The organism is Chryseobacterium sp. WLY505 (assembly GCF_030846215.1).
Classification (GTDB): Bacteria; Bacteroidota; Bacteroidia; order Flavobacteriales; family Weeksellaceae; genus Chryseobacterium.
This window is the reverse complement of the sequence record NZ_JAVCWI010000004.1, coordinates 57,672-115,153: the sequence shown is the minus strand read 5'-3', so window position 1 is coordinate 115,153 and position 57,482 is coordinate 57,672. Positions and strand designations below refer to the sequence as shown.

Annotated in this window: 58 protein-coding genes and 3 tRNA genes (1 of these 61 only partly in view); 29 read left to right on the top strand and 32 right to left on the bottom strand. The window is 36.7% G+C overall.

Annotated elements, in window-relative coordinates; translation table 11 throughout:
• Both RAH34_RS10845 and RAH34_RS10840 read right to left on the bottom strand, forming a co-directional pair.
• On the bottom strand, positions 1-299 hold the 5' end (the start) of the coding sequence (locus RAH34_RS10845) for an AraC family transcriptional regulator (protein ID WP_306596147.1). Its footprint begins 571 nt before the window's first position; only the first 299 of its 870 coding nucleotides appear in the window; the start codon lies at positions 297-299; the stop codon falls past the left edge of the window.
• Between the two features lie 229 nt (positions 300-528).
• Positions 529-601 (bottom strand) — tRNA-Lys (locus RAH34_RS10840).
• A gap of 327 nt (positions 602-928) precedes the next feature.
• Here RAH34_RS10840 and RAH34_RS10835 point away from each other — a divergent pair.
• On the top strand, positions 929-1,090 hold the full coding sequence (locus tag RAH34_RS10835; protein ID WP_156106559.1) for a hypothetical protein: 162 nt from the start codon (positions 929-931) through the stop codon (positions 1,088-1,090).
• Between the two features lie 164 nt (positions 1,091-1,254).
• Here the strand turns inward: RAH34_RS10835 and RAH34_RS10830 are convergent.
• From RAH34_RS10830 to RAH34_RS10805, 6 genes are all read right to left on the bottom strand, one after another.
• Positions 1,255-1,327: transfer RNA gene (locus RAH34_RS10830), tRNA-Lys, on the bottom strand.
• 259 nt (positions 1,328-1,586) lie between these two features.
• Positions 1,587-2,213: a DJ-1/PfpI family protein gene (locus RAH34_RS10825; protein WP_306596146.1), complete on the bottom strand. Its 627-nt coding sequence runs from the start codon at positions 2,211-2,213 to the stop codon at positions 1,587-1,589.
• Positions 2,214-2,318: 105 nt separating this feature from the next.
• The gene (locus RAH34_RS10820; protein ID WP_306596145.1) at positions 2,319-3,293 is read right to left on the bottom strand and encodes a GlxA family transcriptional regulator; all 975 of its coding nucleotides are present in this window, start codon (positions 3,291-3,293) and stop codon (positions 2,319-2,321) included.
• Positions 3,294-3,515: 222 nt separating this feature from the next.
• Positions 3,516-5,108 carry a beta-carotene 15,15'-monooxygenase gene (locus tag RAH34_RS10815; RefSeq protein ID WP_306596144.1) on the bottom strand — a complete coding sequence of 531 codons (1,593 nt, stop codon included), beginning with the start codon at positions 5,106-5,108 and terminating at the stop codon, positions 3,516-3,518.
• Entirely contained in the window at positions 5,101-6,165 is a 1,065-nt protein-coding gene (locus tag RAH34_RS10810; RefSeq protein WP_306596143.1) for an HlyD family secretion protein, read from the bottom strand. The genes RAH34_RS10815 and RAH34_RS10810 overlap by 8 nt, the downstream gene beginning before the upstream one ends.
• A 4-nt stretch (positions 6,166-6,169) precedes the next feature.
• Positions 6,170-7,492 carry a TolC family protein gene (locus RAH34_RS10805; RefSeq protein ID WP_306596142.1) on the bottom strand — a complete coding sequence of 441 codons (1,323 nt, stop codon included), beginning with the start codon at positions 7,490-7,492 and terminating at the stop codon, positions 6,170-6,172.
• 132 nt (positions 7,493-7,624) lie between these two features.
• Between RAH34_RS10805 and RAH34_RS10800 the strand changes: the two genes are divergently transcribed.
• The 6 genes from RAH34_RS10800 (at position 7,625) to RAH34_RS10775 (ending at position 12,945) form a co-directional block, all read left to right on the top strand.
• Positions 7,625-8,437, top strand: coding sequence for an AraC family transcriptional regulator (locus RAH34_RS10800; protein WP_306596141.1), 813 nt, complete (start codon positions 7,625-7,627; stop codon positions 8,435-8,437).
• Positions 8,438-8,539: 102 nt separating this feature from the next.
• The gene (locus tag RAH34_RS10795; RefSeq protein ID WP_306596140.1) at positions 8,540-8,971 is read left to right on the top strand and encodes an Rrf2 family transcriptional regulator; all 432 of its coding nucleotides are present in this window, start codon (positions 8,540-8,542) and stop codon (positions 8,969-8,971) included.
• A gap of 55 nt (positions 8,972-9,026) precedes the next feature.
• Entirely contained in the window at positions 9,027-9,476 is a 450-nt protein-coding gene (locus tag RAH34_RS10790) for a hypothetical protein (RefSeq protein ID WP_306596139.1), read from the top strand.
• 14 nt (positions 9,477-9,490) lie between these two features.
• The gene (locus RAH34_RS10785; protein WP_306596138.1) at positions 9,491-9,919 is read left to right on the top strand and encodes a c-type cytochrome; all 429 of its coding nucleotides are present in this window, start codon (positions 9,491-9,493) and stop codon (positions 9,917-9,919) included.
• A gap of 43 nt (positions 9,920-9,962) precedes the next feature.
• Entirely contained in the window at positions 9,963-10,688 is a 726-nt protein-coding gene (ric, locus tag RAH34_RS10780) for an iron-sulfur cluster repair di-iron protein (RefSeq protein ID WP_306596137.1), read from the top strand.
• Positions 10,689-10,701: 13 nt separating this feature from the next.
• The gene (locus RAH34_RS10775; protein ID WP_306596136.1) at positions 10,702-12,945 is read left to right on the top strand and encodes a nitric-oxide reductase large subunit; all 2,244 of its coding nucleotides are present in this window, start codon (positions 10,702-10,704) and stop codon (positions 12,943-12,945) included.
• Positions 12,946-13,270: 325 nt separating this feature from the next.
• On the opposite strand, the gene RAH34_RS10770 is transcribed toward RAH34_RS10775, so the two are convergent.
• From RAH34_RS10770 to RAH34_RS10750, 5 genes are all read right to left on the bottom strand, one after another.
• On the bottom strand, positions 13,271-16,756 hold the full coding sequence (locus RAH34_RS10770; RefSeq protein WP_306596135.1) for a DUF2723 domain-containing protein: 3,486 nt from the start codon (positions 16,754-16,756) through the stop codon (positions 13,271-13,273).
• A gap of 276 nt (positions 16,757-17,032) precedes the next feature.
• Positions 17,033-17,821, bottom strand: coding sequence for an SDR family oxidoreductase (locus RAH34_RS10765; protein ID WP_306596134.1), 789 nt, complete (start codon positions 17,819-17,821; stop codon positions 17,033-17,035).
• A gap of 95 nt (positions 17,822-17,916) precedes the next feature.
• Positions 17,917-18,306: a RidA family protein gene (locus RAH34_RS10760; protein ID WP_306596133.1), complete on the bottom strand. Its 390-nt coding sequence runs from the start codon at positions 18,304-18,306 to the stop codon at positions 17,917-17,919.
• A gap of 96 nt (positions 18,307-18,402) precedes the next feature.
• On the bottom strand, positions 18,403-18,966 hold the full coding sequence (locus RAH34_RS10755; protein ID WP_306596132.1) for a Crp/Fnr family transcriptional regulator: 564 nt from the start codon (positions 18,964-18,966) through the stop codon (positions 18,403-18,405).
• 38 nt (positions 18,967-19,004) lie between these two features.
• The gene (locus RAH34_RS10750) at positions 19,005-19,607 is read right to left on the bottom strand and encodes a TlpA disulfide reductase family protein (protein WP_306596131.1); all 603 of its coding nucleotides are present in this window, start codon (positions 19,605-19,607) and stop codon (positions 19,005-19,007) included.
• A gap of 406 nt (positions 19,608-20,013) precedes the next feature.
• On the opposite strand from RAH34_RS10750, the gene RAH34_RS10745 reads away from it, so the two are divergent.
• Both RAH34_RS10745 and RAH34_RS10740 read left to right on the top strand, forming a co-directional pair.
• Entirely contained in the window at positions 20,014-22,344 is a 2,331-nt protein-coding gene (locus RAH34_RS10745; RefSeq protein WP_306596130.1) for a TonB-dependent receptor, read from the top strand.
• Between the two features lie 3 nt (positions 22,345-22,347).
• Entirely contained in the window at positions 22,348-23,166 is an 819-nt protein-coding gene (locus tag RAH34_RS10740) for a DUF4249 domain-containing protein (protein WP_306596129.1), read from the top strand.
• Between the two features lie 51 nt (positions 23,167-23,217).
• Here RAH34_RS10740 and RAH34_RS10735 read toward each other — a convergent pair whose 3' ends face one another.
• The gene (locus tag RAH34_RS10735) at positions 23,218-23,943 is read right to left on the bottom strand and encodes a YoaK family protein (RefSeq protein ID WP_306596128.1); all 726 of its coding nucleotides are present in this window, start codon (positions 23,941-23,943) and stop codon (positions 23,218-23,220) included.
• A gap of 397 nt (positions 23,944-24,340) precedes the next feature.
• Here RAH34_RS10735 and RAH34_RS10730 point away from each other — a divergent pair, with 397 nt between their 5' ends.
• Both RAH34_RS10730 and RAH34_RS10725 read left to right on the top strand, forming a co-directional pair.
• Complete coding sequence (locus RAH34_RS10730; RefSeq protein WP_306596127.1) at positions 24,341-25,027, top strand: Crp/Fnr family transcriptional regulator; 687 nt, start codon at positions 24,341-24,343, stop codon at positions 25,025-25,027.
• Between the two features lie 102 nt (positions 25,028-25,129).
• Positions 25,130-25,525 (top strand): VOC family protein, encoded by a 396-nt coding sequence (locus tag RAH34_RS10725; RefSeq protein WP_114821571.1) that lies wholly within the window; start codon positions 25,130-25,132, stop codon positions 25,523-25,525.
• A gap of 209 nt (positions 25,526-25,734) precedes the next feature.
• Here the strand turns inward: RAH34_RS10725 and RAH34_RS10720 are convergent, their stop codons facing one another.
• The 4 genes from RAH34_RS10720 to RAH34_RS10705 form a co-directional block, all read right to left on the bottom strand.
• The gene (locus RAH34_RS10720) at positions 25,735-26,682 is read right to left on the bottom strand and encodes an alpha/beta fold hydrolase (RefSeq protein ID WP_306596126.1); all 948 of its coding nucleotides are present in this window, start codon (positions 26,680-26,682) and stop codon (positions 25,735-25,737) included.
• Positions 26,683-26,820: 138 nt separating this feature from the next.
• Positions 26,821-27,228, bottom strand: a complete 408-nt coding sequence (locus RAH34_RS10715) for an ACT domain-containing protein (RefSeq protein ID WP_306596125.1) — start codon at positions 27,226-27,228, stop codon at positions 26,821-26,823.
• A 524-nt stretch (positions 27,229-27,752) separates the two neighbouring features.
• On the bottom strand, positions 27,753-28,406 hold the full coding sequence (locus RAH34_RS10710; protein WP_185144358.1) for a response regulator transcription factor: 654 nt from the start codon (positions 28,404-28,406) through the stop codon (positions 27,753-27,755).
• The gene (locus RAH34_RS10705) at positions 28,384-30,117 is read right to left on the bottom strand and encodes a HAMP domain-containing sensor histidine kinase (RefSeq protein WP_306596124.1); all 1,734 of its coding nucleotides are present in this window, start codon (positions 30,115-30,117) and stop codon (positions 28,384-28,386) included. Before RAH34_RS10705 ends, RAH34_RS10710 begins: the two co-directional genes overlap by 23 nt.
• Positions 30,118-30,490: 373 nt before the next feature.
• On the opposite strand from RAH34_RS10705, the gene RAH34_RS10700 reads away from it, so the two are divergent.
• From RAH34_RS10700 to RAH34_RS10690, 3 genes are all read left to right on the top strand, one after another.
• The gene (locus RAH34_RS10700) at positions 30,491-30,631 is read left to right on the top strand and encodes a hypothetical protein (protein WP_306596123.1); all 141 of its coding nucleotides are present in this window, start codon (positions 30,491-30,493) and stop codon (positions 30,629-30,631) included.
• A 206-nt stretch (positions 30,632-30,837) separates the two neighbouring features.
• Positions 30,838-31,977 (top strand): VWA domain-containing protein, encoded by a 1,140-nt coding sequence (locus RAH34_RS10695; RefSeq protein ID WP_114821575.1) that lies wholly within the window; start codon positions 30,838-30,840, stop codon positions 31,975-31,977.
• 60 nt (positions 31,978-32,037) lie between these two features.
• Complete coding sequence (locus tag RAH34_RS10690; RefSeq protein ID WP_306596122.1) at positions 32,038-33,492, top strand: sigma 54-interacting transcriptional regulator; 1,455 nt, start codon at positions 32,038-32,040, stop codon at positions 33,490-33,492.
• A 128-nt stretch (positions 33,493-33,620) separates the two neighbouring features.
• Here RAH34_RS10690 and RAH34_RS10685 read toward each other — a convergent pair whose 3' ends face one another.
• The gene (locus tag RAH34_RS10685; protein ID WP_306596121.1) at positions 33,621-34,028 is read right to left on the bottom strand and encodes a nuclear transport factor 2 family protein; all 408 of its coding nucleotides are present in this window, start codon (positions 34,026-34,028) and stop codon (positions 33,621-33,623) included.
• Complete coding sequence (locus tag RAH34_RS10680; RefSeq protein WP_110009680.1) at positions 34,028-34,276, bottom strand: FUSC family protein; 249 nt, start codon at positions 34,274-34,276, stop codon at positions 34,028-34,030. Before RAH34_RS10680 ends, RAH34_RS10685 begins: the two co-directional genes overlap by 1 nt.
• Positions 34,277-34,438: 162 nt before the next feature.
• Between RAH34_RS10680 and RAH34_RS10675 the strand changes: the two genes are divergently transcribed.
• The 7 genes from RAH34_RS10675 (at position 34,439) to arsB (ending at position 40,246) form a co-directional block, all read left to right on the top strand.
• Positions 34,439-35,263, top strand: coding sequence for a GyrI-like domain-containing protein (locus RAH34_RS10675; RefSeq protein WP_306596120.1), 825 nt, complete (start codon positions 34,439-34,441; stop codon positions 35,261-35,263).
• Between the two features lie 69 nt (positions 35,264-35,332).
• The gene (locus RAH34_RS10670; RefSeq protein WP_306596119.1) at positions 35,333-36,454 is read left to right on the top strand and encodes an agmatine/peptidylarginine deiminase; all 1,122 of its coding nucleotides are present in this window, start codon (positions 35,333-35,335) and stop codon (positions 36,452-36,454) included.
• Positions 36,455-36,580: 126 nt separating this feature from the next.
• Positions 36,581-37,522, top strand: a complete 942-nt coding sequence (locus RAH34_RS10665; protein ID WP_306596118.1) for a 3',5'-cyclic-nucleotide phosphodiesterase — start codon at positions 36,581-36,583, stop codon at positions 37,520-37,522.
• A gap of 180 nt (positions 37,523-37,702) precedes the next feature.
• On the top strand, positions 37,703-38,032 hold the full coding sequence (locus RAH34_RS10660) for a helix-turn-helix transcriptional regulator (protein WP_062670547.1): 330 nt from the start codon (positions 37,703-37,705) through the stop codon (positions 38,030-38,032).
• Positions 38,033-38,107: 75 nt separating this feature from the next.
• A complete protein-coding gene (locus tag RAH34_RS10655) occupies positions 38,108-38,581 on the top strand; it encodes a DUF6428 family protein (RefSeq protein WP_306596117.1) in 474 nt (157 codons plus the stop codon).
• A gap of 19 nt (positions 38,582-38,600) precedes the next feature.
• Complete coding sequence (locus RAH34_RS10650) at positions 38,601-39,212, top strand: low molecular weight phosphatase family protein (RefSeq protein ID WP_306596116.1); 612 nt, start codon at positions 38,601-38,603, stop codon at positions 39,210-39,212.
• Between the two features lie 2 nt (positions 39,213-39,214).
• A complete protein-coding gene (gene arsB / locus RAH34_RS10645) occupies positions 39,215-40,246 on the top strand; it encodes an ACR3 family arsenite efflux transporter (protein WP_306596115.1) in 1,032 nt (343 codons plus the stop codon).
• A gap of 52 nt (positions 40,247-40,298) precedes the next feature.
• Here arsB and RAH34_RS10640 read toward each other — a convergent pair whose 3' ends face one another.
• Positions 40,299-41,591: a hypothetical protein gene (locus tag RAH34_RS10640; protein ID WP_306596114.1), complete on the bottom strand. Its 1,293-nt coding sequence runs from the start codon at positions 41,589-41,591 to the stop codon at positions 40,299-40,301.
• A gap of 222 nt (positions 41,592-41,813) precedes the next feature.
• Between RAH34_RS10640 and RAH34_RS10635 the strand changes: the two genes are divergently transcribed.
• The 3 genes from RAH34_RS10635 to RAH34_RS10625 all read left to right on the top strand — a co-directional run bounded on the left by RAH34_RS10635 (position 41,814) and on the right by RAH34_RS10625 (position 44,345).
• Entirely contained in the window at positions 41,814-42,635 is an 822-nt protein-coding gene (locus RAH34_RS10635) for an AraC family transcriptional regulator (protein WP_306596113.1), read from the top strand.
• A gap of 81 nt (positions 42,636-42,716) precedes the next feature.
• A complete protein-coding gene (locus RAH34_RS10630; protein WP_306596112.1) occupies positions 42,717-43,283 on the top strand; it encodes a sugar O-acetyltransferase in 567 nt (188 codons plus the stop codon).
• A gap of 12 nt (positions 43,284-43,295) precedes the next feature.
• A complete protein-coding gene (locus RAH34_RS10625) occupies positions 43,296-44,345 on the top strand; it encodes an alpha/beta hydrolase (protein ID WP_306596111.1) in 1,050 nt (349 codons plus the stop codon).
• Between the two features lie 98 nt (positions 44,346-44,443).
• On the opposite strand, the gene RAH34_RS10620 is transcribed toward RAH34_RS10625, so the two are convergent.
• The 5 genes from RAH34_RS10620 to RAH34_RS10600 form a co-directional block, all read right to left on the bottom strand.
• Positions 44,444-45,349, bottom strand: coding sequence for an AraC family transcriptional regulator (locus tag RAH34_RS10620; RefSeq protein WP_306596110.1), 906 nt, complete (start codon positions 45,347-45,349; stop codon positions 44,444-44,446).
• Between the two features lie 20 nt (positions 45,350-45,369).
• A complete protein-coding gene (locus RAH34_RS10615) occupies positions 45,370-45,870 on the bottom strand; it encodes a hypothetical protein (RefSeq protein ID WP_306596109.1) in 501 nt (166 codons plus the stop codon).
• Between the two features lie 14 nt (positions 45,871-45,884).
• The gene (locus RAH34_RS10610; protein WP_306596108.1) at positions 45,885-46,319 is read right to left on the bottom strand and encodes a DUF2147 domain-containing protein; all 435 of its coding nucleotides are present in this window, start codon (positions 46,317-46,319) and stop codon (positions 45,885-45,887) included.
• Positions 46,320-46,349: 30 nt separating this feature from the next.
• Entirely contained in the window at positions 46,350-47,165 is an 816-nt protein-coding gene (locus RAH34_RS10605; protein ID WP_306596107.1) for an oxidoreductase, read from the bottom strand.
• Between the two features lie 314 nt (positions 47,166-47,479).
• Positions 47,480-49,075, bottom strand: coding sequence for a tail fiber domain-containing protein (locus tag RAH34_RS10600; protein ID WP_306596106.1), 1,596 nt, complete (start codon positions 49,073-49,075; stop codon positions 47,480-47,482).
• A 369-nt stretch (positions 49,076-49,444) separates the two neighbouring features.
• Here RAH34_RS10600 and RAH34_RS10595 point away from each other — a divergent pair, with 369 nt between their 5' ends.
• Positions 49,445-50,233 (top strand): PhzF family phenazine biosynthesis protein, encoded by a 789-nt coding sequence (locus tag RAH34_RS10595; protein ID WP_306596105.1) that lies wholly within the window; start codon positions 49,445-49,447, stop codon positions 50,231-50,233.
• A 142-nt stretch (positions 50,234-50,375) separates the two neighbouring features.
• Here RAH34_RS10595 and RAH34_RS10590 read toward each other — a convergent pair whose 3' ends face one another.
• Positions 50,376-50,828, bottom strand: coding sequence for an Hsp20/alpha crystallin family protein (locus tag RAH34_RS10590; protein WP_306596104.1), 453 nt, complete (start codon positions 50,826-50,828; stop codon positions 50,376-50,378).
• 491 nt (positions 50,829-51,319) lie between these two features.
• On the opposite strand from RAH34_RS10590, the gene RAH34_RS10585 reads away from it, so the two are divergent.
• Both RAH34_RS10585 and RAH34_RS10580 read left to right on the top strand, forming a co-directional pair.
• Complete coding sequence (locus RAH34_RS10585) at positions 51,320-51,967, top strand: lysoplasmalogenase (protein ID WP_306596103.1); 648 nt, start codon at positions 51,320-51,322, stop codon at positions 51,965-51,967.
• Positions 51,968-51,981: 14 nt separating this feature from the next.
• A complete protein-coding gene (locus tag RAH34_RS10580) occupies positions 51,982-52,962 on the top strand; it encodes a sterol desaturase family protein (protein WP_306596102.1) in 981 nt (326 codons plus the stop codon).
• A 306-nt stretch (positions 52,963-53,268) separates the two neighbouring features.
• Here the strand turns inward: RAH34_RS10580 and RAH34_RS10575 are convergent, their stop codons facing one another.
• The 4 genes from RAH34_RS10575 to RAH34_RS10560 form a co-directional block, all read right to left on the bottom strand.
• Positions 53,269-54,129, bottom strand: a complete 861-nt coding sequence (locus RAH34_RS10575; protein ID WP_306596101.1) for a GLPGLI family protein — start codon at positions 54,127-54,129, stop codon at positions 53,269-53,271.
• Entirely contained in the window at positions 54,123-54,302 is a 180-nt protein-coding gene (locus RAH34_RS10570) for a hypothetical protein (protein WP_114821595.1), read from the bottom strand. The genes RAH34_RS10575 and RAH34_RS10570 overlap by 7 nt, the downstream gene beginning before the upstream one ends.
• Positions 54,303-54,618: 316 nt before the next feature.
• Positions 54,619-54,703: transfer RNA gene (locus RAH34_RS10565), tRNA-Ser, on the bottom strand.
• Positions 54,704-54,823: 120 nt separating this feature from the next.
• The gene (locus RAH34_RS10560; protein WP_306596100.1) at positions 54,824-55,507 is read right to left on the bottom strand and encodes a hypothetical protein; all 684 of its coding nucleotides are present in this window, start codon (positions 55,505-55,507) and stop codon (positions 54,824-54,826) included.
• Between the two features lie 140 nt (positions 55,508-55,647).
• On the opposite strand from RAH34_RS10560, the gene RAH34_RS10555 reads away from it, so the two are divergent.
• A complete protein-coding gene (locus RAH34_RS10555; RefSeq protein WP_306596099.1) occupies positions 55,648-56,019 on the top strand; it encodes a helix-turn-helix domain-containing protein in 372 nt (123 codons plus the stop codon).
• Between the two features lie 69 nt (positions 56,020-56,088).
• Here the strand turns inward: RAH34_RS10555 and RAH34_RS10550 are convergent, their stop codons facing one another.
• Positions 56,089-56,301, bottom strand: a complete 213-nt coding sequence (locus RAH34_RS10550; RefSeq protein ID WP_306596098.1) for a glyceraldehyde-3-phosphate dehydrogenase — start codon at positions 56,299-56,301, stop codon at positions 56,089-56,091.
• 183 nt (positions 56,302-56,484) lie between these two features.
• Between RAH34_RS10550 and RAH34_RS10545 the strand changes: the two genes are divergently transcribed.
• Entirely contained in the window at positions 56,485-57,336 is an 852-nt protein-coding gene (locus tag RAH34_RS10545; protein ID WP_306596097.1) for a hypothetical protein, read from the top strand.
• The last annotated feature ends 146 nt before the right edge of the window (positions 57,337-57,482 follow it).

Sequence of the window (57,482 nt, the reverse complement as noted above, 5' to 3'; positions counted from 1 at the left end):
GCACTTACCAGAATATTATAGCCGGACTTAGGAATATTAATATCCCACTCCAGATTGTTCTGCGGGCAATCAACATACATAAAGGATTTTGCCTGGTCTTCCAGAAAATCGGTTTTCTTAAAGTTCTTTTCCAAAGGTGGTTTTATAGCCAGCAAATAGAAATCTATGGTAACGGAATCGGATTTCAACCTTATATTTTGTTCATTTTCAAAATTGATGATAAGCAAGTCATCATTTTTAGGTTGAGCAACGTTCAGATAGGATGCAAATTCTTTTATATTAAATATTTTATTAGCCATTGCTTCAGAAATAATGTGTATACAAAAGTAGTTTCTTTGTCAGCTAACATAAGGATACATTTTAAGGTAAAAAAGAAATATTTTACTGATTTTCAAAAACGGGTGCTTTTATCATCTTCATCTCATGTATTGATGGTATAACATAAAATTATCAGAATGACGAAAAATAAAAATATTACATGGAACAGAATACAAAAAAAGCTTCAACGTCTGTTGAAGCTTTTTCAAGTGACCCGGCTGGGATTCGAACCCAGGACCCATACATTAAAAGTGTATTGCTCTACCAGCTGAGCTACCGAGTCGGCCACTTACTTTTTTAAGTAAACCCCTTTGTTTAAGGGACTGCAAAGATAGAAACTTTTTCTTTATTCACAATACTTTCCGGACATTTTATGCCTGTGATTCCGCTAACTTTTACAATATCAGACATAAAAATTTCACACACCTTAGGAGGTTCTTAATGTAAATTTCAAAAATGAGCCCAAAAGGCTTCCGTTAAAAATTGAAAACAGCAGTGAATCCCTTTGCTACTCGCAGACGATCAGTAGATCAATTTTATTTTCTTAAAATATGAAACGACCTTACTATCAATAATTTGTTTTTGTCAAATAAATTTACTATATTGATACATGAAAAAAAATGAACGTCAGGACAATATAACACACGCTGGCAAAATTAACGAACGAACAAAAGCATTGGAAGTCCTTGAAAAAGCGAAAAAAGTACAAGGAAAAATTACATTTCTCCGCCAGGGAGTCGGAAGAAACTTTAAACCCAAAAATGAGGAATAAAGGTATAGCTGAATTTCAATTGAAAAAGTACGAGTACAATCAACTGGTCCGTTAATTTAAATAATCGGCCATTTTGAAACATTATAGCAAACACTATAAATAAAAAACCTGCAAAAATAATTTGCAGGTTTTTTATGCTTTTGAAAATTTATATTTTCACATTGTGACCCGGCTGGGATTCGAACCCAGGACCCATACATTAAAAGTGTATTGCTCTACCAGCTGAGCTACCGAGTCGGCCACTTACTTTTTCAAGTAAATTCCTTTGTTTAAGGGACTGCAAAGATAGGAAAACACTGTTTAAATCCAAATTTTTCTATGCTTTTTTGTGATAAATTTCACCACTTAAAATTTAAACATCTGTTTATAAATTAATTACGTTTACTATTTTTTTTCAATAAAATTACAGAATGAGTAATCGTTTAATTAAAAATAAAATTTCCGCCAATTTTTACGGTTGACGAAAATTTTAAAACCATCTATTTTTCTGTTACACTCAAATTTCAGATTTTCCGTTCTGATATTCGAAAATATCGATAATGTTATCCATTGTCTCCTTACCGAGATGTTTTCCAATCAGATAAAGAGCAGCGTCTATTCCAGCCGTAATTCCAGCCGTAGTTATCAACTGTTCCTGATCCACGTAACGAACATTTCTAATCACATTAGCTTCCGGATTATACTGTTCTAAAGTATCTAACAACATACTATGGGTAGTAATATCATGGTTTTCAAGGATACCTGTTCCGGACAACAGCATACTTCCTGTACATACTGTAAACACAACGGTTCCGGCATCATAATGAGTTTTAATCCATTGTAAAACGGTTTCCTGAAAATTCTTATCCTGAAGGTATTTCATAATGTGTTCAGGATTTGCTCCGGGAACCACAATCATATCCGGCTCAGGACAGGAATGGATATCATAGGTAGGAATAATAGCCATCGTATTGGCTTCCATATACACCGACTCTTTTGTTTTTCCAACTGTAAAGCAATGATAAGCGTTAGGATGTACAACATTCGCCTTAACGAAAACATCCAAAGGACCATTTAAGTCAAGAGCTTCTACCTGATCATAAATTAAAAATGCGACCTTCATTGTTTTAGGGTCTTGTTTCATAATTCTTTTATTTTTAAGATGATTATTTTTTGAATAAAGGCATAGTTCTCCCCTGCCGACCTTTGAGGATGATCAGTTTTATTTTAAATCAGTAAGAGAAAAAAATTATTCTGCAGTCTTAAACGCTTTCCGGTATTGCGCCGGAGAAATGGAGATATTTTTAAGAAATACCCGACGAATCGAAACGGCGTTGCTAAATCCACATTTAACCGCAATCATATCCACACTCATCTCAGTATATTCCAGCATATTTTTCGCCTGATCCAGTCTCATTTTTTCAAGAAACCTGCCGGGAGTCATTCCTGATTCTTTTAGAAATACTCTGGAAAAATTACGGGGACTCATATTCAGTGACTCAGCAATATACTCTACTGTTATAGCTTCATTCAGCTTATCTTTCAACAGATCACGGACCTCTTTTGTAAAAGGAGACATTATTTCATATTCCGGTAGTGCATCTCCAAACTGCGACTGCATTCCGGCTCTTTTTAAAGGCAGAACAAGATGACGGGCAACTTCTATGGCCAATGGTTTTCCAAAATCTTCTTCCAAAAGAGCCAACGCAAGATCCATCCCGGAAGAAACACCTCCCGATGTATAGATAGGTTGATCACGAATAAAAAAAGGATTGACATTCACCTCTAGTTTGGGATAAGACTTCTGCAATGTATCTGCAAATTTCCAGTGGGTAGTGACCTGCTTACCATCCAACAGCCCTGCTTTGGCCAGAACAAATGCCCCAACGCAGACAGATCCCAGCCGTCTTACGTCTGACTTTATATTCTGAAGATAATGATAGAGATCGTGGCTGATTTCCTCCAGTACACTCAACGCTGTCCCAGCTACCAGTAAAGTATCTAAAGGAAAATCAATATCATAAATCGTATGACTGCATGATAATGGCATTCCTGAACCGGAATAGATAACCTTCTCTGAAGTTCCGGAAACGAGATACACATGATAGCCAGTATCTTCTTTATCAGTGTTCAGAAAACGGTTGGCCGCTGTAAAAACATCCCATGGTCCGGCAATATCAAGCAGCTGTACCTGTGGTAATGCCAGAAGTACTATATTTTTCATTCCTGTATGTTGTCCTTCTTTCTTCATATCCCGTTCTGTATGAGTACAAATGTAGAGAGAAAGGATTTTGTCTGCAATGACAAAAAACATACAATTCCGGCCAGAAGCGTTTATCTATTTTCTGTCATAACAAAAGAGACTGCCTTATCAGACAGTCTCAGCACTCTACTATAAAATTAGCTAATAAGCTATACTTTTGATTGATAAAAAATAAAATTGCACTTATGCAGGTGACAGTCTGCGGGATTTCAGATAAAGAGCAGTACGGTTGAGATAGGGAAAAAGAAAAATCAATAAGAGTGAGGCAGCAAGAAGCCACACCATCATTTCATAATAATCCATCGCAAAGCGGACATGATCCTGAACATTCATTCTTCCTACCAATAACTTATGGGCAGCTTTTACAGCCTTTTCTTCAGGCATTCCTCTTGAAATAAGCTTAGCCGTCTGCTGATGAAGAAAATGTTTAACTTCAGGATCGACAGCAGTTAAATGATCCTGAAAAGCATTATAATGGCGGCTTTTTTCAAAGAGTTCAAAAAAATTGATCAGGGCAATACTGATACAAAATCCGAGATATCGTATTGCTAAGGCTGTTGCAGCAGCTGAAGGTCCAATAACAGCAGGAACAGAAGAAATAATATAAATAATGGTCGGAACCATTATCAACCCTACCCCTAATCCCTGAAGAAATAACGGAACGTAATAATTAAACTCATCAGCCTGAACATCAAAAGAATAATACATCAATCCATGAAAGATCAATAGCATTAAAAAACCTGGCCCCCAGATATATCGTATATTTTTCTTTTGCAAAACCATACAGCAGGCAATGATCACTCCTGCAACCAATCCCATAAGATTGAAAATATTAATATAGGATATATGAAACGGGTCCAGATGCAGTTCTGCAGCAAAATACGTATTGACAATCCCTGAAGCAAACCGGCATATATACATGACAAAAAGAATCAGTAAACCTACTTTAAAGTTCCTGTATCTGAAAACCTGCAGATCAATATAAGGTCTTTTAATGGCCTGCTGACGGAATATGGAGATTCCTGCTAAAGCAATAATTCCGATGACACTTCCCAGAATACGGCTATCTTCCAGCCAATAATATTCCTGACCAAAAATGGTAATATATCCTACCAAAACCAATATCGTACTGAAAAGTCCAAAACTCTGCCAGTCCAGTTTATACAAGTGAAATCTTGCATGGGTTCTGTAATTACTCATAGCCAGAGTCAGGAAAATAAGTCCCGGAAGATAAGAGAAGATGGCAGTTTTATAAACGATATTAAAATTATAGGAATCGATGAGATCTGCAGTTATCAGATTATTAAAAGGCAAAGCACAAATTAAGATTCCAAAAAATACTGAAAAACTGATCTCCCGTCCTCTTTCACTGCTCAATCTTGTAAAAATAAGAGTCAGTGAAAGGTTGACATTTCCGGCAAATAACATTCCCTGCATAAAACGAACCGGAAACAAAATATAGACTTCGCGGGTGAAATAGCATATCAGACAAGCCAGAATCTGTAATGTGGTGAACAGAACAAAATATTCTTTTGCGGCCAGAAAACTGAAAAATCGTCTTTCCAGGCTATAAAAACCTACATACCCTGCATAAAACAAGGCTACTGAAAACTGAATATCCGCTGGTTCACATCCATAATATCCGGCTGCAGCATTCACATTAGACAATGGCAGAAAAAAGATAATGATTCCCGGAAGTGTCATTGAAAAAAGAATAATCTTCACCAGCCATTCCGGAGCCCATTTTTTGAAATAGGGCATTTGTCTTTTAGCCATTGGAATGCTTTTTATTGGCGTAAACATTCACATTCATTCCCACTTTCAGAACATCAATCTGACTTCTTTGTCCATCCACTCTGATTCTTACGGGAATACGCTGTACAATTTTCACGTAATTTCCGGTAGAGTTATCCGGTGGAAGCAGTGAAAAACTTGAACCTGTTGCAGGAGAAAGGGAAATAATTGTTCCCTGGAATTCTTTGTCCGGATAAGAATCTGCAACAATTTTCACATGATCTCCAATGTGCATATCCTTGATCTGAGTTTCTTTATAATTGGCTACCACCCATTTGTCAGTTTCATTATTGACAATAAAGGCCAGCGTTTCTCCGGCATCAATCATCTGCCCCACCTCAACCGTTCTGCGTCCCATTCTTCCATCATATGCTGCAGTCACAGCGGTATAACTTACATCCAGTTTATGACGGTCCAGCAATGCTTCCAGTCTTGCAATTTCTGCTAAAACAACTGTTTTTTCTGCCCTTATATCATTAATTTTAGATACTGAAGCAGCATAATTATCCTGTGAAGACTGATAATCGCTTTCATTCACCTCCAGGGTTGCTTTCACGTCCTCAAGACGTTGTTTGGTAGCAGATTCTTCATCATAAAGCTTTTTATATCGGTTATAATCTAGCTGTTGTTTCCAGACTTTCGCTTTGCTGGCATCTACCTGAGCCAATGCTGCTGCGGCTTCCTTTTCTGTAGTTCCTGTCGTACTTTCCAATACTCTCAGTTGGGCACGCGCTTTCTGAATGGCAGCCTGAGTCTGTTTTTCCTGAAGAATATATTCGCGGTTATCAATGATTAAAAGAGTATCTCCTTTTTTAACTTCCTGGTTTTCCTCAAACTTTACTTCAACAATGAATCCTCCGGCTCTTGAAATAATAGGGTTGACATATTCCTGAACCTGTGCATCATTGGTCTGCTCGTAGGCATAATAATTTTTTAAGGTAAAACCGCCCCAGACAGCAAGTGCGGCAACGATTACAACTGAAATCCATCCTGTGATCTTCGTGATCATTCTATCGGTGGGAGTATATTTTTTTTTCATTGTATTATAAAACGCCTGTAATGTTTTGTAGTAAATAATAATTGTTCTGGGCCATAATTTTGGCAGCTTCCAGTTCAAATTTTGTCTGAAGCAACTGTATATCTGCATCCAAAAGTTCAGTGATAAGAGAAGTCTGGCTGAAGTAAGTATTTTTGATAATACGTGCATTTTCCTTTGCCTGAGCGACATTAGCTTCTGCCACTTTTATCTGTTCCAAAGCTTCCTGGTAACGCAGATAAGCTTCTTTCACCTGTTGTCTCACTTTATCTTCCGTATCTTTGTGTACTTCTTCTTCTTTCTCAAACTCCAGCTGGGCAGCCTTTACTTTATGGGTGTTATGGTAAAGGGAAGAGATGGAAAATGAAGCTTTAATTCCAACGATTCCCAGTGAGTACCAATAAGGATTATAGGGATAAAGGAAAATCTGCGGATTGGCATAATAAAATTCACCATACATCCCTATTTTAGGTCTTACATTGGCTTTTACCTGTTTCAGTTTGATTATACTAAGCGCTGTCTGCTGTTCAGAAACATGGTAATCAAAAGAATGATCCAGTGCCAGCTTGAGATACTCATTATAAGTTGTATTTTCATTCCACTGATTAAGCGGTGCTTCAGGGATGACAATCTGCTCATCCGGAATCCCAAGAATAATATTCAGTTTCTGCATGGCGATGAGGATATCATTTTCTATGGTCACCAGAGCCATTTTTCTTTTGGAAAGTTCCAGTTCGATCCTTAAAACATCACTTTTTAAAACCACTCCATTTTTATAAAGAGTCTGTATTTCTTTAAGCTGTGTCTTCTGATCAGTGATGTCCTGTTTGATAAGATCTCTGAAGATTAATGTTTTCTGTAATTCAAGATAAAGCGCTGCAGTTTTGTAATGAATATCAGAAACGGACTGTTCTTTCTGAATATCCTTAATTTTCTGAAGAGTCTGATTTTCCTTAATCTTAAGATTCAGCTTATTTCCGTTATAAATGTTCAGGTAAAAATCTGCTCCGGCTCTGTAAAGCGTATGAATCACTTCATGCTGTGTTGGTTTGGAAAAAATTCCGTTTTCATAGATGGGAATGTTGGACGCTTTTTCTGCAGAGCCTTTGACTTCAATTTCCGGGAGACGCTCTCTTTTGGCATCTTTTACTTCGGCTTCGGCAATGTCTACATTAATGGTATTGATTCTGATATGACGGCTGTTTTCTTCCGCTTTTTGCCATGCGTCTTTTAGGGAGAGTCGTATGGTATCCTTTGTTGGACTGCCGGTCTGAGCTGATATAGTGGAGGAAATTCCAAGCATCAGCAATCCGGCGACATAAATTTTCATTTGAATTTTTGAATTATTGCACTGCAAATTTATTGGCAATCCAGAAATTTTATTTACCTAAAATAGTCAACTTTTACATGATTCCGGCCAAATGATTATATTTGTATTTTCATTGGGATTTTAAACTTTTTTATGGGATTAATTGCTGCACTTCCGGACATTGATAAAGACGATAAAAGTGTATTTGTTATGCACGAAAAATCAGAAAAACTGATTCCTTTTCACAAACATACGAAAGGACAACTGAGCTATGTGGAAGGTGGTATCGCCTATATTACGATTGACAACAGGACCTATGTGGTTCCGGCAAGACATTTCTTCTGGATTCCGCAGGGAATGGAACATATTTTAGAGATCGGACATACAGCAACGGTTCTCCGTTCTCTTTATTTCTATGCTCATGATGATGTCTCAGATCCTTTCTACAGCAGACTGGGCATTTATCCTGCGTCAGAACTTCTGATACAGATGATCAAATATTCTGAAATCTGGGATGAAAAGCATGTAACGGCAAAAGATGAAAATTTTGAATTTTTAGTGGCTTTAAAAAAGATCCTCCCAAAAACTCACAAACAGCCCTTGCCCATTATTCTCCCGGCCACCCACAACAAACAGATGATGAAAATTGTATCTTATCTGGAGTGGAATATCGGGGAAAAATTGACCCTGTCCAATGTCAGCAGCAGATTTGGTTTGAGTGAACGTTCTCTGTCGCGGCTTTTCAAAGCAGATATGGATATTTCTTTCCTCCAGTATTTAAAAACATTAAGAATCATCAAAGCGATTGAATTGCTTTTAAATACAGACAAAGCCATCAATGAAATTGCCGATGATGTGGGCTACAGCTCTATCAGCGCCTTCAGTGATACTTTTCATGAGTTTACCCAATCACGACCATCAGATCTTAGAAAGAGTAATAAAGCGACTCAAAATATGATCAGTTAAACCCATGATGGATGATCTTCATCAGATTCAGAAAAAAATAAAAGACCAATTTATCTTTTATTAAAAATATCTTTCTATATTTGTCCCATAAAATTCAGTAAAATGTTTTCAAAAACGTGCGAATATGCTTTAAGAGCTTTGATCTATATTGCCCAGCAGTCTAAAAATGACAGCAGGGTCGGGATTAAGGACATTTCAAAAAGCATCCATTCACCGGAGCATTTTATTGCTAAAATTTTGCAGGATCTGAGCAGAAAAGGATTTGTACAATCCGCCAAAGGTCCGAACGGAGGTTTCTATATGGATCAGAAAAATCTGAATACATCCATTGCCGATATTGTCAGAGAAATTGACGGAGACAAACTTTTTACCGGCTGCGGACTTGGACTTGACCAGTGTTCGGAAACGCATCCGTGCCCACTTCATGATCAGTTCAAAAGTATCCGACAGGATCTTCGAATCATGCTTGAAACCTCAAAAATTCAAATGTTTGTTGATAATCTGGAATTACAGCTTACTCATTTGAGGGCTTAAAAAAATTTAAATAAATAAAAGATAAAAAGATCTTTTAATATTAAATAAATTAAAAATGAAATTAGAACTCAAAAATCCTTTAGTGCTGATGCTGCTGTGCCTGATGACCGGAATGTTTCTGACTATAAGCTTCCTGGAGACACCTTTGAAGTTTCAGGTTCAGGGAATCACCCTTCAGACTGCATTAGGATTAGGAAAACTCATGTTTGGACTCTCTTCAAAAATACAATGGGAATTCCTTATTGCCATACTGATTCTGATGCTCATCAGCTGGAAAAATTACACTAAAACTGACTTTATCATTCTGGCTGTTTTATTTTTTATACTTGCTATAGAACAATTCTGGCTGCTGCCGGTACTTGATTCACGTGTAGACTTACTTTCATCAGGAAAAGCATTACCTCCTACTCCATTACACGACTATTTTATTTATGCTGAAACCGCGAAAGCATTAATGCTCATCACAGCAATCATTTTACAATTCAAAAGAAATACGGTTCAATAATAACACTATTCATTATGAAAACACCCGTTCAAAATACCATTATTGCATCAGCTTTAGCCACATTATTATTTTCCTGTTCCAAACCGGAAACAACTCCCATTCCTCAAGCTGTGCCATATTCTGAACAACAGGTCGTCCAACCACAGTCAGTAGAAAAAGTCCCTGAAGTTTCAGCTTCCAATGATGGGTCAAAGCACGAAGGATTGAAGTTAATTGAAGGAACAGATTGCCTTACCTGTCACAAAATAGATTCAAAATTAATAGGTCCTTCTTATCAGGAGGTTGCTGCAAAATATACGGATGCTGATCTTGATATGCTGGCACAAAAAATCATTGACGGTGGTAAAGGCAATTGGGGCGAAATCCCAATGACTCCTCATACGGGATTGAGTAAAGAAAATGCCCGACAGATGGTAAAATATATTTTATCTCTTAAAAAGTAATTAAAAAATTTTAAAATAATAAAAGACAAAAAAGTATTATATTATGAATACAAGAACAGACTTTATAGGAAATATGGTGGCTGAAGATTTCAGAACGGCCGCAATTTTTAAAAGACACGGTATTGATTTCTGCTGTAAAGGTGGAAGAACCATTGAAGAGGCATGCAGTAATAAGAAACTTGCTCCTGAAAAAATTTATGAAGAACTGGAAGCGCTTCCAAAAAATGAAGGTGCTTCAATCGATTTCAACAGCTGGCCTCTGGACCTTCTGACAGATTATATTGAGAAAACCCATCACCGCTATGTAGAAGAAAAAACTTCTGTTTTGCAGGCATTTCTTGATAAATTGTGCAAAGTACATGGAGGAAGACATCCGGAACTGTTTGAAATCAATTCTTTATTTAATGAATCAGCACACGATCTGGCTGCCCATATGAAAAAAGAAGAACTCATTCTGTTCCCGTTTGTAAAAAATATGGTAAAGGCTAAAATATCCGGAGGTTCTCTTCCAAAGCCTCATTTTGGAACCGTAGAAAATCCGGTTCATATGATGGAACATGATCACACCATAGAAGGAGACCGCTTCAGAAGGATTGCGGAAATTACCAACGAATATCTTCCGCCTGCAGATGCCTGCAATACTTATAAAGTAGCTTTTGCCATGCTTCAGGATTTCGAAAATGACCTGCATCAACACATCCACCTTGAGAACAATATCCTTTTCCCCAAAGCGATCCGACTGGAGAAAGAATTTGCCGTTGAATCTTAAAAATTAATACAGAATGACACCTAAAAAACTTTGGATATGGCTTGCTGTAGTAATGATTGCTTCGTTTGCGGTTCTTATCTTCTACGGAACTGAAATTTACAGGAAAATCCCACCCATTCCGGACAAAGTAGTCAGCACAGACGGAACGGTGATTGCAACCGCACAGGATATTAAAGACGGACAGAACGTCTGGCAGTCTATTGGTGGACAAACGGTAGGAAGTATCTGGGGACATGGTGCCTATATTGCTCCGGACTGGACGGCCGATTACCTTCACCGGGAATCTGTTCTTTTACTTGATGAACTGGCAAAAAAGGATGGTAAAGTTTACAAAGAACTTCCGGATGTAGAACAGGCCAAATATCAGGTATTGCTGAAAAAAGAACTTCGTACCAATACTTTTAATGAAAGTAAAAATGAAATTGTTTTTTCCCCGGAGCGAGCTGAAGTGCAGAAACAGCTTTCACAGTATTATTCAAAATTATTCATGAATGATGCTTCCATGGCAAAACTTCGTGACCAGTACGCCATTCCTGAGAATACCATCAAAGACACCGGAAGAATGGCTAAAATGAATGCTTTCTTTGCATGGAGCACATGGGTTTGCATCACAGAAAGACCGGGTGATGATGTGACCTATACCAATAACTGGCCGCATGATGAATCAGTTGGAAACATTCCTCCTCCTTCACTGCATTTATGGTCAGGGTTCAGCATATTACTTTTATTAGGTTCGGTAGGCCTTTTGGTATTTTATCATGCCAGAAACAAAGAGGAAGAAATCAGTGAAGCACTACCGCTCGAAGATCCTCTTCGCAATATGAAACCTACCCCTTCTATGAAAGCCACGTTGAAATACATTTGGGTCGTTGCACTGCTGATCCTTGTTCAAATGCTTGCCGGTGTAGTTACAGCCCATTACGGTGTGGAAGGAAGCGGATTTTATGGGATTCCCCTGGACCAGTTTTTACCACAGTCGGTTTCCAGAAGCTGGCATGTACAGCTAGCAATATTCTGGATTGCCACCTCATGGCTGGCCACAGGACTTTATATAGCTCCTGCAGTTTCAGGACATGAACCGAAATACCAGAAACTGGGAGTGAATGTATTATTCGGAGCTTTATTGATTGTTGTGCTGGGATCATTAACCGGACAATGGCTTGGTGTGATGCAAAAGCTTGGACTGGTGGATAATTTCCTTTGGGGACATCAGGGATATGAATATGTAGAACTGGGAAGGGTATGGCAGATCTTACTGCTTATAGGGCTCATTCTCTGGTTGGTTTTAATGGTCCGAGCATTGCTTCCCGCTTTAAGACGCAAAGATGGAGACCGTCATTTGCTGACCTTATTTACCCTTTCATCTGTAGCCATTGCGTTATTTTATGGAGCAGGATTAATGTATGGAAGACAAACTCATATGGCGATTGCCGAATACTGGAGATGGTGGGTTGTTCATCTTTGGGTAGAAGGATTTTTTGAAGTTTTTGCAACGGTAGTGGCTGCATTTTTATTTACAAGACTGGGATTATTAAGGCTGAAATCTGCCACCAGTGCTGTTTTATTTTCTACTATTATCTTTCTTGGCGGAGGAATTCTGGGGACATTCCACCATTTGTACTTCAGTGCTACTCCTACCGCTGTGTTGGCTTTAGGAGCTACTTTCAGTGCGCTTGAAATTGTTCCGCTTGTTCTGATAGGCTATGAAGCCTACCAAAATTATCAACTGAGTAAATCAACCCCATGGATTCAGGCTTACAAATGGCCTATCTATTGTTTCATTGCCATGTGTTTCTGGAATTTCCTTGGTGCTGGAATCTTTGGATTTGCCATCAACCCTCCTATCGCATTGTACTATATCCAGGGATTGAATACCACTTCAGTACATGGTCATGCCGCTTTGTTCGGAGTTTATGGAATTCTGGGAATCGGATTAATGATGTTTGTGTTGAGAGGACTTTATCCAGACCGACAATGGAATGATAAATTAATTGGCTGGGCTTTCTGGATGATTAATATTGGATTACTGGTGATGGTTACCATCAGTCTTCTTCCCATAGGTATCATGCAGTCTGTTGCCTCTATCAAAGAAGGTTACTGGTATGCACGTTCTGCAGAGTTCATGCAGACGGACATTATGCATTTTCTGAGATGGATGCGTGTGCCGGGAGATATTTTGCTGGCTGCCGGGGAACTGCTTTTAGTAGTTTTCATTATCGGACTGAAATTTGGATGGTCGTTGAAAGAAAAACGATAGTATGAATGGTTCAAATCTCATAGAATTTTTAATCTTTTAAATTTGATGATTTTTACATTACTTCAATTTAATTTTTAACGCAAAGGAATAATATCATTATGCTTATTTAAGGAAGCGAAGAAGAGCGACTTTGTCGCGGATGAAGCCTTATGGTAATACATTCGCTTAAAAATGATCAATGAAATTGATCAAACCTCTTTGCTCCTTTAAAATCATAAGAATTATAAATAAAACTTTGCGTTTATAAAATGAGATTTTATTCATTCATTCTGATTTATATTAAAAAAGCCTTTAAATTAAATATTTAAAGGCTTTTATTTAAGTTTTACTGTGTCACTTTCATCATCGCATTGGTGATTTCAATTTCTTTTTTTCTTGAATATGTGGAATCAAAAGGTTCCATAACATTGAATAAATACTGATAAAAAGGAGCAATCTGCCGTACATTTTCAGCTTCCTTCCCTGCTTTTTCTTTGCCCATCTGTTGAAGTCCTTTGATAAAAACACTGAATTTCTTATCAATAGGCTCCATCGATTTTAAAAGATATGCATGGGCTTTTTCTTTCTGCCCCAAAGTCTTGTAGGCATCTGTAACGGCTGCCACAACAAGTGCATATTCCATCGGTTTAGACCTCATCTGTCTTTTCGCCATTGGTTTAAATGAAGGGGAAAGATTGTGGTAATAATCATATTCTTCAAATATTCCTTTTTTGAGCATTTCTGCCAGCTGAAGACCTTTTTGCTCTTGTCCTGCAACAATATATCCGGTAACCATCGCACTTAATGAACGCGGATCATTATATTTCTCCGCCGGAATTTCTTTTGCAGCAAGATCCAGTAATTCTAAAGCTTTGGCTTTCTGTCCATTGACAACCAATGCGGACACTGCCCTGCTGACAGACATTCTGTAGCCTAAGATATTTGACGTAGCCGTTTCATCGTAATAAATACTCTGATCTTTAAAATTTCCCCATCTGAAGTTTTTCACCACCTGATAAAGAGAGTTCGCATCTACCCTTCCCTTATCTCCATCCGGTTTCTGAGGAGTGTGAACAGGAACCAGTCTGTAACTGAAACCGTCAAACTGAAGATATTCATCCAGATAAAAAATATTTTCACTGTCATACATCCCGCCTGAAGAGAAACTGATCGGACGTTTCCAATCGAAATTAGCCAGCATATCCAGCATCATCAGATTACTTTTATAAAGTGTGTTGGCTTCATAATTAATCGTGATCTGATCTACAGCTTGTGGAAGATCTGCCTGAGTAATGATCCCGACTTTCACCGCATTTGCTTTATTTACCGGAAGAATAAATTTACTCACCGGAAGGATATTGTATTTTTCGTATTGTTTTTCTCCAAAGTACATTTTCAGCAGTTCATCTTTATCAGAAGATTTCAATTTCAGAAATTTCATAGCATCTTTCAAGGTCAGTGAATCCTGGGTCAGATATTTTCTGAATTCCTGGAAAGCAGTGTCCGGAGCACCCTGTTCTTTCAGCATCTGGAAAAGCCCTTCCCAATCTTCTTTTTTCATCAGATATACCTGATCATTTACCCCATCTCTATATTCTTCATGCGTTAATTCACCCGGAATGCCCTTCGCATTGTAAGTTCTTCTTTTCACCTGATCAATATTCCATGGAGTGGCTAAAAGGGTAAAGTTCACCGTCTTCACATCATCCCTGAATCTTTCTGTTTCCTGAATGGCCCATACCGGAAAGGTATCATTATCACCATAAATGAAAATAATATCATCTTTCGGCAACGACCTTAACAATGAATAGGCATAATCACGGGCTGCTGTCTTCTTGCTTCTGTCATGCGAAGTGTAATTCTGAAACCCCATCATCAAAGGAATTCCTAATAAAATAGTTCCCAGAACAATGTTGGCGGCATTGGATTTAACCTTAGACTGAATCAGCCAAAGTATAGCTCCTGCTCCCAGACCAATCCAGATGGCAAAGGCATAAAATGAACCTACCATGGCATAATCTCTTTCCCTTACTTCAAATGGCTTTACTCCGGTGTAGAAAACAATTCCCATACTTGTCAGAACAAACAGCGAAAGCGTCGCATAAAATCTTCCAAAATCTCTGTTGAGCTGGAAAAAGAAGCCGATTAATCCTAAAATTAGCGGCAAAAAGAAAAACGTTACGGTACTTTCATTTTTAAATTTGGCAGGCATATGATCCTGATCTCCCCATAAAGCATTATCAATAAAAGAAAATCCTGATATCCAGTTTCCATTGGTATTTTCCATGTGTCCCTGAAGATCATTCTGCCTTCCTACGAAGTTCCACATCAGATATCTTACAAAGTAATATCCATTCTGAAATGATATAAAATAATCCATATTCTGAGCGAAGGATGGACGTTGCACCTTGATAAGATCATAAGGCTTCACTTTCAGATAATCTTCTGCCGTGATGGAGTCTCCTTCATATTTTGCTCTCAGTTCTTCAAAAATCCTTTTCGCTTCCGGATTGTCTGCAACGTCTTCATTGTCATAATTAAAAGTAAAATCAGGCGCTCCATATAAAGAAATATAATTGGCGGTTACCTCTTTATCTTCATTGAACATCCTCGGCATGAAACTGATGTGAGATTTATTGAAAACGTAGTTGAATCTCTCCCCCGTTTTTCTGTAAGTTCCGGTTTTTTCATCTTTTTCGTAAATATCTCCGGTGATGTCTCTTTTGTAGCTTCCGTCTTCATCTTTTTCCAGCCCGTTTTTATCAAGAAAGGCGGTATAATTCTGTCCGTAAATAGTAGGCCAGTCACCATATTGCACTCTGTTGTAATAATCTCTCATCCCGATGGCGGTATCAGGATCGTTAAGGTTCATCGGAGGATTGGCGTTGGCTCTTATCGGAATCACCAGCCAGCATGAAAACCCGATGATCATATAGACCAGAGATAAAACAGCAGTCTGATAGAGTTTTCTTTTTGTTTTTCCCGCATATTTAATCAGAAGATAACTTATGATGGTCATGAGAACAAATGCTACAATGGTCCCTGAATGGAAAGGAAGTCCCAGCCCGTTCACGAAGAAAATTTCAAGCTTTCCAAACATGGTCATGATCAAAGGGAAAATCATCTTGAATACGAAGGCAAGAATTCCCAGTGTAACCAAATTGGCCACTATAAAACTCTTCCACGAAAAAGTATAATTTCTGGCATAATACACCAGACATATGGCTGGAATAGCCAGCATACACATCATATGTACTCCTACGGAAAGCCCTATGATAAAGAAAATAAGAATGATCCATCTCTCGTTGTCGACTGCTTTATATTCATTTTCCCATTTGGTGATGAGCCAGACCAGCAAAGCAATAAACATGGAAGCCATCGCGTACACTTCTCCTTCTACTGCTGAAAACCAGAATGTATCTGAAAACGTAAAACATAAAGCTCCAATCACTCCGGCAAACAGAATTGAGATTTCCTGATGTTTTGTAATTTCTTCAACATCTTTATGCAAAAGCCTTCTTAAAAAATGGGTAATTGTCCAGAACAGAAACAGGATCGTAAATGCACTGAATAACGCCGACATCGCATTGATAACAATAGAATAATGTTCTGCATTCCCTAATGCAAAAATACTTGCTACAGCTCCCATAATCTGGAATAAAGCAGCTCCCGGAGCATGGGTTACCTCCAGTTTCACGGCTGAAGAAATATATTCTCCGCAGTCCCAGAAACTCAGGGAATGTTCTATCGTTGAAAGATAAGTAATAAGCGCAATAGCGAAAAGGAACCATCCCAGTACGGTGTTCCATTTTTTAAAAGACCAGTTTTTCATATCATATTTTCCAATATGTATATGACAACTGGGGAAAAGGATTTATTACATTTACCTTGTTTTATTCTCAAACCACAAAAGTCACAAAAGTCTTGGCGTAGTCTAATTAAGTTTAAAAACATTGCTACAAAAAGTTCATATAAGAATAAGTAAATCAAAGATTTCAAATAACTTACGTGTACTTTAACACTCAAAATAGAAAGCTTAGAAACAAATTCAAAAACTTTTGTGACTTTTGCGGTTTAAAAGAATTTATATTTCTTAAATGGTAAATTTTTAATACGTATTATTCAATCCTCCATCCAAAGGAATACTTGTTCCGGTAAGATAATTTGAATATTCTGAAGCCAGAAAAGCCACCAGATGACCATATTCCTCAGGCTGTCCGAATCTTTTCATCGGAATTTTATTTTCCCTCGCCGTTTTTATTTCTTCTTCTTTTGAACCACTTTGCTGAGCTTCATGAGCCACCAGTTTTTGGATTCTTTCAGTATCGAAATATCCGGTTAAGACATTATTTACCGTGATATTATGCTGTGCAATCTCATTAGAAAGGGTTTTTGCCCAAGCGATTACTGCAGAACGGATAGAATTCGACAAGGCCAGATTTCCAATCGGTTCTTTTACTGAGAGAGAAGAAACATTAATGATACGCCCTTTTTTCTGTTGAATCATATGCGGTAAAGCCAATAATGTTGTTTCGCAAACAGTTTTAAAGAGAAGGTCAAATGATTTCTGATAATCAGCTGCATTTTTATCCAGTGCTAAACCAGGTTCAGGGCCATTGGTATTATTCACCAGAATATCTATCGAATGATCATTAAAAAATCCTGCTATAATTTTCTTATAACTTTCAAAATCTGAAAAATCTGCAACCAGGTATCCATGTTTCTGATCAGGATTGATGACTGGCAGTGCAGCAACAAAATCTTTAAGTTTTGTTTCATTGCGGGCCATAACGGTAACATTAGCGCCACATTTTGCCAGTTCAATGGCAATTCCGGCACCGATTCCCTGTGTAGCTCCCCCTACTAAAGCATTTTTTGAAAAAAGTTGAATATTCATAAGATCTTTGGATATACAATTGGTATAGGATAAATGTAAGAAAAAACCTCCAAATTATATTTTGAAGGTTTAATTTTTTAAGGGTTATTTCTCATTTATTTTACGACTGTAGCTTCAAGTTCTACTTTTAAAGTTTCAAACAAACCTTTTACTTCAAGCATTGTTACGGCCTGCTGAATCTCATGTCTGGCAATCCATTCCTGAAGAATAGGAAAATGAGGCCATAGCTCTTCGGTAGAAGTTGTGTAGATATTTAATCTTACAATACCGCTGCATTCATATCCTGCTGTAGTAATCACTTCTTCCAGGTTGGCAATAGCCTGTTCCAGCTGAGATTTCATATCCTTATTACTGGATGTTCCATCGGGGTCAATAGCTGCCTGTCCCGAGCAATATAAAGTACTTTGCACATTTTTTACCTCTACGGCCTGTGAATAGCTTCTTTCATTCTGCCATTTCCAAGGATTAACCGTTCTTTTTTTCATTGTTTTGAATTTAGAATTACCATACAAAATTGCAGAACTGAGGCTTCAAATCCGTGTGATCCGGATCACAATTATTCTGTGAGTGTCATCACAATTCTATATAGGCAGGCGGCTCAATGTTTCTCTGGATACACCTAAATAAGCAGCCAGAAGAGATTTTGGAACCCGTTGAACCAGCGAAGGATATTTTTTCAAAAGCTGGTCATACCTTTCCTTTATTCCGGTTGTCATCATGGAAACGGTACGCTGCTGCGCTGTAATAAAACCCATATAGGCTTTTTCAAGAAAGAAATGTTCCAGTTTCGGAAGCTGTGCACAGAGTTTTTTATAATCATCCAGCTTAATGCATAAGACTTCTGTATCTTCAATGCATTCCAAAGACATGGTTGCTGCAGTTTGCTGATAATAAGCGGGAAAATCTGTTTCCCACCAGTCTTCCATGGCAAATCCTACAATATGTTCTTTTCCTGTTTCGTCTGTATAAACGAGCTTCAAAAGACCTTTCAATACAAAATAGTTGTAAGGTACAGCTTCTCCTTCCTGTATTAAAAACTGATGCTTCTTATATTTTTTATAGGTAAAACAGGATGATATGAACTCAAATTCATCATCGTTAAGAGGAACTATTTTTTCGATGTGTGTTCTTAGCTGTTGCATCATATTCTGTTTCTTATGATTTAAAAATACGATTTAAATAGCTAAGGATTTTGTTTTAAAAGCTGATCAATCTGTTTATAAAATGAATCTTTACTATAATCTGCCAATCCTTTATGATGCAGACGGATCTCTCCTTTTTTATCTAATACAACAGTCGTTGGCAATGAACCACTATACAATACATCGGGGATATTTCCAGCCGGTGTAAGAAAAGGAATGGTAAAGCCTTTTTCTTTTAAATAAGATTTTCCAAGAGCAGGAGTATCATCAAGATTTACAGTAAGAAATACCACATCCGGATTGTTTTTGTACCGATCATACAGTTTCTGAACAGACGGAAACTCGGCACGGCAAGGAGGACACCAGGAGGCCCAAAAATTAATGAATACCACTTTATTCTGTAATGCAGAAGCATCTATAATCTTTCCATCTTCATTTTTCAGCATCAATCCGGCATAGGAAACCTTAGCTGCATTATTCCGGGTTTCTTTGGGTTCTGATATACTGGAATTGAGAATTCCTGTGGAAGCCACCTGCCTCATCAGCCATGCCTTTGCATCTTTATTCACCAAAATGATAATAAACAATACTGTAAGTACTGCTGTAGAGCCATTTTTTCTTAACCAGATCTTCAGATTTTCCATATTCTCCCGCTTAATTCCCAGCCAATATAGGATTAATATTTTGATCAAAAGACAGGAAAGATTGTTTTTAAAAAAAAAATTCTCTTACATCTCAGGATTCTAGCAGTATTACACTGAAAACTTCACGTTAACAGTAATAAAATTCGTTCAACAAGCGTTAATAATTTATTTTTCAACAAAAACAACAGAAAAACAACAATAAATCAATATACAATGCATAATATTATTGTTTATGTAACCATCTTATTTCATCCTTGCTTATACCATTTTCGAAAAACTGTTTTTTCACCGGATTTATTTCATAATTAAATTGTTACGTGTAACAAATCCCCTATTCATCTCACTAATCATACATCAATTAAACATTAATTCCTATACAAGAGATCTACTACTTTAAAATAAACTAATGCAAACATCCTTTTTAAAAATCACCGCGGCCACCGCTGCGCTCTGTTTCAGTACCCTGGCAATCGCCCAGCAAACGTATTCCGTAAGTGGAACCGTGAAAGACAAAAAAAACGGTGAACTGCTCATCGGAGTATCTGTAAAAGTAAGTGAAGATCCTACCATCAATGTTGTAGCCAATGAGTATGGATTTTACTCACTTTCCCTACCTGAAGGAAATTATACCCTGATTATTTCCTACCCTGGATATCAGGATTTTGAACAGCAGATCAAAGTAGATCAGAATATAAAAGTTGATCTCCCTCTACTTCCTGCAGAAACTGTAGCAAAAGCAATTGATGAGGTGGTGATAACCGGCATTAAAAAGGATAAAAACCTGACTTCGGCTCAAATGGGAGCAGAAACGTTAAGCATTAAAAATATAGAAAAACTTCCTGTTCTTTTTGGAGAAAAGGATGTAATGAAAACCATACAGCTTTTACCAGGTATTAAAAGCAGTGGTGAAGGAAGCAGCGGGTTCAGTGTAAGAGGAGGTGCTACCGACCAGAACCTGATCTTACTGGATGAAGCTCCGGTTTATAACGCCTCTCACCTACTTGGTTTTTTCAGTACATTCAACAGTGATGCCCTGAAGGATGCGAGCATTATTAAAGGGAACAGCCCCGCACAATACGGAGGTCGCCTTTCTTCTGTATTAGATGTTAAAATGAAAGACGGAAACAACAAAGATTATAACGTCAACGGAGGAATCGGGCTTATCAGCAGCAGATTGAGTGTGGAAGGCCCTATTCAGAAGGAAAAATCTTCATTCATTGTTTCGGGGAGAAGAACGTACGCGGATTTGTTCCTTAAAACCAACAAAGATTATAAAGACAACAAATTATATTTCTATGATCTGAACCTGAAAGCCAATTATCAGATCAATGAAAACAACCGTATTTACCTGTCCGGGTATTTTGGAAGAGATGTTCTGGGATTGGGAGATACTTTCAATACAGACTGGGGAAATACGACGGCCACTTTGAGATGGAACAGCATCATCAGCAGTAAGCTATTCTCCAATACTTCATTTATTTACAGTAATTATGATTATAAAATCAGTCTGAAAAATGATGATACGGTATTTGATTTAAATTCAAAAATCCGTGACTGGAATCTTAAGCAGGATTTTACCTGGTTTGCCGGAAATAAACATTCTGTACGTTTTGGTCTGCAGTCTATTTATCATACCCTTACTCCGAGCAGTGCTTCCGGGACTACAGTGAGCAGCTTTGCAAGAAATCCGAGATATTCATGGGAGAATGCAGTTTATATCAATGATGATTATAAAGCAACGGAAAAGCTAACGATTAATTATGGAGCAAGACTCTCCATGTTCAGCGTATTGGGAGGTGATACATTCAATACTTACGAGAATGGTGTGCTCACCGAAAGTAAATTCTTAGAAAAAGGAAAATTCGGGAAAACCTATGTGAATATTGAGCCACGTATTAGCGCCAACTACCGTATCAACGAAGTCAGCAGTGTGAAAGGAGGTTATTCCAGAAATACCCAGAATCTTCACCTCCTGAGCAACAGCAACAGTGGAAACCCTACCGACCAATGGATAGGAAGCAGCTACACGGTAAAACCGGAAATTGCAGATCAGATCAGTCTTGGTTACAGCAGAAATTTCAACAATAACAATTATGAACTGAATGCTGAGATTTATTATAAAGACATGAAAAACCAGATCGACTTCAAAAACGGAGCCCAAATTGGTTTTGATACCGGAGCGGATGTAGAAAGTGAATTGCTATTCGGAAAAGGAAGAGCTTACGGTCTCGAACTTATTGCCAAAAAGAAAAGCGGAAAACTGACAGGATGGATTTCCTATACCCTTTCCAAAACAGAAAGAAAGATTGACGGAATCAATAATAACGAATGGTACAACGCCAGAATGGATAAAACCCATGACCTTTCTATCGTTGCCACGTATCAGCTTAATCCGAAATGGAGTTTTTCAGGACTATTTGTTTACAGCACAGGAAATGCCGTTACTTTCCCTACCGGAAAATATGAGCTGAACGGGCAAACCATATTCCAGTACAGTAATAGAAATGCAGACAGAATGCCGGCCTATCACAGAATGGATCTGAGCGCGACTTATGAACCAAGTTCCAATAAACGATTCCGTGGTTCATGGACATTTGGTATTTACAACCTGTATGGTAGAGAAAATGCCTATACCATCAATTTTGAGGACAACCCTGACCGTCCCGGAACAACCCGTGCAATGCAGACCTCTTTATTCCGTTGGGTACCCAATATCACTTATAATTTCAAATTCTAAATCATGAAAAATATATTATATATCATAGTATCTCTCCTTGCCTTAACTTCTTGTGAAAAAGAGATCGACCTGGATCTGAATGATCAAAGCGGAAACATTGTCATTGAAGGAAATGTAACCAATCAATCAGGACCTTATACTGTGAAAATCACCAAGTCAGTAAGCTTTTCATCACCTAATCAATATCCGGCTGTAACCGGAGCTCAGGTTATTTTAAGTGATAATACAGGTCAAACAGAAACCCTTCATTATGTAGGAAACGGAATCTATCAAACGACTACTTTTACGGGAGAGCCTGGTAGAACCTATACTTTGAAAGTAGAGTCCGAAGGAAAGCAATATAGCGCTCAGAGCAAAATGCCTGAAGTGGTCAATTTTGACGGATTACAGCAGAGCTCTTTCAAATTTGGAGATAAAACCACGTATACCCTCTTACCATTATTTACAGATCCATTACCATTAGGAAACCGCTACCTTTTTAGCTTCACCATTAATGATCTTACTAAAAAGTACATGAATACTTTTTCAGACAATGTGAATAACGGGTTACCCAACCAACAGCCTCTGATTCTTCCTAATGATGAGAATAAAGGCAGAGATCATGAAGTGGTAGTAGGAGATAAAATTCATGTAGAGATGCAATCTATAGACACCAACGTATTTACGTATTACAGTGCTTTACTTCAGATTTCAGGCGGCAATGGCGGAACTGCAACTCCAACCAATCCTCCAAGTAATATCAGTAATGGAGCATTGGGATATTTTTCAGCTCATACGACAGATACGCAAACTTTTGTCATCGAGCAGATGACCACTCCATAAATTAAAAAAGGGATATTCCAATGGCAGGAATATCCTTTTTTATTTTCTCGCCTATCTTAATTTCCTTTTTAAAGCATAATATCTGTACAGAAGCTTGTCATACCTGATCACACAAACCAGAAACCCTGCTGTCACCATCAACGTTTTGAGACGGATCATGCTATACCCGAAACCACCAATAATGCATCCTGAAAAAAAGCAGGCAATAATCACCAGTTTAAGAGTGATATTCTTTGTGAGCTGCCTCTTTTCACTTTCCCGTTCTTTAAAGAAAAGTTTTGAAAGTTCTATTCCCAAATCAGTAAATAATCCCGTAAGATGAGTCGTTCTCACCACAGACTGTGATACTCTTGTGACTAATGAATTCTGAACTCCCATTGCAAAAAGCAAAAGACCGGCAATGGTATAAGGAGATATTGATAGTTTCAGTGTCTCACCATCCGATATTCCCACAAAACCTAATATCAGAATTTCAGTAATCAAAGGAATAAGATGAGGGCGAAACATTTTACGTCCGGAAGAAAATTCGACCATCAAGCTTGAACAGAATGCTCCTCCAAGAAAGCAGATAATGAAGATAAGATAGGTAATAGCTTCACTGTAATGACTGAGTAAAATTTCTTCGGAAAAGAAGGCAAAGTGCCCTGTTATGTTGGTGGTAAGTACTTTAACAGATAATACTCCCACAATATTCACTATTCCGGCAACAAAAGAAAGTGCTGATGCCAGCTTAAGATTATGAAAATAGGTTCTGTTTCTCCCTCTGTGCCTGAACATTCTAAATTTCTATAAGGGTTGTATATTGTGCTTTTTTAAAATTTTACTCAAAAAAACAGCTGGATAAAATAAATAAGCAAAAAAAAATAAATTAGAAATGTCAGCATAAAGCCGTGAAAAACATATCCGCTTAACTATTTATCCAGTGTTCTTTATAGAATTACGGAATCCCCTTTAACGTAAAATTCTACTTTTTCCGTAACAAATAACAGATCAGTTTATAACATGAAAATGCCTTCAAAACCTCTCTGAAATGTTCTGTTTCTTATTTCAGTACCAATTTTATTACTTTTGTAAAAGTAATTCGTTCAGAAAAAAAACCTTGTGATATAGATGGGTTTAAAATGTGATTTAAGTTAAAAACTGAGCGTAAATTCAATAGCCGTATAGAAAAATTATGATCTCAAAATTTATTTTCAATAATCAGTATCTTTTTGATGAACTCCCCGAGTATGACAAAAATCTGCTTACAGGAGCAATGAAAACCAAAAACTACCGTAAAAATGAGCCCATATTTACGGACGGGACAAAACCTAACGGCATTTACTACCTGAATGAGGGTAAAATAAAGAAATACAAGGTTGATAATGACGGAAGGGAACAGATTATTTACATTTACAGTTCCGGAGAATTTTTCGGCTATTCTGCGATCCTGAGCAACGAATCTTATGGAGATACGACCTCAACACTGGAGAATTCAGTTATTTCTTTTATTTCAAAAGACAGCTTTCTGAATATTCTGGAACAGTCATCAGTTCTTTCAAGACTGTTATTGAAATCTCTGAGCCACGAATTCAGTGTAATGGCCAACCTTATTGCTGTTTTATCTCATCGTACCGTAAGGGAAAGGGCCGCTCTCAGCCTGCTGATTCTTCATGATAAATATAAATCCAGTGATGCTCCTGATGACGAAGTATTTATTACGCTCTCCCGTGTGGATCTTGCCAATATGGTAGGAACGGCCAGAGAAACTTTAGCGCGTATCATCAATGATTTCAAACAGGAAAAACTCATCAGATCCGAAGGACGGAAAATACAGATCATCAACTTTAAACAGTTAATTCATATTGCTAATTTTTATTAGTAAAAATATTCAAATTAAAAATCGCCCATTTCTACTGACAGCCTGTTGTCATAAACACCTGTTACCTTTGCTTATAATTAGTTTAAACAAATAAGTATCCTTATGAAACTTACCTCATTAAGAATGATCAGCAAAGACATTAAAGCAGCAGTAGCATTTTATGAACAGATTATGGGTATAACTGCCACATGGTACACGGAAGATTTTGCAGAACTTTCTACAGATTCTATTACGATTGCTATCGGAAGTACCAGGACAATGAAAATGTTCTCGGAAAGTCTGGCAGATTTCGCTGGAACAAAATCAACTATTATCGAATTTTTGGTTAACAATGTCGATGAAGAGTATGAAAGAATCAAAAATATAGCTTCCGGAATTATTCAGGAACCGACAACAATGCCCTGGGGAAACAGATCTCTCCTGTTCTGTGATCCGGATGGCAATATGATCAACTTTTTTACTCCTGTGAGTGAAGAGGCTGTGAAGAAATTCAGTTAGATTTTTTATCCATCAACACAAAAGAGGCTGTCTCAAAAGTCAAATAATTTCGTCTATGTCATTCTGAATACAGACTGAAAGTCTGCGAACGTAGTTCAGAAATGTAGTGAAGAATCTCATGTATTTGGTTATTAATGAGATTCTTCCTTCGTCAGAATGACACCTTTGAAACAGCCTCTTTTTTATGAATATGTTGATATTCTTGTAATTTATTTCCCAAGGAATTCAATGGCTTTTTCAACAAATGCATCATGGTATTGATAGAAAGAAGCATGCCCTGAATCCGGGAAAATTACCAGTTCTGCATGGTCTAAATGCTGAGCCATATTTTTTGCATTCTGAACTGATACCGGAAGATCGTTTTCACCATGAACAATCAGTACAGGGTTTTTGATTTTTTGGATTTCTGTAAGGGCATCGGCATTAGGTTGAGCCCAACTCAATACAGCGGTAAACTGCGAGTTTGAAGTGGCATCACTTAAAGGGAGATCCCTATCTGTAGTTCTAAGCTGAACCCTTGCAAAAGATGCTTTTCCTTCTGCAATGCTTTGAGCAGATTCTGTAAAACCAAATTTCAGGAAGGAAGCTTCCGGGCTTAATCCGGCTGTTCCTGCGATAATATTGGGAAGGTTAGATAACCCGATTGCTCCCTGTGGGCCTGTACCTGTTAAAATCACTTTATTGATCAGTGAGGGATTAGTCAATACAATTCTCTGAGCAATAAATCCTCCCATAGAAAATCCCATGATATTCACTTTGGTATAATGTAGAGCTTTAATAAAATCTACTGCATCATCAGCCATCGCCTGAACAGTATTGGGCGTTGTTCCTTTTGAGGAAGCCACTCCTTTATTATCGAAAATAATGACTTTATACTTTGTTGCCAATCCATCAGTCACAGCAGGATCCCAATCATCCATTGAGCCGCCTAATCCCGGAAGAAGAACCAGAGGAACTCCGTCTTCTTTTCCTAAAACACGGTAGGCAATGGCATTTCCTTTAACGGTTATAAATTGGGTTTTGGCAGTTTGGTGGTTTCTGTTTTGTATCTCCTGCGTCGTGGGAGGCTCATTTTCTTCAGTGCAGGAAACAGTCACTACCGTAAAAAGAGTTAAACATAATAAGCTTAAGGCTGAAATTTTTCTGATTGTTTTCATTGTTGTTTATTTTTGTATGATTATGGTGCAAACATAAAACACAAAAACAGGCAGAACACTCACAAGCTTTATGAACAGGACATTTTAGCAGCTCAGTTAGACATTTTACAAGGTGAAAATAAAAATTCAAAACAATTTTTAAATTTCCTGAGTTGATCTCAATGCGTACAGGGCATCCATTGCTTTTTCAGCATCTTTTTCAGCTACGAAAATATGATCATGAAAATAAGCAGCCACCACATTACAACTGATATGCTCCTTTTTCAAGGCATTGGCAAAAGCAGCAGTAAGCCCTACCGCTTCCAGAGAAGAGTGAATATTTAAGGTAATCCAGGAAGAAATATAACTATAGTCTAAAGACCATTCATCTGCTATATTTTTGTCTAAAACAATAGTGACCGCTTCAGTTTCCCGAAAAAAGAACAAGATTTTTCCTATATCCGGTATTCTGTCTAAGGTTTCAACAGTACAAAATACATATTCTCCGGTATTCAATACTGGTTCCATATTCTGAATCAGTACTGCTAAGTCTTTTTCTCCTGACATCTTTTTTGATGCAAAACTAAGGCATAGATGACAGTCTTTGTTTATCATTTGATAAAAAACACTCAATTGCTAAATTGAAATAGTGATTCTTTTCTCGTCCAAAAACACAAAAGGAAGCATAATGCCTCCTTTTTGTGTTTGTAATGTAACCTATCACTGAACCTCACTATATGTGTTTGTGTTTTTTTCTGATCATTTGGCTTTTTTAAGAAGTCCGGTTAAGGTTATTCATACACTTCTTTAATTTCATCAGTGTTTATTAATTTTTCATCATTTGTGTTTCTATAACTACCGTTTATTATTTGTATAGTTATAATCATCTGTGGTTTTTTGTGTGTGAAGCTTCAGAAGGTAAAGAGCATTTCTCAGTTGCTTTTTCATTACTCAAATTTCACAGTACAAAGGAACGACATTCTCAAATAAAATCTTCTATAAACCCCATCGATACATATCGACCGACTTATAGATATTTATCGATGAAATATAATATTCCGACTTTTTGAAGTGGTGATCACCTTGAAACACTATAGTTTATGATGGGTTTTGACAAGTTCTACAAGCTCAACCATATTTTCAATCTTTAGTTTTTCAAAAATATTTTTTTTGATTGTGCTCACTGTATTTTGTTTGATATTCAGACTGTTTGAAATTTCAAGGTTTCCGTATCCTTCAGCATAAAGCTCTGCAATCTCCATTTCTCTTTTGGTTAAAATGTTGAGTGGGCTTATCAGATCCGGATTGTAAACAAACTGTACCAGCAGATTTCGTAAAAGCGCAGAGAAATATTCTCCTTTCTCGATAAAGGTTGTAATCGCTTCCTTTACCTCTTCCTCTTCGCTCAGTTTACTCAGATAACCATCAGCACCGGCTTTTATGAATTTAAGGCCATGGAGCTCTTCTTCGAGTCCGGTAAAAATCAAAATTTTAAGATCAGGATTTACACTTTTCATCTGTGGTAAAATATGAAGACTGTTTCCGTCCGGGAAATGGGCATCAATAACGGCCATCTCTATTCCTTTGGATTCTATCAGCTCCAATACCTGATGCAGAGATGAGGTCTGATACACTTTAGCGTTCGGAACAATATCACTGATCACAATCTCCATTCCCTGGCGTACAATACTGTGATCATCTGCCAGAAGAAATATAATCTCTTTATTTTGAATTGGTGTTTCCATTAGTATTACTATTTAAATTGATCCTGAATGTCACTTTAGTTCCTTTATGCAATTTACTCTCAACGGATATATCGCCATCGAAAAGTTCTACAATTTCTTTTACCAGATTAAGCCCAAGTCCCGCTCCCAGATTATCTACTTCATCAGACACCATTCCCTGATAATAAGGGTCAAAAATTTTACCAAGATCCGATTCTGATATTCCTACTCCGGTATCTGCTACAGTTGTGATCAGACAAATTTTATTGTCTCCAAGGGATTCTGTAGCCAATACAAGATCAATCTGCCCGTTTTCTGTAAATTTATTCGCATTTCCCAGAATATTCATAAAAATCTGATTGATTCTGATATTATCCGAATACACTAATAAGTTTTCAGGGATTCTGTCTGTAACCGCAAATCTGTTGTTTCTCGTTTCCAGGTAAGGGGTAATGACCTTTACAATAGAACTGATCTCCTCTTTAAGGTTAAAAACAGATTTTATAAGTTCTTTTTCTGCATTTTCATTTTTGGTATATTCCAGAATCTGGTTAGATTGCAGAAGTAAAGTACTGTTGGTAAATTTGATGGATTTTAGATAATCCTTTATGGTCTCATCTTCAGTAGTTCTGTGGATTTTATCAATAAATATATTGATGATTTTCAAAGGAGATCTCAGGTCATGACTGAGCATTCCCAGAATCCTGTTTTTGAAATTAAGGTTCTTTTTAATTTCCTTATTGGCAGCATCCAGTTTTTGTTCATAAACAAATGCCATTCTTGTAAAATACATGATCAGAATAGAAACAATAAACATCAGAATCATCAGTCCCAATACCAGATAAGTACGTATCTTGTTATTATTGGAGCTTTGTTCGTTGTATTCTCTTTCCAGTTCAGATTTAAAATCCCTGATGGCATTTTCATACACTTCTATTAAGTTATTACTATACACCAACAGCTTACTGAAATTGCTGTAAAACTGTAAGTTATTCTTTTGACTAATAGCTGCCAGCAACTGAACCTTCTTTACTTCGGCTGCATAATGCTTGTCTATAGATTTTATCGTATTATCCATTTTGGATTTTACCTGAGAAAGATCTATCGTTTTGTTATTGGTCATCGTTATGACAGTACTCTCCTTCTGAACATCTACTTTCCCTGTTACCGCATCTTTTAAACGTCCGAAAAAGCCTTTCTTTTTTACTGTATCTGCATAAGTACGTGTTTGAATCTTGAAATCTTCAAAATCATTTTTATACCTGGCAGGTTCATATTGCTTATCCTCAATCTTTGTTGGTGGGTTCAGAGAAGTCTGGTACACTGAATCTATCAATGTCTTCAGTTTTGCAGTCTTTAAGGTATCCTTGCTGCGAAGCGCCAGATTTTTTTTCAGTCTGGGACTTGTATTTTCATATTCACCAATTTTATCAAAATTAGTTTTAAGCTTTCTCAACGACTGGAAATAGAGCTGCAGATCATTATTATCCTGAGTGGCCATATACTTCTGAAGATGATCCTGTGCATCCATGAAATCTTTCCTGGAATTATCGGTCAGTCCTCCCAATGCACGGCTTTCCTCAAGCTGATCTTTAATAAACTTCAGCTTCTTTCCATTGACAAATTCATTGTAGAAAAATATGGCAATAATGACCTGTATCAGTAAAATACAAAGGATTAAAGAGTAATGAACAAGTTTTCTCAATTTAAAATTTAAGAATTTATTTTTCATATTTGTTTATCAGTTAAATTAATTTCCTGATGACATAAGTCCATTAGATATTAGCCTTTAACAATATAGCATTATTTTCAATAATTTCATAATAAGCATATATCATTCAATTGGCAAAGTTAAAGTAATTTTTGTCTTCATATAATAATGAATATTTGATTAAACTCACAGAATTTATTTTTTTTTACCATTAAAACGCTTTGTAAACACTCAGTTTTATGTATGTAAATCTTTTTTTTTAGATCAATTGCAAAAAGTTGAGGTTCAGTAAAATATTATTTTTCTGTTCATTTTATTACCAATAGTAAACAACGAGGCAAAAAAAAAGTGAGCAGATAATTCATAAACCACTTATGTCATACCTTCTTGGTAATTGCTGCAACCACCTTCCGGAAATAGATTTCCTGGCATTCCGTATTTCTACGCGGATCTTCTGGATCTTGTAGGTATTATCGTGTATGGAGAAAATAAAAAAGTAGGTAAAGCGCTGGATGGATTAAAATTTCATGACTAAGAATGTTTTTAAGCTTATCAAAACAGAAGCTATTATATTCTTATTCCATATCACCATCATTAGTATTTTCTATTTTTCTATGGAAATCTTGCGATGATATTTTCCTAACTTTTCAGTTTGAAACGAAATAAAGAATGCTTCAGACAATTCATCACATTTTCTGAAATATTCAATAGCAAATAACTGCAAAACCTCTTTATCATCTTATGAGAGATAAAAATTTTAATCCGGGAAAAGGATTTATATTCAGCAAACATGTGCCGGAGGAATTATCACATTTTGACCGCGTCTTTGATGTTTTCAAAGATTTGCTTACCCATACCTCCGGAGATATTGAAGAAGCTTTCGAGTGGCTGGACATGCTTGATCAGGAATATGATATTTTCAGTGATGAATACACCCTTCAGGATTTTGAAGAAGATCTGAAAAAACGAGGCTACATCAGGGAAGAAGATCCTGAAGAAGGCAATACAGGAAGTGGAAAAGGCAAAAATATATTAACTCCGAAGCTTGAAGCTGCCCTTCGTGAATATGCATTGGATCAGATTTTTGGAAAACTGAAGAAAAACGGAGCCGGAAATCACAGGACCAACAAAACAGGAATCGGCGATGAAAGAGATGGCGAAAACCGTTCCTTCCAATACGGAGATGATCTCGCTGCTGTGAATATGACGGAAAGCTTGAAAAATGCACAGATCAACAACGGAATCTCAGACCTTCGCCTGACAGAAGAAGACCTCATCGTAGAGGAAACCAAACATAAGGCCCAAATGAGTACCGTCCTGATGATCGACATCAGCCACTCGATGATTTTATATGGTGAAGACCGGATTACGCCAGCCAAAAAAGTTGCCATGGCACTCGTGGAATTGATCAAACGTAAATATCCGAAAGATTCCATTGATATCATTGTCTTTGGAAACGAAGCATGGCCCATTAAGATCAAAGACCTTCCCTATTTAAAAGTCGGGCCTTACCATACAAATACCGTAGCCGGGCTTGAGCTGGCCATGGATATTCTCCGCAGAAAAAGAAATACCAACAAACAGATTTTTATGATCACCGATGGGAAACCCAGCTGTATTCAGCTTCCTAGTGGTGAATTTTATATGAACAGCTTTGGCCTCGATGAAAAAATTGTCAATCAATGTTTCAACAGAGCAGCACAGGCAAGAAAACTGAAAATTCCTATTACCACTTTTATGATTGCTCAGGATCCTTATCTGCGCCAGTTTGTGGAAGAATTTACCGCTCAAAACAAAGGAAAAGCATTCCTCACCGGGCTATCAGGTTTGGGACAGATGATTTTTGAAGATTATGAAAAAAACAGAATAAGAAGAATATAAAGATCAGATTTTAAATCATTTAATATAAAAACCTGATCCGATAAATAGTATTACAAGACAATGAAAAACGATATTACATTCAAAGAATTAAAAAAATCCGGCTATACTCACCAAACAATTAATGAGGAAATCCAAGCCAATTTAATTGCAAGAATTAAAGCTAAAGAACCTGTATTTGAAGGACTTTGGGGTTATGAAGATACAGTAGTTCCCCAATTGAAAAAAGCCATTCTTGCCGGTCACCACATCAATTTATTGGGACTGCGCGGCCAGGCAAAAACCAGAATCGCAAGAAGCATGGTTAATCTGCTTGATGAATATATGCCTATCGTAAAGGGATCAGAAATTAATGACAGTCCTTTTCATCCTATTTCAAAGTTTGCCAAAGATCTGCTTGCTGAATTAGGAGATGAAACCCCAATTTCGTGGGTACACCGTTCTCATCGTTTCTACGAAAAACTGGCTACTCCTGATGTAAATGTTGCAGATTTAATTGGTGATATAGACCCTATCAAAGCGGCTACGTTGAAGCTACCCTATTCTGATGAACGTGTTTTACATTACGGAATGATTCCGCGTGCCAACCGCTCTATTTTTGTTTTAAATGAATTGCCGGATCTGCAGGCCAGAATACAGGTTTCCCTGTTTAATATTTTGCAGGAAGGAGATATTCAGATCCGTGGATTCCAGCTGAGAATGCCGCTTGATATTCAGTTTGTTTTCACAGCCAATCCGGAAGATTATACCAACAGAGGAAGTATTGTAACCCCGCTGAAAGACAGAATCGGATCTCAGATCTTCACCCATTATCCAAAAACTATTGCTCTTGCAAGACAGATTACAGAGCAGGAAGCATTGATTTCTGCTGAAGATAAAGCTCAGATTCAGATTCCTGATCTGGCGAAAGATCTTTTGGAAGAGGTTGCTTTTGCCGCCCGTATCAGCGAGTATGTGGATGCAAAAAGCGGTGTCAGTGCACGCCTTACCATCAGCGCGATGGAAAACTTAATCGCTGCAGCCAAACTGCGTCTGATTGAATCCGGTGCAGAAAGAACCACTGTGCGTCTGCTTGATTTTATGTCGATCATTCCATCGATCACAGGAAAAATTGAACTGGTCTATGAGGGAGAACAGGAAGGAGCTGATTACGTAGCCAAAATCTTAATTGATAAAGCCGTAATGACTCAATTTGAAAGCCTGTTCCCACGCATTTCAAAACTGGAAAAAGAAGGGATCAAAACACCGTATACTGACCTGATCAGATGGTTTAACAAAAATCATTTAGAACTTAATTACAACGATACGGATGAAGAATTTTATGCTAAACTTGATAAGATAGAACCCCTGACAACTGTAGTGGAAGAAAATGCTTCCGAATTGAGCAAAGAAGATCAGAATTTCTGCAAAGAACTGGTGCTATGGGCATTAACCATCAGCAATAAAATTGACAAATCTGAAAATCAGAATGCATTCACTTTTGATTCTCCCGGGATCGGTCAATTTTTACGTAACTAAAAATCAGTAAAATACTAAAAAAGTAAAACCTTCAGTTCAGCTGAAGGTTTTTTATTTGTTTCTGAAAGACTTTATCTCCACCCTTGTCAAGGTTTAAAACCTTGACAAGGGTACGATTATTTCAGACTTTATACCAGATTGTCATTTTTAAGCACAGCAGAACCGAAAGGATTGTCAACCAGCCATAGCCACTCTCCTGCTTCATTTCTTTTCATGATACAGGAAGTATTGCCTGTCATATGGATAGAATGTCCATCTGGAGCAGTTCCCGTTATTTCCCACTGATCCTGCCACATTGCCAGATCATTTACAACAGTGATATGTGGAGTTTCACCCTGAATATCCAGTTGTAAGCGGCAGATCTCATTCATTGCCCTTTCTATCTGCTCAAGCCCTCTCCACTCTCTTCCATCGCGGTCTATGTAGACTGCTTCAGGATGAAAACAACTTAATGCTCCTATTGCATCTCCGTTTCTGATGCAATACCGAAAATAGGCTACAGCACCAGTTTCTGTTTTTCTATCAAATTCCTGCATTACTTTACATTTCTGGAATCCATCTCCCTTTTCAAGCCTTTCTTACCTTTATTCCAGCTGTTGGCCACAAAAAAAGCAAGAAGTATCGGTAAAAAAGTAGTGAAACTTATCCCTTTGGTTATGGTGCTGTAAATAGCAATTCCAGCCAGTACTCCCAGGATGATAGCATTCACAACATTTCTGGCTTCAATAGTTCTTTTTTTCTCTATCAGCTCCTGATCCGTTAATTCTGACAAATCTTTTTCCATATTTAATAGTATTTCTTGGTTTTTCGTTTTAAAGCGGTAAAATTCATTTTTTTTAAATCTATTTTTACCAAAAGCTAAATTACAATATTGTCAAGATATTTTTTTATTTCTTTTATTTGTAATTTATTTCATATCACCAGTTTCGGAAAAATTTCAATGCTTATGGAAGACAACCTGAATTGTATTTACAGAGTTATCAATTTCATGGAAAAGAATTACGACCAGCCTGTTTCTGTAAAGGAACTGGAAGACATTTCTCATTATTCTTACCGGAATATCCAGCGCATTTTCAAGTACAGCTGTGGAGAGACAATAGGTGCTTTCCAACAGAGGCTGAAGGTAGAAAACGCCTATAAACGGATTCTTTATACTCAGGAAAATCTTACCTCCATTGCCATTGAAGTCGGTTTTGCCAATATCGCTTCCTTTTCCAAAGCTTTTAAACAATATTTTGGGATTTCCCCTAAAGCGGCAAGACAAAGCAAGGAACAACTCCTTTGTGGAGGTGCCATCATTCCTATCACCTCAGAAGTCTTGCTGGAACCCGAAATTGTTTATCTGAAACCTGTCCAGGTCTATTATCAGAGCATTAACACCTATTATAATAATGAAGAAATTGAAGTGCTGTGGGAAAAGTTTATGGAAAATGATTTCCCTGACTCCGGGATAGAATATTTTGGAGTTATAGCCGATGAACCATTAATAAAAACAGAAATCAACTGCCGCTATGATGCATGTTCATCCCTTCAGTCCGGAAATAAAAAGCTTCCTTCAAAAATGATACTCGGAGGTAAATATGCCCGCTTTATCCATTCCGGAAGCTACGAAACAATAGACGACACGTATACGAAGATCTATTCCCGCTGGATTTTCAATTCAGATCTTGAATTCTCACACACTCCTATCATTGAAAAGTATGAAAATCATGCTGAAAATGAAGACGACCAGGAAAAACAGCTGACCTATATTTTATTGCCATTAAAGTAAGTTGTCAATTTGGGACAACTTTCAAAACATTTGCTGATCTAATTTTGCCCTGTTAAAAATAGATCAGTTATGCAAAAAAAGAAAATCATGTTCCTGTTATTACCCGCTCTTTTACTTTCCTGTTCTCAGACAGATCCTATAGAGAATCCGGAAACATTGAACCCTGCAACAGCTCTTTATAAAATGCCTGAAGAGTCTGCAACCCATGAAGGAACCTGGCTTCAGTGGCCACACCAGTATCAGTACGGAACTACTTACCGAAACCGTCTGGATGCCACCTGGGTAGCCATGACCAAAGAGCTTGTGCAAAGTGAAAAAGTTCACATCATTGCTTATGATGGCGCAGAAAAGGATCGTATTGTAGGGCTACTCAACACTGCAGGAGTTCCTCTTACCAATATCAACTTCAAAATTTATCCAACAGATGATTTCTGGGTAAGAGATAATGGTCCTATTTATGTAAAAGATCAGAACGGACAGTTGTTTATTCAGGATTGGGGATTTAACGGTTGGGGAAATAAGGCAGATTACAGCAAATGTAACGCAATTCCATCTAAAATATCAGCAGATACGAATATTCCAAAAATCGATCTTAATTCAGTTATGATCAATGAAGGAGGAAGTGTGGAAATTGACGGAAACGGAGTGCTGATGGCTTGTAAAAGTTCTATCCTGAATAATAACAGAAATCCGGGAATGACACAACAACAGGCAGAAGCCATATTTACTAAAAATCTCGGGGTTACTAAATTTATCTGGCTGAATGGAAAAGCCGGTCTGGATATTACCGACATGCACATTGATGGGTTTGCCCGATTTGCCAATTCGTCTACCATTATCACCATGAATCCGGACGATCTTAACTACTGGCAGGTTCCCAATGGAGATATTGATAAACTGTATGATGCAACCACAAAAACCGGAGCTGCCTATCAGTTTGTAAAAGTGCCTTTAACAAGAAATGATGTGATCACTACGTACGGGAAAAATGTAGGTCGCGCTTCATACATCAATTATTATGTTGCCAATAACCGTGTATTGGTCCCTAATTATAATGACCCGAATGATGCGGTTGCCAACAACATCATCCAACAGCTCTATCCTGGAAAACAGGTAGTTGGAATTGATTGCCGTAATTTATTCGCCAACGGAGGAATGGTGCATTGCGTTACCCAGCAACAACCTCAATAAAATAATCGTAAAAATAAAGCGTGCTCATTTTCAGCAGGCTTTACTGATTCAGGACTTCAGTCGTCAAAAAATAGCGTAAATTTGCTCTGTCCATCCCGAAAAAGATGGTTTTCTATTATACGTATTATGAAAAAAACAGCACTTTCTTTATTGGTTCTTCTGAATATTGTTTGCCAGGCACAGAATTTTGATGTAATTCCCTTAGGAATCTATGGTGGTGAGCAGGAAGACAATTTATCAGCCTATCTGGTAGGCGCTCCAAAAGACAATGCATTTCTCTGCCTGGATGCCGGTACCGTAAATGCAGGAATCCGAAAAGCGATTGAACTGAAAAGTCTTGAAGGATCAGCAGAAACGGTTTTAAAAGATCAGATCAAAGGATATTTTGTATCCCACGGTCATCTCGATCATTTGTCAGGACTTATCATCAATTCTCCGGCTGATTCTAAAAAAGACATTTTCGCCATAGCTCCTGTGATTCAGATTTTACAGAATCATTACTTTATTACAGATACCTGGATCAATTTTGCAGATCAGGGACAGAAACCTATCCTTGGAAAATACCATTATAATGAGTTGCAGGCAGGAACTGAAATTCCCGCACCTAAAACCCCTTTTTTTATAACAGGTTATGAACTGAGCCACGTAAATCCATATAAAAGCAGTGCCGCTTTGGTAAGAAGAGAGAATCATTATCTGCTTTATCTGGGAGATACAGGTGCGGACCGTATAGAAAAATCTGATCGTCTGGATCAACTTTGGAATAGGGCAGCTCCACTTGTTAAAAAAAGACAGCTCAACACGATATTAATTGAAGTTTCCTTCCCCAACAGCCAGCCAGAACATCTGCTGTTTGGGCACCTTACTCCTAATCTGCTGATTGAGGAATTGAGCAAACTCAAAGAAAAAACCGGACAAAGCAGCCTTGAGGGTCTCACTATCGTGGTTACTCACAGAAAACCTACAGGCGATAATCCTGAACTGATCAAAAAGGAACTATTGAAAAACAATCCTTTAAAAGTAAATTACATCTTCCCTGAACAGGGTAAAAAGATTAGTTTACCATAACAACAAATAAAAAGATGAAGCCTGTTTTTGCTTCATCTTTTTTATTTCAGATATTATCAACTCTCAACAAACTTTAAAATACTGAAATACAACAATTTAAATACTTATAATTAAAATTATGAAGTTTTTTTATTGTTTAACTAATTTATCATCGTAATATTGCAATATAAAATTATAACAATGGGAGTTACTAAAACAGAAATCTATACTGACGAGCAAAATAAGCTGGCTTCTCTGCTTAAAGTTTTGGGACATCCGGCAAGAATCGCTATTTTACAGTATATCATTAATCAAAAAGCATGTATCTGTAATGATCTTGTTGAAGAACTTGGATTGGCTCAGGCAACGATCTCTCAGCATTTAAAAGAGCTGAAGAATATAGGAATCATCAAAGGTTCTATTGAAGGAAAATCTGTATGCTACTGCATTAATGAAAGCAACTGGAAGCAGTTTCAAAATGAATTCAACCTGTTTTTTAATCAGGATGTTAGTATAAAACAATGCTGTTAGGGCATTTTTTTGAACTAATACATCGTAATATTGCAATATAACACTATAAATTATAACACTCAATTTTAATCTACTATGAGACTATCAGAAATTAAAGAAATTCTTCCCACCCTGGAAAATGTTGAATTTCAATTAGAAAACGGAAGTTTTGTCCCTGAACATTTCCATGTAACGGAAGTGGGACAGATTATAAAAAACTTCATCGATTGCGGTGGAGTCATCAGAAATGAAAAAGTGGTCAACTTCCAGCTTTGGGATGCAGATGATTATGAACATCGTTTAAAACCTGGAAAACTGCTTCATATTATTCAGCTTTCTGAAGAAAAGCTTGGAATAGAAAACTCGGAAATTGAAGTTGAATATCAGGGAGAAACCATTGGAAAATATGACCTTGAATTTAACGGAAAAAACTTTATTCTGAAAAACAAAACAACAGCCTGCCTTGCTCAGGAAGCCTGCGGAATTCCTTCGGAAAAACAAAAGAAAAACTTGTCTGAACTATCTGTAAACCCAACATCAGCCTGTACTCCGGGATCAGGATGCTGCTAATTAATTTTATTAAATTCTTATGTATAAGGAATTATTAAACACGATTCAATCTCTGAAATGGGAAAATACAGATAGCGATAGAAAAGAGGTTCTTGAACCATTGATCAGCTTTATCCAGCAAAAAGTGGATGATAACCAGGAAATCAACCTGAATTTTATCTGCACTCACAATTCAAGACGAAGCCATCTGGCACAGATCTGGGCACAGGCAGCAGCATCTTTCTTTACAATTCCGGAAGTCCGCTGCTATTCCGGTGGAACGGAGACAACGGCATTATTTCATAAGATTGCGGAAGTTTTAGCAGAACAGGGTTTTTCAATTTTCAGCATTGCTGATACCACCAACCCTGTATATGCTGTAAAATATGATGATAACAGCCTTCCGATCATTGGCTTTTCTAAAAAATATGACAGCCCGTTCAATCCTGTATCCGGTTTTGCAGCAATTATGACCTGCTCGCAGGCAGATGGCGGATGTCCTTTTATTCCCGGTGCGGAAAAGAGAATTCCGATCACATTTGAAGATCCTAAGATTTCAGATCATACTCCGGAACAGGCAGCTGTTTATACTGAAAGAAGTTTACAAATTGCAGAAGAGATGTTCTATGTTTTCTCTAAAATCAAAAAATAATCATGCAGCCCAGATTAAAATTTCTTGACCGCTATCTTACCTTATGGATCTTTCTGGCTATGGGGACAGGAATTGCTTTGGGACATTTTTTCCCGGCCATTCCTACTATTATTAATTCACAGTCAGTGGGTACTACTAATATTCCTCTGGCTATCGGACTTATTTTGATGATGTATCCGCCATTGGCTAAGGTTGATTATTCTCTTCTGCCATTGGTTTTTAAAGATAAAAAAGTAATCGGAATTTCTTTATTGCTCAACTGGATTATTGGTCCGGTTCTGATGTTTGGTCTTGCCATTCTTTTTTTAAGAAATGAACCAGATTATATGTCAGGTTTAATCCTCATTGGACTGGCCAGATGTATTGCCATGGTTATCGTGTGGAATGATCTCGCCAAAGGTAACAGAGAATATGCAGCATTATTGGTGGCTTTAAACAGCATCTTTCAGGTGCTTACCTACAGTTTTCTGGTTTGGCTTTTTATCAATGTACTCCCCATTCAACTCGGTCTGGCAAGCTTTAATGTCAACGTTTCTATGCAGGATATCACAGAAAGTGTACTGATCTATCTCGGGATTCCCTTTCTGGCAGGTTTTCTCACCCGTTATTTTCTGATCCAATCAAAAGGCGCGGACTGGTACAACAGAAAATTCGTACCTAAGATCTCTCCTGTGACATTGTATGCTTTATTATTGACCATCGTACTGATGTTTAGCTTAAAAGGTTCCACAATACTGGAATTGCCAATGGATGTCATTAAGATAGCAATCCCATTGGTGATCTATTTTGTTCTGATGTTTTTTGTAAGTTTTATGCTCAACAAAACATTGAAGATACCTTACGATAAAAATGCATCTATAGCCTTTACCGCTACCGGAAATAATTTTGAACTGGCTATTGCAGTGGCCATCTCGGTCTTTGGCATTCATTCACCACAGGCATTTGTAGGCGTGATTGGTCCATTGGTAGAGGTTCCGGTGTTGATACTTCTGGTAAGAGCCAGTTTATTTATGAAAAAGAAATGGTATCATTAATCTCATTATTAAATAAAAAGCATCACCGAAACAGTGATGCTTTTTATGGATATCAGTTCTTAATCAATTTATAATTGCCACTAACTTCATCTTTAGCTATGGTATAGCCGTCTGTCAGTTCAAGAATCCATCCGTCACCTGATATTTTTTTATTTTCGGTTTTCACTGGATTGGATATTGAAATTTTATCCCAGTTTGGACTCATTAATGCTCCATTTTCAACCGTCAGAATGCCCCACAAATCAGTAATCCGGATATTGGGATATACCGTCCCCTGATCTTCCACAGGCACAATATTCCTCGGATCAAAGGAAACATTCATTTTTTCAAATTTGATTTCAAAGTGAGGCTGCTGAATGAATTTCAGTTTGTATTCGGCAATACGCTTTTTCGTTTGTTCTTCTCTATCGGTTTCCTGCTTTATAATGGATGTACCATTATAATTGTCAGATAGCTTTTCAACTGCTTTTTGCAGGTCAGTCTGAATCCTTATATCGAATGCTTTAATGAAATAACCGGTCAGGTCTGTTTTTGAATCAATTTTTTTGTTCCAGTCCGGATCTTTATGATACAGCAGATATCCATAAACAGGTATGGTGTAATAAGCAAATGAACGTACAAACGTGGGGTTTTTCATAAAACCTTCTATGCCATTCAAAAAATATGATCTTGTCTGATCTTTATTTCTGCCACTCACAATGAGCCCTGTAAACTCAGCAATTCCCTCATTCAGTTCCAGCAGGTTTTCTGTAGTTTCTGAACCTTTGTAAAGTGTATTCCTGTATTTCCTAAAGATCAATGCATTGGTGAGATGCTGGTTCATTTCTTTTTCTGAATTTGAGCGGACTGCCTGCTTTAGCGCTTCCAATTCGAGACGAAGGTAAATCCTGCCCTCCTTCTGATCCAGATGATTATTTTCTGCATTGTTAAGATTAAACCCCAATGAAGGCTGAATGCGGTGAAAAGACTCATGAGCCAAAAGATTAATCCTCTTTTCCTTATTCTGAGAAAGAGGGAGCATAATCATTGCCCATCTTTTTCCACCCCAATTGACAGCGGTATTTGCGATGTTGACTGTGGCAGGTAAAACCCCAGAATAGAGCGTACCATCACGTTTCAGTATTCCCTCCGAATCCGGCTCGGTGGCAAAAAACTCTCTGGTTTTCGGATCGATTAAAATCATAGGACCATATAAATCTTTGTTCCATAGTCCGATATTCTTTTTTGAAGCTGTCTTGAGTTCATCAAAATAAACAGAAATTGTATCAGGGGGAATAGATTGTTTTTGTGCTTTTACACCCAATACAAACAAGAAAAAGAATGCTGTAAGAACAGTCTGCTTCATGGTTAAATTCTTTGTGGTTAATGTTTTTCTGTGAAAATACATACTTTAGGTAGCTAATATAATGAATTACAGCGATCAGGAACAACGGCAACCATCAAAAATAACCTACAGGTAAATTGATTTGATGAGCTTCTAGGAAATATACATTGAGCCGTAAAGAAAAGAAAGCTTAGCATTTAATAACTAACTTTGTTATTACAGACCCTATATTTTTAGAACAAGATGGAACAGGCTGACCTATTGAAAACCATAAATTACTCAGGAATATTTTTTTCCTGTTTTTCGGATTACAGTGAAAAATGCATTCATGCAACTCCTGAACATGTACTGCTCTATTTGTATTCCGGAGAACAAATTATTGAAGATAGGAATACGAAAATAACCATAGGAGCAGGAGAATGTGCTTTTATACGGCGTAACCATCGTCTGATGATGTATAAAAACAGTAAAGACGATGAACTTTACAAGGGTATTTCATTAACTTTTAACCGTAACTTACTCCGGGATTTTTATCATAAACTAAATAAATCGGATCTGCCTCAGAAGGTTCATTTTTCTGAAGAAAATGTATTTAAAATAGAACCTCGTGCCGATATTACGAGCCTGTTTCAATCGCTAACTCCTTATTTTGATGAAAATACAAGACCTACTGAAGGGGTTGTTCATCTTAAATTACAGGAAGGAATCTACGCCTTACTCAATCATTCAGAGATCTTTTTTCCTATTTTGTTTGATTTTACAGAGCCCTGGAAAATTGATATTATGGAGTTCATGAATGAAAATTACATGGATGAGCTTACCATGGAACAAATTGCTTCCTATACCGGCCGTAGTCTTGCCACTTTCAAGCGGGACTTCCAAAAGATAAGTGACCTGAGTCCGCAAAAATGGCTGATCAGAAAACGTCTTGAAGCAGCCTATTTCAAAATGAAAAACGAAGGCAGGAAAGTACAGGATGTTTATGTAGAGGTTGGATTTAAAAATCCTTCACACTTTTCCACAGCATTCAAAAAACAATACGGATTTTCACCGAAGGAAATTTAACCTGAGCTTCAGAGAAAAGTTATTTGAGCCTCGCAGTAATAGCACTGTGAGGTTCACTTTTTAATTTTGTCCTGTAAATAAATGATAATGAAAACACAGGATATTTTTGAACGGCTCACAGAAGGGGAAACAATTCCTGCAGATGATCCGCAGGCCATCAGAATGCGGGAAGCCTCTTTTGAAACAAAGAAATTACTGATCAGAATGAACGGTTCTTCTGATCCGGCAGAAATCAGGGAGTTTCTGGGCCAGATCACCGGTATATGTATTGACGAAAACACGACTATTTTTACTCCGTTATATATCAATTACGGAAAGAATACAAAAATCGGTAAAAATGTATTCATCAATTTCGGCTGTACATTTCTTGATTTGGGAGGCATTACAATAGAAGATCATGTTCTAATCGCTCCCAACGTCAGTTTACTTTCTGAAGGACATCCTGTTTCTTCAGTAAGCCGTCACTCACTTGTTCCCGGACGTATTCACATTAAAAAGAATGCCTGGATTGGAGCCAACGCAACCATTCTTCCCGGAGTTACCATAGGCGAAAATACCGTAATAGCGGCTGGAGCAGTTGTTACTAAAGACATTCCGGACAATGTCATTGCGGGAGGAATTCCTGCAAAAATCATTAAACCTATCTAAAGAAACATTCTCATGAAAAAATGGACAATTTTAACAGCATTTGCATTGCTGCTCACAGGAAAAGCTTATGCACAGCAAAATGAAAAAAAAATGAAAAATACAGAAAAAAACGAACATTATACTTTTAAACTGAGTGACAATGTTATCCGCCAAAAAGTACATTTTACAAATCGTTACGGAATATTACTTACCGGTGATCTGTACAGTCCTGCATCTCAGGTTAAAAATAAAGAGCTATCAGCTATTGCCATAAGTGGACCCTTTGGGGCAGTAAAAGAGCAGTCATCCGGTCTCTATGCCAATCAGATGGCAGAACGTGGATTTATTGTACTGGCATTTGATCCATCGTATACCGGGGAAAGTGGCGGAGAACCGAGAAGTGTGGCATCTCCTGATATCAATACAGAAGATTTCAGTGCTGCGGTAGATTTCCTGGGATTACAGAAAGAAGTGGATAGAAGCCGTATAGGAATTATCGGAATATGTGGATTCGGAGGTTTTGCATTAAATGCTGCTGCGGTGGATCACCGGGTAAAAGCTGTTGCAACAACCAGTATGTATGATATGTCACGGGTAATGTCCAGAGGATATTATGACGCCGTCACTCCGGAACAGCGTACGCAATTGTTACAGCAACTTGGTGAACAACGCTGGAAAGATGCAGAAAAGGGAACATTTCAGCCCGGACCAAGGCTGAATGCTGAAAAACTCAAAGGAGATGAGCCTCAGTTTGTAAAAGAATACTTTGATTACTACCGTACTCCGAGAGGGTTTCATGAACGTTCATTAAACTCAGTCGGTTCCTGGAATGCAACCAATGCACTTTCTTTTATGAATATGCCATTACTCACTTATATTAAAGAAATTTCTCCCCGTCCGGTACTGATTATTGCAGGAGAAAAAGCACATTCCAGGTACTTCAGTGAAGATGCTTACAAGATGGCTGCTGAGCCTAAAGAATTAATAATCATTCCTGATGCTGTACATACAGATCTTTACGACAAAACAGACATTATTCCTTTCGATAAAATGGATGCGTTTTTTAGGGAAAACCTGAAATAAATTGATAGTTCACAATATCATCATGACTTACAGATATCCCTATTATTCTCAAAAAACCTACTATACTGTAGGTTTTTCTATTTCCAAAAATCAAATTTTCAATTCAAATTTCTGAATTCCTGAGGTGTATTTCCTGTTTTTTGCTTAAACAGTTTACTAAAATACTGCGGGTACTCAAATCCCAGTTCATAAGCAATTTCACTGATACTTTTATTGGAGCTCAATAAAATATTTTTAGCTTCTTCGATCAGAAAATGGTGAATATGATCCTTGGTATTCATTCCGGTTTCTTTTTTCAACAGGTCACTGAGGTAGTTAGGAGATAAATTTACTTTATCTGCCAGATCGCTTACTGTTGGTAATCCTTCCATTTTTAAAGTATCAGAAAAAAAATACCCTTTCAGAACATTTTCAACCTGCGCTACGATATCTCTGTTAGAGTTTTTTCTTGTAATAAACTGCCTTCCGTAATAACGCTGGCAATAATTCAGCAAAAGTTCTATGTTAGATACGATCAGTGTCTGACTATGATGATCAATATTTTCCTGAAGCTCTGTTTCTATTTTCTGTATACAGTCATACAGAATCTCTTTTTCTTTATCTGATAAATGAAGAGCCTCCGATGTTTCATAGGAAAAAAATGTATAGTCTTTCATCTTCATTCCTAATGAGGTGCCACGCAAAAGATCAGGATGAAAAAACAATCCCCAGCCCATCATGTTTTCTTTTTTTATAATTTCTGTATCCATGGTTACTACTTGCTTTGGGGCAATACAAACCAAACTTCCTTCCTGAAAATCATAAGACTGCCTGCCATAGCGAATATTATTGGCACAATAGTTTTTGAACATCACGGAATAAAAATCACAGCTTATCCGTATACCTTCTTCCATCTGATCATCCATTTTACCGAAATCAATAACAGTTACCAAAGGATGCCTGGTCTTATGCTGAACAAAATTATTAATGTCAGAGATAGATTGTATGTTGATAATAGGTTTCATTTGTTTAATTTACTGCTTTTTTATGATCTTAATGATTTTAAAATCGCCGAATAATATACATCTGCTCTTTCCCCGGAAAAATAATCAATCACCAATCCGGCCAATGCAAAATATGTAAGCCCAATTCCTATTCCCATCTGGACAGGATTTTTGGTAGTCCAGAAAATAATCAGTGTGATTGCAAAAAAGAGAGTGGCTACAATTTTTGACACCTTGTATCCATACTGAAAATCATCAACCCGCTTCTTTTCAAGATTGGCAAATACTGATTTGTTCTTCTGATAATTTTTGGGAAAGTCTCTCATCCGTTTTGTATTGGAATACAGCATTCCACTGCCAATTGCTGAGTAAATGGTTCCTGCAACCAATAAAGGAATGAAAAGTGCCTTTGCATTTAGAGTTGATCCTTCTTTCCAAAAAATAAAACCTGCAAGTATTGTGATAATACCAAAGGTAAGAATTAATTTAGCCTCAAACAATTCACCTTTAATCCAGTCCACAGTAAAATCTATTAAATTCACCTGAATGATTTCAATTATTTATATTTATGAAAAGTTGCTGTTTGCCCCAGTAAAGACAATCCTAAATATCCTCTCAAATAGAGTTTGTCATTTTTAATCCATATTTTACAGCTATAAGTATCTCCACTCGGTGCATTATAGATTTTGCCGTTCACATATTCTTTTCCGTTCCATACTAAACCTGTTAAGCTTTTAATTCCCACTACATTACGGGAACGGAGTTTAACGTCCGGGTTTTTGATATCTTTTTTGGAAGTAATACCATCTTTTTCAACAATATCCTTTCCCCAGAGATAGTTTCCAGAATATGTATCTCCTTCTTTAAGGATTTCAATTCTGACATCTTTTTTGTCAGATTCCCAATTTCCTACAATTGCTTTTTCAGATTGTGCATAGGTGCTGACAAACATCGCCAGCATAACTATAATCAGAGTCTTTGTTGTTTTCATTTTATTTAATTGTTTTTTGAATATCCATTATTACATTTGGCTCATTACAATTTTGTCAAATAACCTATCTCCCAAATAAACACGCATCCAAGGCATCATTACAGAATATTTACCTACTTTATACCTTGTTTTGGGATTGTTGGAAGTAACTATTTTCACAATAGCCTCCGCAATGACATCAGGTTTTGATGAGCCGTTTCCTTTGGCTGCATCAGCCGTTCCCTTTGCAATTTTATCCATCATATTTCCATAGGCGCTGCCTTTTGATATTTTAGAAAAATTGTCCAATAATACTGAACCAAATTCCGTAGCAATAAAGCCTGGTTCCAAAACCACAACTTTAATATTGAAAGATTTCAGCTCCAGACGAAGACAATCACTTAGCCCCTCCACGGCGTGTTTGCTGGCGTGATACCAGGCTCCCATAGGAAAGTACATCTTTCCTCCCATAGAAGAAGTATTGATAATAGTTCCTGATCTTGCTTTTCGCATGTAGGGTATTACTTTTTGCGTCATTGCAGCCATTCCAAAGACATTTACTTCCATCTGCTTTCGGGCTTCCTCCAAGGGTACATCTTCCACCGAACCATACAAGCCAAAGCCTGCATTATTCCAAAGTACATCAATTCTGCCTTCTCTCCTGATGATAGTATCCACAACATTCTGGATGTCTTCTTCTTTGGTAATATCCATTTGAATAGGATATCCACCCATATTTTTCAGATCCTGCATCTGATCAATTCTTCTGGCTGCTGTATAAACTGTATGACCTTTCTGGATGAGGGATTTTGCGGCTTCTTTACCCATCCCTGAACTTGCCCCTGTAATTAAAATTATCTTTTTCATTTTCTGAGTATTTGATTAACAGTACAAAGATGAGGATACAGATAACGTTGGTTCTAAGACAAATCCATGATTGTTGTATACTTTTTACAGATATTCCGAACAACTACATATCAAAAAAGCCTGCTATCTGCAGGCTTTTGCGACGTATTGGAAAATAAAAAATTGGGAAATTCTAAACCTTAGATATTTTAATAAAAACCGAGGGAATGCTTTATTAAAATAGTTTTCCAAAAGGATAAGATATTCTTTTTAGTGTGTGTGTTCTTAGAATCGGAAATGCAATACCTTTAAGTCCAAAATATTGTACCTGTTTATTACAATCCCAGTTTCTTTTTGATGGCACTCATTTCTTCTTCCATCTTTTTGATTTTGTTTTTTTGTGCTTCTATCTCAGTCTGCTGATCCTGAATGGCTTTTGTAAGGGCAGGAACAAGTGAAGCGTAGTCAACAGCCCAGGCCTCTCTGGTATCATCTTTTGGTTTATAGACGGCTTCAGGAATTAGTTTATAAAGATCCTGTGCCAGAAATCCTATTTTATGCTGAGTCTTCTGTGCCGGATTCACAGCCGGTTTACCTTCTTTAATCTGATTATTGGCAGACAGCTCGTATTGTTTCGGCTGCAATGCCATAATGGTAGTAAGACCATATCCTATTTCTTTAACCTGAGTTTTTAAACGCGTATCCGAAGTATTGACAAAACCACCTGCTGCACTCACCAATCCGTTACCATCAATCGTCACCTTAGTGCTTCCGTTATAACTGTACTTAAATCCTTCCGCCCCAAGGTAAATCTGAGTAACAGAGCCATTCAGCGTGTTGTATCCGCTTAAATCTAGATGCCCTTTGGTGGCCGCCACTTTATTTCCGCCAATACCGCCAACTTCCGGTCTGTTCATATTGATATCTCCATTACCATCGATGTCAAGCATACTGTTAACGCTGTTACCATAATAGTATCTAAGCCCTGTAGTCCCAACGGTTACCTGAGCAAATGCAGGATTGTTGCTGTTTCCTTTTAAGGTAAGAAGACCATTGAAAGCATTCACAGAATTACCGGCAGCCCCAAACGCTGTAATATCACCGTCTCCATTGAAGTTAAGCTTTCTGTCTCCATTAAAAAGATAATCACCTCCATTGGCCTGGCTGAGTTTCAACTGGGCAACATTATTATTTCCCGCTATTGTTAGCGCGCCACCTATATTGTTTATGATTCCTGCACTGGCTCCGCCTTCTGTTGTTTTGGTGGAAGAGTTCAGGAACATATCCATAGAACTTCCTATATCATTAGTAAGTCTTAAAAGAGCGGAAGCATTAGTTCCGGAATTCGTATTGCTGATGGATGTCAATCCTGGACCATCTACATTGCTCCTGAAATATAAGGCTTTGTCCAGATAATCAATCGCTGTATTCTGTAAAAGTGTACCGCCAAGTCTCACATCCTGTCCTGCAGCTGTAAGCCCGTTGCTTGCCGTCACATTTGCACTTCCTGAAATTTCCCATGTAGAAGCTGCTCCTGTGAGACCGGTACTGATGAGCTGCAGGCTCTGATTAGGACCTACTGCCATACTTACATTACCATTAATGGTTTCTGACGCTGCGGGAGCTATTGTAACGGTAAAAGCAGTATTATTTCTGATCGTATACAGACGTCCTTTGAAATTACCTGCACCGGATATTGATGTCGGTAATGTAAAAACCGCGTTGGCCGTTCCGTTATACGAGATATGAAAATCAGCAGCAGTAAGTGTATACGCTGCGGCAGTAACAGTGCTGTATTTTGCAGCTAATGATCCGTTCACATCCAGTGTTGAACCTGGTTGAGCTGTATTGATTCCGACACTTTGGGCAGACACAATACCATAAGAGAGCAAAGCTGCTGCTACTGATAATGTAGTAAAGTTTTTAAACATTATTATTTGATTATGAGTTATTAATGAAGTGAAGAAATCTCAGGAACAATTGATATTCAGAGTCTTTCCAACAGATTGGGGACTTTAGCTACCAGTCTCCCCGAAAGACTAAAATGAAGAAAATCACGATTATATTTTTTCATTGTTTCCCGTTTTTATTGAGTACAAAACTAAATTTTCCGAAAGCTTTTCCGGAAAAACACCTGTAAGAAAATTGCCACCCGGATGTGGAAAAATTATTACAAAACAGACCATGAAAGCTCATTAATTATTTGTATAAAACAGAACCTGAAATAATTTTTCAGCAATACCGGAGAAGTTCCTGATAGAAATGAATTATCTTTATACTTCACAAAATTTTTACAACCTATGAAGTTAGAATTATATCAGATAGATGCTTTTACAGAATCTGTTTTCCATGGAAATCCGGCGTGTGTTGTCCCATTAAAAACCTGGTTACCCGATGAAACCCTTTTAAAAATAGCCCGTGAAAATGCGGTAGCAGAAACCGCTTTCTTTATTGACAATGGAGATCGTGTTCATCTGAGATGGTTTACCCCTGAAATAGAGATGGATTTATGCGGACATGCTACTCTTGCTACCGCTCATTGTCTTGTTTCCATCTTACGTTATCAGAGTGATAGAATCATTTTTGAAACAAAAAGTGGTGAACTGACGGTAGATGTTAAAGATGGGATGTACTATATGGATTTTCCATCAAGGATGCCCGAAGCCTCTACTCTTCCGGATATCATATCCAGATCACTCAATATTCAGCCTAAGGAAGTCTTTAAAGCAAGAGATTATTTGCTGGTATATGATTCTGAAGAGGATGTCAAAAAGATCTGCATTGAAAGATCTGTTTTTGATCTTATCAACCTGGATCCGGGTGGTGTTATCGTGACCGCAACAGGCACTGATTGTGATTTTGTATCAAGATACTTTACCCCGCAGTCCTCTATTCTTGAAGATCCGGTAACCGGCTCTGCACACTGCTCACTGATTCCCTTCTGGTCATCAAGATTAGGAAAAGATCAGCTTTTTGCCCGCCAGATCTCTGAAAGAGGCGGAGAACTCTATTGTGAGAACAAAAATGAAAGGGTAATTGTAGCGGGGAAAGCCCAAACGTATTCTGCAGGGCATTTTTGGATAGAATAGATTTTCTGCATAATGACATTCACCAGATATGCTGGAATTAAAATCCCAGAATTATTCGGTTAAAGGATTTAAGTTGATCTGCACTTTCAAAAATTATAAAAAAAACTGGCTACTCTTTCGGTAGCCAATTTTGTAATTATTTCTATGATATCTCAATCATTCTGGGTGGTTTCTGCTTCGCCTCTTCTTTTTTCGGAATGGTTAACATTAAAAGACCATTTTCATATTTTGCATTAATGTTATCCTGATCCACAACATCTTTCGGAAGCTCAAAACTTCTCTGGAAGGATTGATAACTGAATTCTCTTCTTGTGAAATTGTCAGCTTTTGACTCTTTACGATCTTCCTTCGTTGATGAAATGGTAAGCAGGTTACCATCCAGCCTGATCTGAAAATCATTTTTATTCATACCTGGTGCTGCAACCTGAACTTCATAAGCCTCTCCGTTCTCCTTTATATTGACCGATGGTACGGTTGTACTGGTAGATGAGTAATTGTTATTGCCCCAGTTAAAAAGTTCACGACCAAAAAAATCATCAAAGACATTTGAAAAGCCCAAATTGCTGTTTCCGTTTTTTCTTATTAGATTATTCATTGCAATCATTTTTAATTAAGTTTAACAATCATTAAAAAACACTTCAGCTGGCCAGCTGTACATAAAAATTTGCAAAAAAAATACCATTTGAGTACGAGTGAAATTTTTTCCGATCTTCTGTCATTTTTTCAGTATTTATGACACAAAGCCTTGATTCTTAGAATATTCAATATTTTTAATAGTTATCATACATCCTAAAAGTTCAAGGATAAAGAATTTTCCAAAAAATTCGAAAATTACTTTGGAAAAGATGTGATTAAACTGTATTAGCTTAAATAATATTTCTAATAATAGTCTATTTCTACAATATAAAATAAACTAAAGTGTGGTGCATTGTATTTTTATATTTCAAAAGTATTTTATCTTAATTTTATTTGTAATTTAACAATCCGAGCTAAGTATCACGTATAGAATAACTTGATGCAAACCTGAGATATATCCGTATTGTAACAAGAAAAAAGATAATTAAAAGATTGCAATAAAATTGTACCATGATAAAATCTGTCAATATCAAATTGTTATTAGTCCTTCTTGCGATTGTTTTTGCATTTGATTTAGTATTTATAGCTAGGGATCATAGTTCCTGGCGGTTTTTTACCAAGCCACTGTTGTTACCTATTATTATCTGGTTGTATTTTACTTATTCTAAACAAAATGTATTTCGGATCAACCAATGGTTTTTGTCTGGATTAATTCTGAGCTTTTTGGGTGATGTGTTTTTGTTATTTGGGTGGGGATTTATGCCCGGTTTGGGCAGTTTTTTGTTGGCTCATATCTGTTACATCGTTTATTTTTTAAAGATTAAAAAGAAAAATGTCTGGAGTTGGCTTCCCTTTGTTTTTCTATATTTAGGCTCATTTATTTACTATATATATCCTTATTTAAACGAAATGAAGATACCCGTGGTGATTTACGGAATTACCATTGCTACGATGCTGTATTTCAGTATCAGAACTTATTCTTTATTATTGATCCTGGGAGCTGTTTTGTTTGTAATATCAGATTCTGTATTGGCCATTAATATTTTCGTACAGCATAGTGTCGGGAAAGAACTTGTTGTGATGATTACTTACGTTTTAGCCCAATTGATGCTGGTGCTGGGAGTGATTGATATTGAAAAAAAGAACAGAATTATTTGATAAAATCAAGACTTATGAAAAGAAAAGATCACCGTTTTTTTCATAGTATTTGCCTTTTCTGTCCATTGGATTTTACTGATCCTGTTACTTATTTTATTCCTGTGTTTATCTTGTTGATAGTAGAGGAAATATTTTTGTATCAGATTCCTCAAAAAGTATTCACAAAAAGACTCATCAAAGATAATGTATCGAGTATCGGATTGGGGATAGGGGCAGTAATGTTAGACTTTGGGATGAAAGCTATTTCATTATCCTACTTTTTTTGGATTTACAATCATTTTAGACTTACCGATATTTTCGGGATCAAAGATTTTAATAAATTCTTCACTTTACAATGGCATGCAGATCACTGGTGGCTTTGGTTATTGGTTATGATTGTTCAGGATTTTGGCTTTTACTGGCATCATCGATTGAGTCATAAAATCAGATTATTTTGGACAGGTCATGTCAATCATCATTCGGCTACTCATTTGAGTTTTGCTATTGCATTGCGTCAGGGATGGTTTGAAATCATATATCGGGACATTTGGTATATCCCTTTTATCATTATTGGTTTTCATCCTATTATGATTGCTATGATGCATCAATTTAACCTGATTTTTCAGTTTTGGCCGCATACCAATGCTATTGGAAAATTAGGGTGGTTCGACAAAGTATTCAATTCTCCATCCAACCATCGGGTGCATCATTCCCGAAAAGTTGAGGATTTAGATAATAACTATGGGGGCATTTTGATGATTTGGGATCATCTTTTCGGCACATACAAAGCGGAAGAAAAGAAAACGACAGATTACGGAATCTATCATAACATTAATACTTATAATGTCTTTCATATCGTCTTTGATGAGTTTGGAAATATGATAAAGGATGTCCGAAATGCACCGACATGGAAAGCGAAACTGGGGTATATATTCAATGCTCCGGGCTGGCATCATCATGATAAATATGAGCGGATTTCTACTTTGAAGCGGGAATTAAAAGAAAAGATGAATTGATGGTTGTCTTGCATGAAAAGTGTAAATTACTGATAAAAACTCTTTATCAATTCAGAAACAGACATCAACCTTCTACGACTTGTTAGACAAAGTAATTCCCTCAACAATTTGGAGGGAATTTTTATCTTGAAATACTTCGTAATAAAATAAAGTCACCATATAGCGCTTTAAATAATTGATTACTGAAAACAAATAGCAAATTAAGTTCCAGACACTTTTTTAGCAACTTTAAAATGCTTAAAATATAATTGAATTTATGTACAAAGCTTTCCTGGTTAAAAAAAGTGTTAAGAAAATAAATTTTCATTACTCTAATTCAATAGGATTATATGGTAGTGGGTCTGATTTAACAGATATCTGACTACCATCTTCATTGTAGGCTTTACCATGAAAAAAGCCAGGATTATCATTGTAGTTTTGTAATACTTTTCTAAATTGTTCTCTTGTTACTGTTAATATTCTTTTTTCGTTCCTCAGATAGATTCTATTAGTTTTTTTATCCATTGCTATTACAGTAAAATGGAAATTACTTTTACTATCCTCAATTTCTAAAATTAGACCAGGTAAATTTTGAAAAACGTACGGTCCATTATTAATTGGGATTTCTTTAGAATACCAAGCTGTGTATTTTCTACCTCTATATTTAGTTGTGGCTTTCTTACACAAGTAACCTAATATATCTTTTGTCTCATTTTCGAGCTTCCATTCTATTACTGGCTGGTTCTCTTCGTATTGATAAGTTACATTTGCTCTATCCTGTACGATAACTTTACTTATTGAAAAATCCTTAACTAAAACATTTTTCCATTTATCAGGTAAATTAAGTGTTTGGTTTAATTCCTTAGCTCCTAGTTTTTCTAAATGACTAAAACTTAACATTAAAGAATCCTTTCGTAAAGAATTAAAATCTGAAAACCTTGAAAAATTCTTTCCTATTTGAAGTAAGCATATTGTTTCTAACTTCTTTTTTTTAGGGTCTTTTAAAAATTCTAATTTGTAATAAATATTTTGATAACTACTGTCTATAATTTTTTCTTCATACGAATCAGGTTTCATCGAGAAATTACCTGTTACAGTAATTTGAGCATTTGAAAAGAATCCAATCACTAAAAAAAATAACCGTAAGAAATTACGGTTATTGTTAATTATTCCGATTTTTTTTAGCATTTCACATCATTAAAGTATTCTGCTGCTTCTTGTAATTCTGCCCAGTTACTATAATTATCCGTGCATAAAGAATAAGAAGCTCCACAAGGTGCAGTAACACCAACCCATTGACTACAAGTTCCTCCTGTTACTTTTTTAAGATCATTTCGAGATAATTTTTTTAATTTTTTCATTTTTGTAATATTTTAAATTCGATAGCGAATATAACAATATAAATCATTCTAAAGAGAAAAATTTTATTATGTTAAGTATTTGTTAATAAACAACTTATACCAACTTGTGCATTGTTACGATTTACAAATATGTGATTTAAATGATTGATAGAATTTTGGTTTTATTCAGAATGTGAACACCCATTTCAATACCTGAACCAGTTTTTTATATGTAGTTTAACTACCTACGAACAACAAGCCTCTCCCTTAGCCGACCGGAAATCAAGCAATTTAGGACACAAAAAAAGGAGACGTTAATAATAAACGTCTCCCTAAGCGGAGAGTGAGGGATTCGAACCCCCGGACCTGTTACAGTCAACAGTTTTCAAGACTGCCGCAATCGACCACTCTGCCAACTCTCCCTAAACTCCGGCTATACCGTTGTTTTCAGTGGTGCAAATATAGAACGATTTTTAATTCCTGCAAAACTTTTCTAACACAAATTTTAACAAAACTTAATAATAGGCTAGAAATCAAGGGAATTATTTTTCGTTAAAAATATTGGAAGTAGAATTAGACTTTGGGTAAAGTAATAATGTATGCTTATATAAATTATCAAAAAAGGACTGTACAACAGTGATACATTCATTACAAGAACCATCATCTAGTATAATATTACTGGATTTCTCATCAATAATTATAGAAGGAATTGCTTGTGAAAGGTTTCTTATTACCTCAATTTTAGCAAACTTACGGCCATACCAATCTTCTAAATTACTATCATGATGAACAATACAATTTCTTAATTCTATAATTTCATTAATTAGTTTCCAATTATTTTTTGATAATTCAAATCTTAAATCAATAACATCATTTATATAAATTTTAAATTGTTCTAAAATTGTTCCCTTAAATGTATTGTGTTTAATACTTATATTATTTATTCTTTTCATCATATTACAAAACTGATGAAATTCATTTTCCATAATAGTAACAAGAGAAACAATTATAGATGTTCTTAAATTCCTTTTAAATGTATCATTTACAAAATGAAACTTTCTATCAAACTCTTCTGTTTTTATATCATACTGTTCCTTGTCTGAAACATATTTTAGTGTTTCATCTTCTATTATTTTTGCTAATTCTTTAGAATAAATTTTTAATTCATTAAATCTATCCGTGAAATTGCATAAATTACCAAAAATTTCTGTATGATTATCAAGCATAATTATAATTTTATCTCCCAAATATCTACAATTATTTTATACAAACAATAAGGTTTCCCATAATACAAAAACTTCCAAACTCTATTTACAAACACACATATTTTTCACTACATTTGTAAAAACACAGGTATCCTATGACAATGGAAAAACTAAGAACTCTAAGAAAGCAGAAAGGTTATACTCAGCAACAGATTGCTGATCTTCTTGCAACCGACGTCTCCAACTACAGCAGAAAAGAAAATGGAGATGTAAGAATATTTGATGATGAGTGGGAGAAACTGGCTAAAGCTTTGGAGGTTTCTGTAGAAGATATCAAAGAAGAGAAAGAACCGAATGTTGTACAGAAAAATGAAAACATAACATTTAATGATACTAGCTCATTTCACCAGTCTGGTATTTATAATTGTAATGTTCCAAATTACTTATTAGAAAACCAACAGGAATACATTAATCTTTTAAAGGAGCAGATTAAAGCTTTAAAAGAAGAAAATGAAAAACTAAAAAAGGGATAATCACCTCCACATAAAGAACAAAACGGCTTCCAATGAAGCCGTTTTTATTTTATACCTGTAAAAAGCTGCTTATTCCCGATCAACAATCGCAATGAAGCTGTTTTTTAAAAAATCAGACGGATATACAAACTGATCTCCATCTTCTCCCTTTACTACAATAGCACCCTGTTCATCGTTGAGGCATTTGTCCAATTGGGTTTTCATGTCATTAAGCGCTCCATTGGGAATTTCAATGATATAGGTTCCGGTAACGTGTGTAACTTTTATGATTTTTGTTTCCATTTTGTTTTTGATTAAGGGCTAAATGTAGGCATTTTACTTTAAGGATAAAGATGTTTCGGGAAAAGATATGAATTAATATGACTACAAAACGTTCCTCAGAGGTTATAAAATACCAGCTGTCCTTTATATAAAAGGTATAATAGAGTATATTTGCACCCATAAAAACTAATAATACTATTTCAGATGATTACTCCATCCTTTATTAAAAACGCGGTTATTGCCGCCTCATTAGCCTTCTCCTCTATGGCTTTTGCCCAAAAAACACCTATATCTGTTCTTCCTTCCGGCCATCTTGTAGTGAGTGCTGAAGTGGATGGCAGAAAGGGAAATTTTATTTTTGATACCGGAGGTGGAATCAATCTTTTTCTGGGAAATTTTTCCAAAAACCTGGACACGAAAGAAACCTATAATTACCTTACCGCTTTCCGGGCAACGGGAGAAAAGATGACGATTCCTTTGTTCAAATCAAAAGAGATTATTTTTAACGGTAAAAAATTTAAAGATACCTGGTATTCCACTCATGATATGGAAATCAAAGGAATTGACGGTTTGATTTCCCTGCCCATGCTCTATGACACAGAATTCATCATCGATTATACCACGAAAGAACTGATCTTTCCTAAAGAAAAACTTAACGGTAAGAAAGTGATGGATATTCAGCTGTCTACAAATGCAGATCAGTCTCTGGATATTACCACCTATGTTCTCTTGAACAACAAATACAGAATCAATATTCTTCTGGATTCCGGAGCGGGCAAAGATTCTTTCTGGCTGAATGAAAGCCTGCTGAAAACAATGGATATCAAAAAAGAAGGCCTGAATGTAGTTGAAAAGAAAAGCGAATTTAATCCCGATGTAACCACCAGGTTTTACAAAAGCGATATTGGCTCTATTTCCACCCCTTTTGCCACCGTAGAAAAACCGGCTGTATTTTTTGTAGAAGGTCTTATTTATGAAGGGAAAACAAGCATCAACTGGCTGGGTAAAAAATTGGGATTCAATCTTAAAGAGAAAAAGATCTATATTTTGGATTAAAAAATACATCGGTACAGTAAACTGTCATTCTGACGAAAAATCCTACTCAAATTTGAGATTCTTCCTTCGTTAGAATGACAATGTGGAAAAATGTGCTGGTAAAACCAACCCGTCAAAAATTCTTTGAATTTTCGCCACCCCTCCGG

Excerpts from the sequence above, each read along its gene's own strand:
- RAH34_RS10545 (WP_306596097.1), top strand. The coding sequence starts at position 56,485 with ATGATTACTCCATCCTTTATTAAAAACGCGGTTATTGCCGCCTCATTA.
- RAH34_RS10795 (WP_306596140.1), top strand. The coding sequence starts at position 8,540 with ATGTTTTCAAAAACGTGCGAATATGCTTTAAGAGCTTTGATCTATATT.
- RAH34_RS10730 (WP_306596127.1), top strand. The coding sequence starts at position 24,341 with ATGATCTCAAAATTTATTTTCAATAATCAGTATCTTTTTGATGAACTC.
- RAH34_RS10835 (WP_156106559.1), top strand. The coding sequence starts at position 929 with ATGAAAAAAAATGAACGTCAGGACAATATAACACACGCTGGCAAAATT.
- RAH34_RS10680 (WP_110009680.1), bottom strand. The coding sequence starts at position 34,276 with ATGGAAAAAGATTTGTCAGAATTAACGGATCAGGAGCTGATAGAGAAA.
- RAH34_RS10570 (WP_114821595.1), bottom strand. The coding sequence starts at position 54,302 with ATGAAAAAATTAAAAAAATTATCTCGAAATGATCTTAAAAAAGTAACA.
- RAH34_RS10595 (WP_306596105.1), top strand. The coding sequence starts at position 49,445 with ATGAAGTTAGAATTATATCAGATAGATGCTTTTACAGAATCTGTTTTC.
- RAH34_RS10620 (WP_306596110.1), bottom strand. The coding sequence starts at position 45,349 with ATGAAACCTATTATCAACATACAATCTATCTCTGACATTAATAATTTT.
- ric (WP_306596137.1), top strand. The coding sequence starts at position 9,963 with ATGAATACAAGAACAGACTTTATAGGAAATATGGTGGCTGAAGATTTC.
- RAH34_RS10825 (WP_306596146.1), bottom strand. The coding sequence starts at position 2,213 with ATGAAACAAGACCCTAAAACAATGAAGGTCGCATTTTTAATTTATGAT.
- RAH34_RS10735 (WP_306596128.1), bottom strand. The coding sequence starts at position 23,943 with ATGTTCAGGCACAGAGGGAGAAACAGAACCTATTTTCATAATCTTAAG.
- RAH34_RS10605 (WP_306596107.1), bottom strand. The coding sequence starts at position 47,165 with ATGAAAAAGATAATTTTAATTACAGGGGCAAGTTCAGGGATGGGTAAA.
- RAH34_RS10555 (WP_306596099.1), top strand. The coding sequence starts at position 55,648 with ATGGAAAAACTAAGAACTCTAAGAAAGCAGAAAGGTTATACTCAGCAA.
- RAH34_RS10665 (WP_306596118.1), top strand. The coding sequence starts at position 36,581 with ATGAAAAAAACAGCACTTTCTTTATTGGTTCTTCTGAATATTGTTTGC.
- RAH34_RS10550 (WP_306596098.1), bottom strand. The coding sequence starts at position 56,301 with ATGGAAACAAAAATCATAAAAGTTACACACGTTACCGGAACCTATATC.
- RAH34_RS10745 (WP_306596130.1), top strand. The coding sequence starts at position 20,014 with ATGCAAACATCCTTTTTAAAAATCACCGCGGCCACCGCTGCGCTCTGT.
- RAH34_RS10640 (WP_306596114.1), bottom strand. The coding sequence starts at position 41,591 with ATGAAGCAGACTGTTCTTACAGCATTCTTTTTCTTGTTTGTATTGGGT.
- RAH34_RS10760 (WP_306596133.1), bottom strand. The coding sequence starts at position 18,306 with ATGAAAAAAAGAACGGTTAATCCTTGGAAATGGCAGAATGAAAGAAGC.
- RAH34_RS10690 (WP_306596122.1), top strand. The coding sequence starts at position 32,038 with ATGAAAAACGATATTACATTCAAAGAATTAAAAAAATCCGGCTATACT.
- RAH34_RS10675 (WP_306596120.1), top strand. The coding sequence starts at position 34,439 with ATGGAAGACAACCTGAATTGTATTTACAGAGTTATCAATTTCATGGAA.
- RAH34_RS10625 (WP_306596111.1), top strand. The coding sequence starts at position 43,296 with ATGAAAAAATGGACAATTTTAACAGCATTTGCATTGCTGCTCACAGGA.
- RAH34_RS10600 (WP_306596106.1), bottom strand. The coding sequence starts at position 49,075 with ATGTTTAAAAACTTTACTACATTATCAGTAGCAGCAGCTTTGCTCTCT.
- RAH34_RS10685 (WP_306596121.1), bottom strand. The coding sequence starts at position 34,028 with ATGCAGGAATTTGATAGAAAAACAGAAACTGGTGCTGTAGCCTATTTT.
- RAH34_RS10740 (WP_306596129.1), top strand. The coding sequence starts at position 22,348 with ATGAAAAATATATTATATATCATAGTATCTCTCCTTGCCTTAACTTCT.
- RAH34_RS10785 (WP_306596138.1), top strand. The coding sequence starts at position 9,491 with ATGAAAACACCCGTTCAAAATACCATTATTGCATCAGCTTTAGCCACA.
- RAH34_RS10655 (WP_306596117.1), top strand. The coding sequence starts at position 38,108 with ATGAGACTATCAGAAATTAAAGAAATTCTTCCCACCCTGGAAAATGTT.
- RAH34_RS10720 (WP_306596126.1), bottom strand. The coding sequence starts at position 26,682 with ATGAAAACAATCAGAAAAATTTCAGCCTTAAGCTTATTATGTTTAACT.
- RAH34_RS10650 (WP_306596116.1), top strand. The coding sequence starts at position 38,601 with ATGTATAAGGAATTATTAAACACGATTCAATCTCTGAAATGGGAAAAT.
- RAH34_RS10560 (WP_306596100.1), bottom strand. The coding sequence starts at position 55,507 with ATGCTTGATAATCATACAGAAATTTTTGGTAATTTATGCAATTTCACG.
- RAH34_RS10695 (WP_114821575.1), top strand. The coding sequence starts at position 30,838 with ATGAGAGATAAAAATTTTAATCCGGGAAAAGGATTTATATTCAGCAAA.
- RAH34_RS10770 (WP_306596135.1), bottom strand. The coding sequence starts at position 16,756 with ATGAAAAACTGGTCTTTTAAAAAATGGAACACCGTACTGGGATGGTTC.
- RAH34_RS10725 (WP_114821571.1), top strand. The coding sequence starts at position 25,130 with ATGAAACTTACCTCATTAAGAATGATCAGCAAAGACATTAAAGCAGCA.
- RAH34_RS10580 (WP_306596102.1), top strand. The coding sequence starts at position 51,982 with ATGAAAAGAAAAGATCACCGTTTTTTTCATAGTATTTGCCTTTTCTGT.
- RAH34_RS10610 (WP_306596108.1), bottom strand. The coding sequence starts at position 46,319 with ATGAAAACAACAAAGACTCTGATTATAGTTATGCTGGCGATGTTTGTC.
- RAH34_RS10670 (WP_306596119.1), top strand. The coding sequence starts at position 35,333 with ATGCAAAAAAAGAAAATCATGTTCCTGTTATTACCCGCTCTTTTACTT.
- RAH34_RS10590 (WP_306596104.1), bottom strand. The coding sequence starts at position 50,828 with ATGAATAATCTAATAAGAAAAAACGGAAACAGCAATTTGGGCTTTTCA.
- RAH34_RS10805 (WP_306596142.1), bottom strand. The coding sequence starts at position 7,492 with ATGAAAATTTATGTCGCCGGATTGCTGATGCTTGGAATTTCCTCCACT.
- RAH34_RS10810 (WP_306596143.1), bottom strand. The coding sequence starts at position 6,165 with ATGAAAAAAAAATATACTCCCACCGATAGAATGATCACGAAGATCACA.
- RAH34_RS10800 (WP_306596141.1), top strand. The coding sequence starts at position 7,625 with ATGGGATTAATTGCTGCACTTCCGGACATTGATAAAGACGATAAAAGT.
- RAH34_RS10820 (WP_306596145.1), bottom strand. The coding sequence starts at position 3,293 with ATGAAAAATATAGTACTTCTGGCATTACCACAGGTACAGCTGCTTGAT.
- RAH34_RS10585 (WP_306596103.1), top strand. The coding sequence starts at position 51,320 with ATGATAAAATCTGTCAATATCAAATTGTTATTAGTCCTTCTTGCGATT.
- RAH34_RS10710 (WP_185144358.1), bottom strand. The coding sequence starts at position 28,406 with ATGGAAACACCAATTCAAAATAAAGAGATTATATTTCTTCTGGCAGAT.
- RAH34_RS10775 (WP_306596136.1), top strand. The coding sequence starts at position 10,702 with ATGACACCTAAAAAACTTTGGATATGGCTTGCTGTAGTAATGATTGCT.
- RAH34_RS10790 (WP_306596139.1), top strand. The coding sequence starts at position 9,027 with ATGAAATTAGAACTCAAAAATCCTTTAGTGCTGATGCTGCTGTGCCTG.
- RAH34_RS10705 (WP_306596124.1), bottom strand. The coding sequence starts at position 30,117 with ATGAAAAATAAATTCTTAAATTTTAAATTGAGAAAACTTGTTCATTAC.
- RAH34_RS10815 (WP_306596144.1), bottom strand. The coding sequence starts at position 5,108 with ATGGCTAAAAGACAAATGCCCTATTTCAAAAAATGGGCTCCGGAATGG.
- RAH34_RS10715 (WP_306596125.1), bottom strand. The coding sequence starts at position 27,228 with ATGTCAGGAGAAAAAGACTTAGCAGTACTGATTCAGAATATGGAACCA.
- arsB (WP_306596115.1), top strand. The coding sequence starts at position 39,215 with ATGCAGCCCAGATTAAAATTTCTTGACCGCTATCTTACCTTATGGATC.
- RAH34_RS10755 (WP_306596132.1), bottom strand. The coding sequence starts at position 18,966 with ATGATGCAACAGCTAAGAACACACATCGAAAAAATAGTTCCTCTTAAC.
- RAH34_RS10750 (WP_306596131.1), bottom strand. The coding sequence starts at position 19,607 with ATGGAAAATCTGAAGATCTGGTTAAGAAAAAATGGCTCTACAGCAGTA.
- RAH34_RS10630 (WP_306596112.1), top strand. The coding sequence starts at position 42,717 with ATGATAATGAAAACACAGGATATTTTTGAACGGCTCACAGAAGGGGAA.
- RAH34_RS10575 (WP_306596101.1), bottom strand. The coding sequence starts at position 54,129 with ATGCTAAAAAAAATCGGAATAATTAACAATAACCGTAATTTCTTACGG.
- RAH34_RS10660 (WP_062670547.1), top strand. The coding sequence starts at position 37,703 with ATGGGAGTTACTAAAACAGAAATCTATACTGACGAGCAAAATAAGCTG.
- RAH34_RS10765 (WP_306596134.1), bottom strand. The coding sequence starts at position 17,821 with ATGAATATTCAACTTTTTTCAAAAAATGCTTTAGTAGGGGGAGCTACA.
- RAH34_RS10635 (WP_306596113.1), top strand. The coding sequence starts at position 41,814 with ATGGAACAGGCTGACCTATTGAAAACCATAAATTACTCAGGAATATTT.